General features: G+C 45.4%; 46 protein-coding genes (2 of these 46 running past the window's edge). 15 read left to right on the forward strand and 31 right to left on the reverse strand.

Annotated features, from left to right (window positions below):
• From B5X68_RS22785 to B5X68_RS22820, 8 genes are all read right to left on the reverse strand, one after another.
• Positions 1 to 253 carry the 5' portion of an APC family permease gene (locus tag B5X68_RS22785; protein ID WP_082217065.1) on the reverse strand. It extends 1,175 nt beyond the left edge of the window, so only the first 253 of its 1,428 coding nucleotides appear in the window; its start codon is at positions 251 to 253; its stop codon lies off the left edge, out of view.
• 50 nt (positions 254 to 303) lie between these two features.
• Positions 304 to 2,091, reverse strand: coding sequence for a DUF885 family protein (locus B5X68_RS22790; protein ID WP_082217066.1), 1,788 nt, complete (start codon positions 2,089 to 2,091; stop codon positions 304 to 306).
• A gap of 157 nt (positions 2,092 to 2,248) precedes the next feature.
• Complete coding sequence (locus B5X68_RS22795; RefSeq protein ID WP_082217067.1) at positions 2,249 to 3,511, reverse strand: NAD(P)/FAD-dependent oxidoreductase; 1,263 nt, start codon at positions 3,509 to 3,511, stop codon at positions 2,249 to 2,251.
• A 15-nt stretch (positions 3,512 to 3,526) separates the two neighbouring features.
• Complete coding sequence (locus B5X68_RS22800; protein WP_082217068.1) at positions 3,527 to 4,528, reverse strand: 4-hydroxyproline epimerase; 1,002 nt, start codon at positions 4,526 to 4,528, stop codon at positions 3,527 to 3,529.
• Complete coding sequence (locus B5X68_RS22805) at positions 4,528 to 6,003, reverse strand: aldehyde dehydrogenase (NADP(+)) (RefSeq protein ID WP_082217069.1); 1,476 nt, start codon at positions 6,001 to 6,003, stop codon at positions 4,528 to 4,530. The genes B5X68_RS22800 and B5X68_RS22805 overlap by 1 nt, the downstream gene beginning before the upstream one ends.
• Before the next feature lie 91 nt (positions 6,004 to 6,094).
• Complete coding sequence (locus B5X68_RS22810; RefSeq protein WP_082217070.1) at positions 6,095 to 7,033, reverse strand: dihydrodipicolinate synthase family protein; 939 nt, start codon at positions 7,031 to 7,033, stop codon at positions 6,095 to 6,097.
• 122 nt (positions 7,034 to 7,155) lie between these two features.
• The gene (locus tag B5X68_RS22815) at positions 7,156 to 9,084 is read right to left on the reverse strand and encodes a DUF3857 domain-containing transglutaminase family protein (protein WP_082217071.1); all 1,929 of its coding nucleotides are present in this window, start codon (positions 9,082 to 9,084) and stop codon (positions 7,156 to 7,158) included.
• A 9-nt stretch (positions 9,085 to 9,093) separates the two neighbouring features.
• Positions 9,094 to 11,064, reverse strand: coding sequence for a DUF3858 domain-containing protein (locus B5X68_RS22820; RefSeq protein WP_082217072.1), 1,971 nt, complete (start codon positions 11,062 to 11,064; stop codon positions 9,094 to 9,096).
• A 283-nt stretch (positions 11,065 to 11,347) separates the two neighbouring features.
• On the opposite strand from B5X68_RS22820, the gene B5X68_RS22825 reads away from it, so the two are divergent.
• The 5 genes from B5X68_RS22825 (at position 11,348) to B5X68_RS22845 (ending at position 21,164) form a co-directional block, all read left to right on the forward strand.
• Positions 11,348 to 12,439 (forward strand): Gfo/Idh/MocA family protein, encoded by a 1,092-nt coding sequence (locus B5X68_RS22825; protein ID WP_082217073.1) that lies wholly within the window; start codon positions 11,348 to 11,350, stop codon positions 12,437 to 12,439.
• Positions 12,440 to 13,042: 603 nt separating this feature from the next.
• Entirely contained in the window at positions 13,043 to 16,273 is a 3,231-nt protein-coding gene (locus tag B5X68_RS22830; protein WP_082217074.1) for a SusC/RagA family TonB-linked outer membrane protein, read from the forward strand.
• 37 nt (positions 16,274 to 16,310) lie between these two features.
• On the forward strand, positions 16,311 to 17,888 hold the full coding sequence (locus tag B5X68_RS22835) for a RagB/SusD family nutrient uptake outer membrane protein (RefSeq protein WP_082217075.1): 1,578 nt from the start codon (positions 16,311 to 16,313) through the stop codon (positions 17,886 to 17,888).
• 123 nt (positions 17,889 to 18,011) lie between these two features.
• Positions 18,012 to 20,078 (forward strand): sialate O-acetylesterase, encoded by a 2,067-nt coding sequence (locus B5X68_RS22840; protein WP_082217076.1) that lies wholly within the window; start codon positions 18,012 to 18,014, stop codon positions 20,076 to 20,078.
• A gap of 78 nt (positions 20,079 to 20,156) precedes the next feature.
• Positions 20,157 to 21,164: a ligand-binding sensor domain-containing protein gene (locus tag B5X68_RS22845; protein ID WP_141110384.1), complete on the forward strand. Its 1,008-nt coding sequence runs from the start codon at positions 20,157 to 20,159 to the stop codon at positions 21,162 to 21,164.
• 108 nt (positions 21,165 to 21,272) lie between these two features.
• On the opposite strand, the gene B5X68_RS22850 is transcribed toward B5X68_RS22845, so the two are convergent.
• From B5X68_RS22850 to B5X68_RS22890, 9 genes are all read right to left on the reverse strand, one after another.
• Positions 21,273 to 22,052: a TIGR00266 family protein gene (locus B5X68_RS22850; protein WP_082217078.1), complete on the reverse strand. Its 780-nt coding sequence runs from the start codon at positions 22,050 to 22,052 to the stop codon at positions 21,273 to 21,275.
• Between the two features lie 51 nt (positions 22,053 to 22,103).
• A complete protein-coding gene (locus tag B5X68_RS22855; RefSeq protein ID WP_082217194.1) occupies positions 22,104 to 22,358 on the reverse strand; it encodes a hypothetical protein in 255 nt (84 codons plus the stop codon).
• Positions 22,359 to 22,463: 105 nt separating this feature from the next.
• Positions 22,464 to 24,014, reverse strand: coding sequence for a glutamate--tRNA ligase (gene gltX, locus B5X68_RS22860; RefSeq protein ID WP_082217079.1), 1,551 nt, complete (start codon positions 24,012 to 24,014; stop codon positions 22,464 to 22,466).
• Positions 24,015 to 24,045: 31 nt separating this feature from the next.
• Complete coding sequence (locus tag B5X68_RS22865; protein ID WP_082217080.1) at positions 24,046 to 24,414, reverse strand: Rid family detoxifying hydrolase; 369 nt, start codon at positions 24,412 to 24,414, stop codon at positions 24,046 to 24,048.
• A gap of 54 nt (positions 24,415 to 24,468) precedes the next feature.
• Positions 24,469 to 24,987, reverse strand: coding sequence for an acyl-CoA thioesterase (locus B5X68_RS22870; RefSeq protein ID WP_082217081.1), 519 nt, complete (start codon positions 24,985 to 24,987; stop codon positions 24,469 to 24,471).
• Positions 24,988 to 25,006: 19 nt separating this feature from the next.
• On the reverse strand, positions 25,007 to 25,864 hold the full coding sequence (locus B5X68_RS22875) for an outer membrane beta-barrel protein (protein WP_082217082.1): 858 nt from the start codon (positions 25,862 to 25,864) through the stop codon (positions 25,007 to 25,009).
• Positions 25,865 to 26,063: 199 nt separating this feature from the next.
• The gene (locus B5X68_RS22880; protein WP_082217083.1) at positions 26,064 to 26,759 is read right to left on the reverse strand and encodes a GIN domain-containing protein; all 696 of its coding nucleotides are present in this window, start codon (positions 26,757 to 26,759) and stop codon (positions 26,064 to 26,066) included.
• Between the two features lie 72 nt (positions 26,760 to 26,831).
• Entirely contained in the window at positions 26,832 to 29,384 is a 2,553-nt protein-coding gene (locus B5X68_RS22885; protein ID WP_082217084.1) for a PspC domain-containing protein, read from the reverse strand.
• Between the two features lie 29 nt (positions 29,385 to 29,413).
• Entirely contained in the window at positions 29,414 to 29,788 is a 375-nt protein-coding gene (locus B5X68_RS22890; protein ID WP_082217085.1) for a PadR family transcriptional regulator, read from the reverse strand.
• A 236-nt stretch (positions 29,789 to 30,024) separates the two neighbouring features.
• Here B5X68_RS22890 and B5X68_RS22895 point away from each other — a divergent pair, with 236 nt between their 5' ends.
• The 4 genes from B5X68_RS22895 (at position 30,025) to murA (ending at position 35,166) form a co-directional block, all read left to right on the forward strand.
• Positions 30,025 to 30,534 carry a dihydrofolate reductase gene (locus tag B5X68_RS22895; RefSeq protein ID WP_082217086.1) on the forward strand — a complete coding sequence of 170 codons (510 nt, stop codon included), beginning with the start codon at positions 30,025 to 30,027 and terminating at the stop codon, positions 30,532 to 30,534.
• Positions 30,535 to 30,567: 33 nt separating this feature from the next.
• Entirely contained in the window at positions 30,568 to 32,997 is a 2,430-nt protein-coding gene (gene porU2, locus B5X68_RS22900) for a putative type IX secretion system sortase PorU2 (RefSeq protein ID WP_082217087.1), read from the forward strand.
• A gap of 118 nt (positions 32,998 to 33,115) precedes the next feature.
• Positions 33,116 to 33,814 carry a DUF4290 domain-containing protein gene (locus B5X68_RS22905; RefSeq protein ID WP_229208531.1) on the forward strand — a complete coding sequence of 233 codons (699 nt, stop codon included), beginning with the start codon at positions 33,116 to 33,118 and terminating at the stop codon, positions 33,812 to 33,814.
• A 44-nt stretch (positions 33,815 to 33,858) separates the two neighbouring features.
• Positions 33,859 to 35,166: a UDP-N-acetylglucosamine 1-carboxyvinyltransferase gene (gene murA / locus B5X68_RS22910; protein ID WP_082217088.1), complete on the forward strand. Its 1,308-nt coding sequence runs from the start codon at positions 33,859 to 33,861 to the stop codon at positions 35,164 to 35,166.
• An 89-nt stretch (positions 35,167 to 35,255) separates the two neighbouring features.
• On the opposite strand, the gene B5X68_RS22915 is transcribed toward murA, so the two are convergent.
• Complete coding sequence (locus B5X68_RS22915; RefSeq protein ID WP_082217089.1) at positions 35,256 to 36,110, reverse strand: 3-keto-disaccharide hydrolase; 855 nt, start codon at positions 36,108 to 36,110, stop codon at positions 35,256 to 35,258.
• Positions 36,111 to 36,240: 130 nt separating this feature from the next.
• Between B5X68_RS22915 and B5X68_RS22920 the strand changes: the two genes are divergently transcribed.
• Entirely contained in the window at positions 36,241 to 37,563 is a 1,323-nt protein-coding gene (locus B5X68_RS22920) for a cryptochrome/photolyase family protein (RefSeq protein WP_082217090.1), read from the forward strand.
• Here the strand turns inward: B5X68_RS22920 and B5X68_RS22925 are convergent, their stop codons facing one another.
• From B5X68_RS22925 to hisH, 13 genes are all read right to left on the reverse strand, one after another.
• A complete protein-coding gene (locus B5X68_RS22925) occupies positions 37,564 to 38,844 on the reverse strand; it encodes a M16 family metallopeptidase (protein ID WP_082217091.1) in 1,281 nt (426 codons plus the stop codon). It lies immediately after the preceding gene.
• Positions 38,845 to 38,922: 78 nt separating this feature from the next.
• Complete coding sequence (gene porV, locus B5X68_RS22930; protein ID WP_082217092.1) at positions 38,923 to 40,083, reverse strand: type IX secretion system outer membrane channel protein PorV; 1,161 nt, start codon at positions 40,081 to 40,083, stop codon at positions 38,923 to 38,925.
• Between the two features lie 104 nt (positions 40,084 to 40,187).
• Positions 40,188 to 43,580, reverse strand: coding sequence for a type IX secretion system sortase PorU (gene porU / locus B5X68_RS22935; protein ID WP_082217093.1), 3,393 nt, complete (start codon positions 43,578 to 43,580; stop codon positions 40,188 to 40,190).
• A complete protein-coding gene (locus B5X68_RS22940) occupies positions 43,558 to 44,172 on the reverse strand; it encodes a hypothetical protein (protein ID WP_229208532.1) in 615 nt (204 codons plus the stop codon). Before B5X68_RS22940 ends, porU begins: the two co-directional genes overlap by 23 nt.
• Positions 44,173 to 44,240: 68 nt before the next feature.
• On the reverse strand, positions 44,241 to 44,579 hold the full coding sequence (locus B5X68_RS29275; RefSeq protein WP_229208533.1) for a hypothetical protein: 339 nt from the start codon (positions 44,577 to 44,579) through the stop codon (positions 44,241 to 44,243).
• On the reverse strand, positions 44,572 to 45,345 hold the full coding sequence (locus B5X68_RS22950) for a phosphoglycerol geranylgeranyltransferase (protein WP_082217094.1): 774 nt from the start codon (positions 45,343 to 45,345) through the stop codon (positions 44,572 to 44,574). The genes B5X68_RS29275 and B5X68_RS22950 overlap by 8 nt, the downstream gene beginning before the upstream one ends.
• Entirely contained in the window at positions 45,342 to 45,755 is a 414-nt protein-coding gene (locus B5X68_RS22955) for a hypothetical protein (protein ID WP_082217196.1), read from the reverse strand. Before B5X68_RS22955 ends, B5X68_RS22950 begins: the two co-directional genes overlap by 4 nt.
• Before the next feature lie 98 nt (positions 45,756 to 45,853).
• Positions 45,854 to 46,192 (reverse strand): phage holin family protein, encoded by a 339-nt coding sequence (locus tag B5X68_RS22960; protein WP_082217095.1) that lies wholly within the window; start codon positions 46,190 to 46,192, stop codon positions 45,854 to 45,856.
• 60 nt (positions 46,193 to 46,252) lie between these two features.
• The gene (locus B5X68_RS22965; protein WP_082217096.1) at positions 46,253 to 46,588 is read right to left on the reverse strand and encodes a phage holin family protein; all 336 of its coding nucleotides are present in this window, start codon (positions 46,586 to 46,588) and stop codon (positions 46,253 to 46,255) included.
• Positions 46,589 to 46,601: 13 nt separating this feature from the next.
• Entirely contained in the window at positions 46,602 to 47,231 is a 630-nt protein-coding gene (gene hisIE / locus B5X68_RS22970; protein WP_082217097.1) for a bifunctional phosphoribosyl-AMP cyclohydrolase/phosphoribosyl-ATP diphosphatase HisIE, read from the reverse strand.
• Positions 47,232 to 47,314: 83 nt separating this feature from the next.
• The gene (gene hisF / locus B5X68_RS22975; RefSeq protein WP_082217098.1) at positions 47,315 to 48,088 is read right to left on the reverse strand and encodes an imidazole glycerol phosphate synthase subunit HisF; all 774 of its coding nucleotides are present in this window, start codon (positions 48,086 to 48,088) and stop codon (positions 47,315 to 47,317) included.
• Between the two features lies 1 nt (position 48,089).
• Positions 48,090 to 48,812 (reverse strand): 1-(5-phosphoribosyl)-5-[(5-phosphoribosylamino)methylideneamino]imidazole-4-carboxamide isomerase, encoded by a 723-nt coding sequence (hisA, locus tag B5X68_RS22980; RefSeq protein WP_082217099.1) that lies wholly within the window; start codon positions 48,810 to 48,812, stop codon positions 48,090 to 48,092.
• A 10-nt stretch (positions 48,813 to 48,822) separates the two neighbouring features.
• Entirely contained in the window at positions 48,823 to 49,413 is a 591-nt protein-coding gene (hisH, locus tag B5X68_RS22985; protein ID WP_082217100.1) for an imidazole glycerol phosphate synthase subunit HisH, read from the reverse strand.
• Between the two features lie 282 nt (positions 49,414 to 49,695).
• Here hisH and B5X68_RS22990 point away from each other — a divergent pair, with 282 nt between their 5' ends.
• From B5X68_RS22990 to B5X68_RS23010, 5 genes are all read left to right on the forward strand, one after another.
• Positions 49,696 to 51,186 carry a M14 family zinc carboxypeptidase gene (locus B5X68_RS22990; protein WP_262485879.1) on the forward strand — a complete coding sequence of 497 codons (1,491 nt, stop codon included), beginning with the start codon at positions 49,696 to 49,698 and terminating at the stop codon, positions 51,184 to 51,186.
• Positions 51,187 to 51,303: 117 nt separating this feature from the next.
• A complete protein-coding gene (locus B5X68_RS22995) occupies positions 51,304 to 54,120 on the forward strand; it encodes a TonB-dependent receptor (RefSeq protein ID WP_082217102.1) in 2,817 nt (938 codons plus the stop codon).
• A 72-nt stretch (positions 54,121 to 54,192) separates the two neighbouring features.
• Complete coding sequence (locus B5X68_RS23000; RefSeq protein WP_082217103.1) at positions 54,193 to 55,542, forward strand: beta-helix domain-containing protein; 1,350 nt, start codon at positions 54,193 to 54,195, stop codon at positions 55,540 to 55,542.
• A 208-nt stretch (positions 55,543 to 55,750) separates the two neighbouring features.
• Positions 55,751 to 56,362 carry a HupE/UreJ family protein gene (locus B5X68_RS23005; protein WP_082217104.1) on the forward strand — a complete coding sequence of 204 codons (612 nt, stop codon included), beginning with the start codon at positions 55,751 to 55,753 and terminating at the stop codon, positions 56,360 to 56,362.
• 32 nt (positions 56,363 to 56,394) lie between these two features.
• Positions 56,395 to 57,671: the 5' portion of a M1 family metallopeptidase gene (locus tag B5X68_RS23010; protein WP_082217105.1), read on the forward strand. The gene runs 1,105 nt beyond the window's last position; only the first 1,277 of its 2,382 coding nucleotides appear in the window; it begins with the start codon at positions 56,395 to 56,397; its stop codon lies beyond the right edge, outside the window.

Genomic DNA, 57,671 nt, shown 5'->3' on the forward strand with positions numbered 1-57,671 from the left:
AAATATACTGGCCGCCTGCTTTGGGGAACATCGCGCTCAGCTCACCGTAACTGAGTGCAGCCGTAAGCGTCATAAAACCGGTGATTAACCACACAAACATGAGCCAGCCGACGCTCCCGGTGTTGCGCGTAATGTCCGCGCTGACAATGAAAATTCCCGATCCGATCATACTGCCGGCAACAAGCATGGTTGCGTCTACAAGACCTAATGAGGGTTTAAATGCGGTTTTTTCCGGGGCGGATTCTACTGACATAAAAGATTTTTGGGTTAGAAAAGGCAGGTTTCAAGTCTTAAAGTACGCTTTTATTTGAAACTATAAAATTTCCACTTTGTTTTGAAGTCGCGCGTAACGGGCTGGTTGATCAATGTGGCCCTTACCATCTCAATAGGCATATTATTTTCCTTCATAATGGCGTCGTGGAAATCTTTGTATGTCATTTTTCCGCTGTCGACCAGTTCGTTTTTCAGGCTCAGGATCTGCAAGCCGCCGATGAGATAAGCCACCTGGTAAAGCGGACTGTAACTGCCTTCGAACGAGCGGCGCACTTCGCCTTCTGCATTCGCGCGTTCGTGACCGACCCTATCGACCAGAAAATCAATGCATTGCTGCGGGCCCCATTTGCCCAAATGATAATTGAGTGAGAAAATAATCCTTGCGCAACGGTGCATCCGCCAGAATAACATGCCGATCCGCTCCTCAGGGGTTTTGGCAAAACCTTTGTCATACAGCAGCAATTCCCAGTAAAGCGACCAGCCTTCCGTCCAAAACGGCGTCCTGAATTCACTCCGGTAAGCCTTGTAACGGCTGTTCATATAATATTGCAAATGATGCCCCGGCACAAGCTCGTGATGAACCGTCGCCCGGGAAAAATAAGGATTGTTTCCACGCATACTCATGAGCTTGTCCTCGTGCTGCATGGTGTTGGTGGGATAGGAAATGATAATGTCGCGTCCGCCCAGGAAGAATGGGTTAATGAGCTGGCGTTCAGGCGTCATCATTTGCATTCCCCAGGTTTCGTCGGCGATTTCTGGATAATCGATCAGGTTGTTGGCGGTGATGAATGTTTTGGCGTCGTCATAGAGTTTCAGGATCAATTCGGGCTGGGTTCCGGCTTTTACGTAGCTGTTTTTGACCTTTTCCTGCGCCTTTTTCCAATCATTTCCGAAACCCATTTCTTGTGATGCTTTCAGCAATTCCTTGTCACACCAGGCAAATTCTTTGTTGGCCAATTCAATCAATTCATCCGGCGTATAACTGATCATTTCTGCATCCAGCTGGCGGATCAGCTCGTCGCGGCCGATGGGAACGCCCTTAATGCCGCTGTTATCGTCCTTTTGCGTCGTGGTTAGCTTGCCTTTGCTTTTTATTGTTTTGGAATAAGCATTCAAAGCGCTGTCCAATGCCTCGTAAGGCTCTGGAACCCACCACGAAAACATCGGATCATAACCTTTGTAAAAATCGTAAGTGCTCTTTAACCTGGATTTTAATCCAGTTACCGCCTCTTCGCCGCGTTCTGCCAGCGGCATTTCAATGCTTTCTGTTTTTTTGAATGCGTCGGAGGCTGTTTTTACTTCTTTTAAAATATCATTCAGCTGACCTGCAACTGCTTGTCCGTCAATGGTTGCGCCGCGTCGTCGGCCTTTTTCCAATGCGTATATTTTGTCAGCAAAAGGGAAATAGGTTTTCACCGCATTGTATTCTTTTTCCTCTTTGGATAATGTTAGCAAATCATCCTCAATGCTTCTTTTGAGCAAAATATAATCCACCTTTCCATAAATGCTCATGGCATTGAAATCCAGCTTGGCGAGCTTATCCAGATAACTTTGGTCCACTTCGCGAAGTCGCTTCCGCTGTTCGGGTGAATTCAGGACACTGCTAGGCGCGCCGAAACCACCTCTTCCGCGCTCCATAGGCGAGTAAAAAGAGCGGATCGCACGCGTATCCTGGCCGTATTGAATGATGAGACCGGCTGTTTCGCTGGTTTGTTCGTAGAGGTTAAATTTGCTTTGGGCAAGAGCTTTTGGAATAAAAATCGCTGCGCTTATCAGGAAAATAAGGCACAAGAAAGTTCTGTGGTTGAAAAGTTTCATCCAGGTCTGATTAAGGTTTATACTTCGACTGCGCTCAGTATGACATTGCTTTGCCCCCCGGCGGCCCGGTTCGCTTAGTATGACATATCGACTTCGCTCAATGGGACAATTGTGTGTGAAGTCTCTTATTAAAAGAAAAAACCCGGACAGTTCCGGGTTAGTTATATCGTTCAGGATTGTAAAGTTTGATGTCGGCCGACAATGCAGATTCATTGGCCAGTTCCGCCACCATTTTGCCAGTTGCCGGTCCGAGACTTATGCCCATCATGCCATGACCACCGGCGACGATGAGGTTTTTCAGTTTTTTGCTGTAACCCAGATAAGGCAGCCCATCTGGAGAACATGGCCGGAATCCATACCAGATCCGTTCCTTGCCCGGAACAGCCACATTCAGCTCCGGATAATATTGCGGAATGGAGTTTACGATCCCTTCCACGCGGTTCATATTAATGTTGTCATTCACCGCAGCAAGCTCCATCGTGCCGCCAAATCGCACCTGTCCATTCATAGGCGTAACCGCAACGCGGGCTTCGATCAGCAATGCAGGATGTTCGATTTTATGCTCAGCATTTGGCTCCATGAAGGAATAACCTTTTCCAGGCATGACGGGAATCGACAAACCGGCCAGTTTAGAAAGCTCGGGAAGCCAGGTTCCGCCGGTCATGATGACCAGGTCGCCTTCCACCGTTTTGGTTTCGGTTTGTACGCCTTTTATTTCTCCATTTTTTATATCAAAACCCTTAACCTTCGCATTCAAAATCAACTCAGCGCCTTGGGATTTGATGTATCTTAAAAGCTGCGAAAACAATGCGGTTGGATATAAATGTGCGTCGCAATGGTAATGCACTGCGCCTATCACGTCCAGCTGAATGTTCGGTTCGATGGCCTGAACTTGCTCCTTAGTAAGCATTTCAATGTCCAAACCGAGTTTTTGACCGTCTTTGGCAACATGGATTTCTTCTTCTCCCGCTTTCTCGGTTTTGTAAAGCATGAGAATGCCTTTTTCTTCGAGACCGAAATCAAAACCTTCTTCTTTGGCCAGATCTTCGTAAAGCTGCTTGCTCAGCAAATGATAATCACGCAAATGAGGCGCGGCGCGTTCCACATTGGCAGGCGTGGCGCTTTTCATAAATTTCAAACCCCATGAAATCAGTGACCAGTCGAGCGAAGGTTTTACGTAAAACGGACTGCGGCTGTCGAACATCCATTTGATGCCTTTGGAGATCATGCCAGGAGCAGCCAGCGGAATAAAATGACTTGGAACGATCATTCCAGCATTGCCTTGCGAGCAATTATCCGCCAGATCGCCCTTATCGATCAACGTCACTTTCCAGCCACTTTTTAACAAATAGTAAGCCGAAGTCAACCCCATAATCCCGCCGCCGATTATCGTGGCTTTTCCCTTGTTCGTCACATCCATATTGATAAAACTGCCCTAAATAACCTGGAATCCAAATGCATATGGATCTTCCTCGTCGTCGATGATGATTGTATTGTAACCCGTCACAACCGCCCAGCCTTCAATGCCGGGGATGATCGCGGGCTTATCTCCTATGGTCACTTCGTCTTCAACGGTTCCGGTGAATTTGGAACCGATAATGCTTTCGTGAATGAATTTGTCGCCTTTTTTGAGTTTTCCTTTGGCATGCCATTGTGCCATCCGCGCCGAAGTTCCGGTGCCGCAGGGTGATCTGTCAATGGCTTTATCTCCGTAGAAAACTGCATTGCGGGCAGTGGCAGTCTCGTCTAAAACAGCCCCTGCCCAAAGAAAATGGCTTAATCCGTTGATATGCTCGTTTTCCGGATGGACGAATTTATATTTCTCATTCATCCGCTGGCGGCAAACGCGGCTCCAACTAATCAGCTGATCGGCCGTATAATGTTCGATTCCTTTGAAGTTTTCCTGCGGATCCACGATGGCGTAAAAGTTGCCGCCGTAAGAAACATCCACTTTCAATGTGCCCAATTCAGGACATTCCACTTCAAGGTTTTCGGCTGCCAAAAATGATTTTATATTGATCAATTTAACAGATTTCACCCTTTTGCCTTCCTGCACATATTCTACCAAAACCAAACCGGCCGGCGTTTCCAGGCGCAGCTTACCGGGCACTTTTGGAATTACTAACCCTTCCTGAATGGCAATGGTGACAGTTCCTATGGTCCCGTGGCCGCACATCGGGAGGCAGCCGCTGGTTTCAATGTAAAGCACGCCAATGTCATTTGCGGGATCAACGGGCGGATACAGAATGCTTCCGCTCATCATATCGTGGCCGCGTGGCTCGAACATTAACCCTTTTCTGATCCAGTCAAATTCTTTCAAAAAGTGAAGTCTGCGCTCCATCATGCTATTGCCCTGCAAAAGCGGGCCGCCACCGGCCACCACACGAACGGGATTCCCGCAAGTGTGCGCGTCGATGCAGAAAAACGTTTTTCTCATTACAAAGCCTCCTTCGTTAGCTCATTATTAACCGTCCGCCAGATTCCGAGCGGATTGGCATTTCTTAATTCTTCAGGTAAAAACTCATCCGGCCAGTTCTGGAAGCTCATCGGGCGCACAAAACGCTTGATCGCGTCCGAGCCTACGGATGTAAACTGACTGTTGCTTGATGACGGAAACGGTCCGCCGTGGTGCATGGATTTGCAAACTTCTACGCCGGTTGGGAAGTTGTTGAAAAGAATCCGGCCGCATTTGTCGGTTACCAATCCGATCAGCTCTTCATTTTCAGCCAAATCCTCGTTCGTTGCCAGCAATGTGGCTGTTAATTGTCCGTGCAGCTTTCCACCGACAGAAATTACTTCATCAATGTTCTCACATTTGATAATCAATGCGAACGGGCCGAAAACTTCTTCCTGCAATGCATCATTGTTCAGGAATGTTTGCGCGCTTACCGTGGCAACCGTCGCGCCGCCTTGTCCTTCCAAAACTTCCGTTTCGGTTACAGCAAGGATCTCAACGCCAGGTTGTGTCGTCAGTTTTTTGCATCCTTTTTCATAGCTTTCAGCAATGCCTGCGTGAAGCATATGGGAAGGGGCAATCTTTATAATTTCTTCTTCCAATGCATTTTCAAATGTTTCCAATGCAGGACTTTCAACGGCAATTACAATGCCCGGATTGGTGCAAAACTGACCTACGCCCAATGTTAGTGAACCCGCATATTGCTTCGCCAATTCAGCCGCCGAAGCTTCCAATTTATTTGGCAATAAAAACACAGGATTAACGCTGCCCATCTCGGCAAAAACCGGAATTGGATCAGGCCTTTTTGCAGAAATCTCAGCCAATGCAGTTCCAGCGCGGTAAGAACCTGTAAAACCAACCGCCTTGATGATCGGGTGGCTTACCAGAAACTGTGATTCCTCATTGGTTTCGAAATAAACATGCGAAAAAGTGCCTTCCGGGAAACCGCTTTTCTTAACGCCCCTCGCGATGGCCTCAGCCATGATCCACGAAGTTTCAGGATGGCCGGGATGCGCTTTCACCACGACCGGACAACCGGCCGCAATGGCACTCGCCGTGTCACCGCCCGCCGTTGAAAACGCAAACGGAAAATTGCTCGCACCAAAAACAGCAACGGGTCCTAATGCAATGCTCGTTTTACGAATATCAGGCTTAGGAGGCGTCCTTTCGGCATTTGCCGTGTCAATGCTGGCGTCGAGCGGAGCACCTTTTTCCAATGCATCGGCATAGCTTCTCCATTGAAAGATAGTCCGTGCTTTTTCGCCTGTTAAGCGTGCTTCGGGCAGGTTTGACTCTGCTTTTGCGGTTGCAATGAGCTCAGGACCAATGGCTTCAATCTCGTCTGCAATCGTCCGCATTAATGCCACGCGCTGCTGGATCGAATGTTTTTTTATGATCACAAAAGCCTCAAGAGATTTTTGCAAAATGGCTTCCAGTTGTTCTTTTGAAGTTGTCATGGGCTGGTTAGGATAATTTCTGTTTGTAAAAGTCGCAAAATGAATGCGAATCCAGCTTTAAAATAAAGCCGGATTGCGCAATGCGACAATGTTATGCAACAGAAACTTCCGAAGACAAATTCAAATAATCGGGCAATGCAGGCTGAGTTGCAATGGCTTGATCAATGATAGCAAGCACTTTTTCGCGCTCTGCGCCTTCCAGAACTAATCTTGGTGCGCGAACGAATTCTGAGCCTATGCCTGCTTTTGTAGCGGCAAGCTTGATGTTTTGAACCAGTTTTGGATGAATGTCCAGTTCAAGTAAAGGAAGATACCAACGGTAAACGGCCAATGCTTCTTTGTATAATCCGGCTTTCACCAGATTGAAAATCGCAACGGTTTCTTTCGGGAATGCATCCACCAAACCGCCTACAACGCCGTCGCAGCCCAACATTACTTCTTCCATAATCAATGTATCCACACCGCAGAAAACCTTGAAACGGTCTCCGAAACGGTTATAAAGGCGGGTAACATTGCTTACGTCGCGTGTTGATTCTTTGATGGCATGCACATTCGGAACCTTTGCAAGTTCTTCAAACATGGCCAGCGTCACTTCAATTTTGTAATCCACCGGATTGTTGTAGATCATCAATGGCAATGATGTGCTTTGTGCGATGGTCTTGAAATAAACAACCGTTTCATGGTCGTCTGCTTTGTAACGCATCGGAGGCAACACCATCAGACCGTCCGCACCCGCAGCTTCGGCTTCTTTGGCAAGGCTTACCGCTTCGGCAGTCGATTGCTCGGCGATACACACAACGATCGGGAAATCCTGGGCAACAATGCTTTTTGCATATTTTACCAATTCCACTTTTTCCGCTTTGGTCAAAGTGCTTGCTTCGCCCAATGATCCTGAAACGATAGCGCCAGTGACGCCTGCTTCGATCTGCACTTCCAGATTTTTACGGAAAAGATCAAAATCAATGCTGTCATCTGATTTGAAAGGCGTTAGCAACGCCGGAAATACACCTTGCCAGGATTCCTTGTTCATATATTGATTGTGTTAACTATGAAAGATCTGATTTTTTGTCAAAGTTAATTGTTGGTTACCCGCCAAACATTTCAGGTATTAATCAATAATATACGAATTTTAACATAAAACGAAATCCGGCTTCAAGGTTTGTTTTCTACGAATACGACTTGCGCTCGATCCGCTTTTCTAACCTTTTTCAGGAAGTCGATCCAGGCTGGAAAATCCTTGGCATTGTAGCGTCCGCCGTTCATAACGACCTTCCGGGAGCAAAGGAGCTTGTTGTTTTCCAAAACCGTCTTGGACTCATAAGTCCCGAAAACCGAATTGATCTGAAAAGAAGGCAATGTGGTTTCCAGTTTATAATTCGCTGGAATGACATAAGACACCGTGTCAGAATCGGTAAAGTCGTACACAGAGCCGGGCAGATAAAAGTCCGTTGTGCGCTCCGAAGTTGCCGGTAATTCAAATCCGCGGCTTAGTAATGTAGGTTTAATGAAAAGTCGTGAGCCCGTTTTGGTGGCGCAGTTGCGGACATTCAGGGATAATTTCTCGGTAATGGTCGGTTCTGCTTCCCGGCCTTCGAGGAGTTCAAAACGCTGCAAATCCAGACTTGGTAAATTGATCTGGTTCATGAGCCATTTCTTTTGCTCTTCTTTATTACCATTGTGAAAAACACTATTCCGCGATTCCTGCTGCAAGCCTGCATATAATGTATGCACTTCCACTTGTCCGTTTCCGCCTTCGTCCAGGTTCACATTCGCGCGACTTTTCCGTGTGTTTTGATGTGATTTATAAACAGGCGTTTGCACCAGCTTCCCACCTTCGGGCGTGACGAGTAATGCATAGCGGCTGCCTGTGAATGTGCCCATGAAGTTAGGGGTGGTGGTCTGGCTGGTGCATTCGAGCCACATCGTGTCTTTTGCAACTACGGCGCAGGCGATTACGTGGTTGAACTGGCTGCTGGGAAAGTCAGGCTTCATCATGGCTTCACTGCCTGCTTTGATCAAGGCAACATAAGCAGGAATTCCCGCCTGGCGCAATGCAGCGACGGTAAAATTGCTCAGCGCTTTGCAATCGCCGTAACCTTTGTTGGCCACGGTCATGGCATCAATGGTTTGCCAGCCGCCGATTCCCAGCTGAATGCTGACATAACGTGAGCGCGTTTGCATCCATTTGTATATTTTTTCAACTTTTTCGCGATCCGTTTTTGCATCCTTAATGACAAATTTTATCTCGGTAACCGTTGCAGGCGGAAGCACGTCACGGCCTGCATTCAATGTGTGATAAAATTTACCAAAATCTGCCCAGGTGTTAAAATTCCCCTGATAATCCTGCACTTCAAAATCAGAAGGCGCTGCCATCACGAGCGGCAAATAGTCGATCATGGGAAGCGGGTAAAAATCGGTTGTTTTGGAAACGGGTTGGTTTCTGACAACCCAGGTGTAAATGTCCGATCCGCCTTCCCCTTTGGTTTTCATCACCGGATTTACACCATTATATTCCTTGTAACGAAACTTAAAATCGGCTGGCGTTTTGATGGTGAACTGCGCGCGCTCAACGGCCGTCTTTTCATCAGAAAGAGGCATCCAGCGCGGATAGAACATCATATTTTTCTCCTTAGTCTCGTAATTGAACTCAATGGTGTAAGGATAAGCATAGCTCTTTTTACCAAAATCAGCCAGTTTAACCCTTGCATCGGTGATATTATCTCCGCCGCCGCCATAACCATAATCCGTAATGTCTGCGTTTTTGAGCTTTTTCTGAACTTTCCCGCCTGCATCATAAAGGATGCCGCTGATATCGGTGATCTTGGTAAATTTATCATAACCCACAAGAAGCTGGCCATACTCATTTTCGCCCTTGTCATTCAGAATTGTAACAACTGTGCGCTTCTTGTGCCGCGCTTCGGCTTTTGAAATAATCTCAAAAAAATCATCATCCAACCGCACAACGGCATTGGCACCTGCATTGAGTTCGGGACTTATTTTCGTGACGTCGAATTCATCTTGCGCCTGAACCTGACATAGCATTGTGCAGGCTAAAAATATAGTAGAGAATAAAAATCGCATCTTGGAGGGTTAGTTAGCCTTTTTCTTGATTACCAAAGGTTGCGCATGCTTTTGGACCACGCGTTCAAAGAACTCTTTTACGTCGTGGTATTCTTCGGCGTGAAAATTCGTTTTGGAAAGCACAATGACGCTGCTCACCTGAATCATATCACCTGACTGCCGCACCTGGTAAACAAATTTTCCGGCTTTTTCTGGGAGGCTTACGATTTCTGCCTTTGGCATTTCCTCCAAAACATAACCTGCCGGAAGCTTATAATTACCAATGAACGATTCCGACATTCCGCTGGTAAAATCGAGCGGATAAATCCGTTCTTTCGATTTCAGCGGATTGCTTTCCCAGCGACCGGCAAGAATTGGATTGAAGTAAAACAAATCGGGTGAAGCATTCTCGTCTTCCAGTTCAAAATCGCAGGCAACATTAACTGCTCCTTTCAAATCTTCATTTTTATTCTTCACAGCAATGTTGCTGATCTTCCACTCCGGCGACCGCTTTTTGAGCACTTCGTGATAAATGTCGTCAGCCTCTTTTACATATTTGTCGCGCCAGCGCAATGCTTCATAACCGGCAAAGGAAATGCTGTAATTGCCTTTAATGCTGCCATCTTCGGGTAAAATATTCGCATTTACCATTTCCAGTTTGGTCTGCGAGTCCAGCGGTTTTATATCCAAGAACCGCCCCGATCCTTTCTTTGGAATGAGCCTGCCATATCCGTTCAATGTGTGCTCGGGAAGGAGGCCGAGCTTGGCATACGGCTGTGTGGCGTCCAAAAAGTATTCTTTTCCGGCAACTTCAACGTGGCTGATCACATAATTGCAGCTTTCCAGAAGCGGAATTTCTTTCAAAAACCGGCCATTGGAACGTGTGCTGAGAATAACCGGATCTGCATTGAGATCCAGCTCTCGAAGCAATGAGGTCAGAATCAGATTCACCTCAGTTGCATTGCCGGCTTTGTTTTCATATGCCTTCCTGACGCCATCTCTTGAACCCAGAAAGGACGAACCGTCCCATTTCATGTGGCTTTGCAGATGCCGGTAAGCCATCTCCATTTTTTCCTCCGGCGTCTTGGCGGTTTGCATAATTTCGTCACGCTTTGCTTTCAGGAATGACGATTTGCGCAACTCTACACCAAACCAGTTCGCCTCGTTCAATGTCTTTTCAACATCATCCCAGGTGTTGGAAAAATGCTTCGATATTTCACCGGGCACCTGAATGACGGAAAGCTCAAAATTCACCTTTGACAGATAATCGCTTTCGGTCGTAATAAAAGGTTCGTTGACAAATGCAGGTGCATCTTTCACGACAAAACGATAGGCAACGCCGCGCCCGTTAAGCCTGGACGAGCCTACATGCACATCCGTAGGCTCCTGTTCGCTGATATACAGGGGCAGGTAACCGCTCATGGTTGTTTTATATTCCAGAAAAAACGGGATAGTTATGCGGAACTCGCTCCACTTGCTCGGCACAGACGCCTGAAAAGTCCAGGGACTGGGCTTATCGCGGACGGTCAATGGCGTTGTGCGCCTGTAAGAATATTCGATCACGGAACCCTTCCGTGCATTGGCGAGATTGAATTTGTAAGTATAATATTTGCCCGTGGCCTTTTCCCGCTTGATCGACTTCCGGTCCATGGCTGTTCGTACAAGCTGTCCATTTTCCATATTATAGGTGAAGCCCTGAATGTCGTCCATCAATTCCTGGTTTTCGGGCCCGCTGCCCTCGTAAGTATTGATCGCAACGGAAGCCCTGTCAAGGGCTGACTCTTTCAGGATTTTGATCCTAATCCAGGATTCCATCACCATTACCAGTCCGCGGATGTCGTCGTAGCGATAGGTAACTTCACCAAAATCGTAGAGGTAAACGGCAGCGGCAGAGCTATCGCCTTGAAATGCCGCCATTTCCACATCGGCACGATCGACAACCCCAAACTTAGGCTTGAAATCATCCTGGGCAGCAACATTAAAAGATAGAAAAGTGAGCATGGATAGGACGTAAACCTTCCACAAGACAACGCAGGACAGTCTGCACTGAAGTAAAAAATGAGTCATGCAACGAATAGAGAAAGAGGTAGAATTAATATGCATAATTGCAGCATTAATTTGATTTTAGCAAAAAATTTGTAACTGTTCGTAGATTTTTTTTCACTCAAATCCGCCCAAATGCGAAAACAGATTTTAATGCCTATTTTTGCACCAAAATGAAGCTTTGCTTTGTTCAATAATTACCTATTCCTGCTAACCCGGAACATTAACATTTAACATTATTATGTCATCTTTCGAAAATGGAAGTCCACTTCGCGTACTCGTAGTCGGTTGTGGCAATATGGGCGCTTCCCATGCATTTGCGTATCATTCGCTGGACGGTTTTGAGATCTGCGGAATCGTTTCAACCGGTAAAAGCAAAGAGGTTTTGAATGAAAAACTTGGTGGCGGTTATGCCCTTTTCAGCGATTATGAAACGGCATTGAAGGAAACCAAACCGGATGCGGTCTGCATTTCAACTTACCCGGATACGCATGAGGACTTTGCTGTAAAAGCATTGGAGCACGGCGCGCATGTTTTCATCGAAAAACCACTTGCTGACACCGTTGCTGGTGCTAAGCGCGTGGTAGAAGCTGCGAAAACGGCTGGCAAAAAAGTGGTTGTAGGCTACATTCTGCGCGTGCATCCTTCCTGGGAACGTTTTGTTGCCGAAGCGCAAAACCTGGGCAAGCCGCTCGTAATGCGCATGAACCTGAACCAGCAAAGCCACGGTTACATGTGGGGCGTTCACCGGAATCTGATGAAAAGCCTGAGCCCGATTGTGGATTGCGGCGTACATTATATAGATGTAATGTGCCAGATGACGCGTTCCAAACCATTGCGTGTGAATGCAATTGGTGCGCGATTAACGGAAGACATTCCTGCTGGAAACTATAATTATGGTCAGCTTCAAATTTGGTTTGAGGACGGTTCTGTGGGCTGGTATGAAGCGGGCTGGGGACCGATGATCAGTGAAACTGCGTTTTTCGTAAAAGACGTGATCGGACCGAAAGGCAGTGTTTCCATTGTGGCCAAAGATGCAGGCGGATCAGGCAAGTCGTCGTCCGTTGAAGCGCATACCAAAACCGAATCAATCCGCGTGCACCATGCAGACCTGAATGATCAGGACGAATTTGTAAAAGAAGACTCCTGGATCAATCTGGAAGACGAACCGGACCATCAGGAACTTTGCAACCGTGAGCAACGCTATTTCCTCAAAGCTGTGCGTGAAGATTTAGACCTGACAGACCACCTTCAGGATGCCGTTACGAGCTTGCAAATTGCATTTGCATGCGACGAGTCTGTAAAGACCGGACGCACTGTGGATCTCGTTTAACAGCCTGAAAACAAATAAAGGCCTTGTTACTTATCGGTTACAAACCGAGAAAGCAACAGGGCCTTTTTTATGTAAACTATCGGTTAACTAATTGATATCGAGCGAAAATTGATCATTATTGACTGAATTTATGCAAACGTTTGCACAGAAAATTATATTTTTTCTCTGTCTCGCATTCGAAATTTATTGTTAATTATTATAATATTGCAACGTATTTTTAAGACTTTTAAAAATCTCATCCAATTGGATATTGTATTGCATCTTTTTTTCACTTTGAAAAGTCACGCAAATACCCTGGCACAAATCACGCTCCTGGCACCTCTCGCGATTAAGAATTTCGTTGCACCTAGTTTGCAAATCAGAACCTTCTAAACATTAAAAATTCCTAACAGAACTTTGTCGGTGCCAAAAACTTGCCTTTTCAAAAATTGAATTAATTAAATAATAACCATAATTTAAAGCATAAGTACAAGTCCATTTCCTCACCTTAAAAACTACTAATTTATGACGCAGAAAACACTCGATTGCTAAAATTCACTTTGTACCGATTTATGAACATTTGCCAAGATTGCATGAAAAACGTTTAACCAATAACTAACCTACATGAAAAATACCGATACCTATCAATGGTTGTTCCGAATGCGGAATATCCGGAATGCATTGTTTTTAATACCCGCTCTCTCAAGTCCCTTTGTGGCATCTGCCAATACGATCATCGCTTCGGGGACTGCTGCTCACGCTAAAATTGATAAAACATTAAAAGGAAAAGTTACCGATAAAGAAAACGGAGACGGCTTACCTGGCGTAAACGTCGTTATAAAGGGTTCCAGCACTGGTACAACAACGGACGGAACTGGAAATTACACACTGCAAGTGCCAGATGCAGGCGCGACGCTTGTTTTCAGCTTTGTAGGTTACATTGGTCAGGAAGTTGAAGTGGGAAACCGCACAACGCTTGACCTTGCATTGGAATCAGATTCAAAAGCACTTAGCGAAGTAGTCGTTATCGGTTACGGTACCGCTAAAAAGTCTGACTTAACAGGTTCCGTAGGTTCTGTTAAGGAAGATCAGCTGAAAGAGCGTCCGGCACCGTCTTTGAACCAGGCTCTTCAGGGTAAGGTTTCCGGTGTACAGGTGAACGTTAACTCAGGACGTCCGGGTGGCCGTGCGAACGTTCGTATCCGCGGATTCAGCTCGATTAACTCTTCAAACAACCCATTGTATGTGGTGGATGGTGTAATGCTTCCGCAAGGAAACCAGAACCAGCAAAGCCAGGCAATCGACTTCATTAACCCTAACGACATCGTGTCTGTTGAGGTTTTGAAAGATGCATCTTCTACGGCCATTTATGGTGCAAGAGGTGCTAATGGTGTTATTTTGGTTACCACTAAAAAAGGAAAATCCGGTGAAGGGGTTGTTACCTACAACCTGGACCTGAGCGTTCCTACGGCTGGACCAAAAAGAGCAAAAGTGTTGAACGCAAAAGAATATCTTGCAGTTGAAGACCTTGCTTATGCCAACATTGCAAAATATGACCCTGCCGGATGGGCTGCTGGAAAATATGCTCCACAAAACCCTAAAGTGCGCCGCGCAGAACTGAACGCAAAACATCCTGATATTTTTACAGTAGACGGAAGCGGTAATTTCATACCTAACTATGATACCGACTGGTTCAAAGAAGCTACGCAGCACAGGGTTTCTCAAAACCATCAATTGGGTTTCAGCGGTGGTAACAACAAAACTACTTACTCGTTGTCTTTGAACTATCGTGATGATCAGGGTTTGATCAAAACTTCGTTCCTGAAACGTTATTCAACTCGTTTCAGCATTGATGACCAGGTTAAAAAATGGTTGAAAATAGGTGCTACTATCAGCTACAACAATCAGGCTGAAAACCTCGTCGATATCAATGATGCAGTTCCACGTCAAATGGTGGAAGATTTTCCTTTCCTTCCTGTTAAATACCCAGACGGAACTTACGCCAACAACCGTGATTATCCACAGGCAGAAGGTGCTTTTAGCTCAGTTCACCGTTTGAACGGTCGTAAATACAATCAGAATACGCAGACTACTTTGGGTAGCTTGTATGGTAACCTGACACTTGCTCCGGGCCTGGAACTGCGTTCTATACTCGGTGTGAACGTTTTAACCCAGGAGATCAACGAATCACAGACGCGTACACTGGCGATCGGCGAATCCGGTACAGCTGGTAAATACAACAGAAAAGAAACATTCTGGTCTTTTGAAAATTACCTGACCTACAACAAAACTTTCAATGGTATCCACGCGATCAATGCGCTTTTGGGTATTTCATGGCAGGAAACGAACCTTGCTACAACTGGTGCGAGCGTTCGTAACTTCTCTACCGATTACTTCAACTTCAACAACCTTGGAGCTGGTTCTACTTTACCGACCGTAGGTTCTGGTGCTTCACGTTTTGCGTTCAACTCATACTTTGGACGTGTGAACTACACATTGAAAGAGAAGTATTTGTTGACAGTAACGGGTCGTATCGATGGTTCATCTAAATTTGGTGATAACCACAAATATGCTGTGTTCCCATCTGCTGCTTTGGCATGGAAAGTTTCTGACGAAGAATTCCTGAAAGGAAACACGCTTATATCTAACCTGAAACTGAGAACAAGCTACGGTTTGACTGGTAACTCTGAAATTCCTGCATATTCTTCATTGTCTCTGCTGAGCGCTAACTACGCCACCATTTACAACGATGCGAGATTCAACGGAACGGGTATCAACAGACTTGCTAACCCTGATTTGAAATGGGAAAAAACAGCACAGACTGATGCAGGTCTTGAAATCAGCTTCCTGAAAGGCAGAATCTCTGTTGAGGCGGATTACTATTACAGAAAAACAACAGACATGCTTCTGGATGCGCCGGTTCCACGTACAAGCGGTTACGCGGTTATCAGAAAGAACATCGGTTCTATGGAAAACAAAGGAGTTGAACTTGCTTTGAATACAACGAACATTGAAAGAGCTAATTTCAGCTGGAATACCAACTTCAACATCTCGTTCAACAGAAGCAAAGTATTGTCACTGGCAACTCCTTCTGACATTTTCGGAGTGGGTGGTCCTGGTATTACCAACCAAACCAGCATTATCCGTATCGGAGAGCCTGTTGGCGCATTCTGGGGACTTACCCGTCTGGGCGTTTGGAGCGAGGCTGAAAGAGATGAGGCTGCTAAATTTACCAGCTATCGTAACAACCTTAAAATGTTGCCTGGTGATATCAAATACAAAGATTTCAACGGCGACGGTGCTATCACAGATGCGGATCGCAGCATTATTGGAAATGGTAGCCCAAAAGGCTGGGGAACTTTGGCGAACACAGTTCGTTACGGAAACTTTGACCTGACATTTGATATGCAGTTCTCTTATGGAAATGATATCATGGACATGAACCTGCACGCTAGCGAAGACCGCGTTTCTATCGCAAACAGTTACGCTACTGTATTGGGCGCATGGACTCCTGAGAACCAGAATTCACAAATTGCTGAAATTCGTGAAACACGTGCAGGTTACGTAACAAACGTAGACACACGCTGGATCTTTGACGGTTCATTCCTTCGTGGAAGAAACTTGCTTTTGGGTTACAGCTTCCCATCAGATATGATCAGCAAGATCAAATTGAGCAAATTGAGAATTTATGTTTCAGCTCAAAACTTCTTCTTGTTGACCAAATACCCACATGGTGACCCTGAGCAAACGCCAATCCGTGGTGGAGATGCTGACAACGTATTTTCACAAGGTATGATCTGGCATAGCTATCCAAAACCAACCACTTACATGGCTGGTCTGCAGATCGCATTTTAATGAACAGGTTAAGTTATTTTAAAAACAGATATTCATTATGAAGTTATATAATTTGAAAAACATAGGGACGGCACTTCTTTTCGGCGCTATTTTGCTGGGACCGACGAGCTGCTCAGACTTCCTGGACGAGCAAGATCCATCCAACCTTACCCCGGAGAGTTTCTACACAATCCCGGATCACGCAGAAGCTGCTGTGGCGGCTACCTACGCTGGCCTTCGGTTTTATGGTGATGGAGCCGGGATCTTTTCTGCCAACTGGCAATTGCTGGAAGCAGTAACAGGAACCGCAACTACTGAAACGGGACAGAACTCCGATTTGAACAACCTTTATTCGTTGACTTACGATGGTAATACCGCGCATATCAACAACTGGTGGAACGGATTGTATCGCATTATCGCTAACGCGAACCTTGCTTTGGAAAAAATCCCAACGATTCCTTTTCTCTCGCCTGCAACACCTGCTCAGCAAACTAAGCTGATCGGTGAAGCACGTTTCTTGAGAGCATGGGCTTATTTCAATGCTGTTCGCCTTTGGGGGGATGTTCCTTTGGTAACAAAACCACAAACTGCGACTTCCGAAGATTTCTTTGCAACAAGAGCTCCACAGGAAGAAGTTTACAAGCTGATCGTAGAAGACCTCGTTGCAGCAGAAGCTGCCGGACTTCCTGTTTTTGAAACAAGCGGTCGTGCTACGCAAATGTCGGTAAAGGCTTTGCTTTCAAAAGTGTATCTTACCATGGCAGGTTTCCCGCTTAGCAAAGGTGCTTCGCATTACAAACTTGCTGCTGACAAAGCTTTTGAAGTGATCACTTACTCGAAAGCAAATCCAACAACGGTTAACCTTTTCCCTACTTATAAGGAAATCCATACTGAGGCGTTGAAAAACAGATTGGAGCATTTGTTCCAGATCCAATACAACGTGGCGGTTGCAGCGTTCCCGTTGAACGATTACTTCCCGAACTTCAAGGCGGTAACATATGCTGGTCCTGGTGGAACCGGAAGCACGATCCCTACAACGAGTTTCTACAACTCTTACGAAAAAGGTGACTTGCGTACAGTAGATCAGGAAGGCTGGTTCTACACGACTTATTATACCAATGGTGACGGAGCGAAGTTCAACCTTGGTGCACCATATGTATTTAAGCATTTCAACCAGACTGCATTGGGTGCTCCTGGCATCACAGCAACACGTAACAATAACCTGAACGTGAATCTGATACGCTATGCAGAAGTGTTGTTGATCTACGCAGAAGCACAAAACGAAGTTGGCGGCCCGAACGCCGAAGCTTACGCGGCTTACAAAAGAATCCGTGACCGCGCCAAGTTAACGACGCCTGCAATCGGAACATTCACACAGGCCACCTTCCGCGAAGCGGTTTGGAGAGAGCGTTGGTATGAATTCGCTTACGAAGGTATCACCTGGTTTGATATGGTTCGTTTGCGTAAAGTGTTCAACGAAAAAACAAAAGGATTTGACAATTTCGTTGGTCACCTTAACTTGAACGTTGGCTCAGGTGTTCCTTTGCAGGAAAAACATCTATTGTTCCCATTGGGCATCCAGGAAATGAAAAACAACCCAGGCCTGACTCCTCAGAACCCAGGTTACGGTCAATAGTTAGCATAATTTTGTCGAGAGCCGGTCCAGTTTTGGGCCGGCTCTTTTTTTATGCAATAAGGTAAAGTCCTCAGCGTAATATAAGTTAGATTTAAACATTCAAAACGGATAACCCAAAGGTTAATGACGAGAAAATTACGCGAACATTGCTTTCAAATATTCCAGTGCGATCCGTTTGATTTTCGCTTTTTTTGCTTTGTCTTATTGCTCCTGTTTGCTGTTAACGCAAATGCCCAGCTCACATTAACTACGCCAATCAACAACCAGATTGTCCAGCGCGATACCGCGGGTTCCGCACTCATCGCGATAACCGCTTATGCTTTCCAACCTTACACAAGCATTGAAGGACGCCTCACGCCAATAGAAGGTAATGTACATGAAGCAAAAACCTGGATTTTTGAGGAAGAACAACTCCGCCAGGGATTTCTGACCGCCTCAATTAGCGCAGAAACGGGCTGGTATAAGCTGAAAATAACGGCTGTTTCGCCAAATGGAAACATTGATTCTGTTTCCATTGATCGGGTCGGCGTGGGCGAAGTTTTTCTTGTGGCGGGTAATTCCAATGCGATGGGCCTGCCGGGGTTGGGCGCAAAAAGTGCTTCAAATCAGGTGGTTTCCATTAATGCTGTAAACAAGGCGCTGAATGCTGAAAATATTACGGTTGCGCCCGACGAGCCTATGCCGCAGTTGAATTTTAGTGTTTTGGAAAAAGACAACTTCATTTTTCCCTCGGGAGAAACGGCCTGGTACTGGGGTGAATTAGGTGATTTGATATCAAAAAGGCTGAAAACCCCAGTCCTGTTTTTCAATGCAGCCTGGGCGGCGGCTAATTCAGACAGTTACCGGGATGCAGCCACAGGCAAGGACGCATTTAATCCTTATGTTGGAAAGTTTTGGCCAAACAGACAGCCCTATTCGAACATTGTAAACACAATCCGACATTTAAATTCAAGTCTTGGCATTCGTGCGGTGCTTTGGTCACACGGGGAAAATGACGCGCAGCTGAAATTCACTGAACAAAATTATTTCAACAACATCCAGACATTAATTACAAATGCCAGGGCCGATGCGGGTTACAATGTGCCTTGGGTCATAGCCAGGAATTCGGCCAGCAATATTATTAAAGATCCCTATTTACCGGTTATCAATGCGCAAAACAGGCTTTCATCACTCAAAGGTTTCAACACATTTCCCGGTCCGAATTTGGACACCATTCAAATTCCAAGACCTGTTTCCGAACATTTCGAAAATGTGCCGGGCGGCATTCAGGGATTAACATTAGCGGCCTCAGCATGGAATCGGGCGTTAACCGATTCTCTTTTAAAAAAAATCATCCCTGTTCAACCCGATAACTACATTCACACTGGCATTGTGCCTTCCACGGCTTTTCCGGGTTCGTCTTTTTACATTGGTTACAAAATCAATGGAGGTGATGAAAATGGGCTTGCTTTACGCGCAGAATTGTTTGACGGAAGCGGAAAATTTGTTGACACAGTCGGCATAGGGAGTGAAAACCCTTTGCTTGTTAAACTTCCTACCGATCTGCCCAATGGGCAATACAGCATCCGGCTCGCAGGCACATCGCCTAATCTTGCAGGCAGCACTTCCTCAATGTTTTATGTAAATAATGCCTACAAGTCGGTACAAGTTGTGAACACGATCAGTGCAGTCAAACGGAATCAGACCATTGACCTGAGGTGGTTAATAGCCACCAACCCTGGTATGCAGCGGATGGTTCTGGAAAAAACGACAAATGGGGACGTTTACACCGATTTACAACAATATAATGTTCCCGACAACGGCAAAAGCTCAGGTATTTACGCTTTCACCGACTCGGATCCGGACGCAAAGATCATTTTTTACCGCGTCAGAATGGAGTATGGAGATGGCACGTTTTCTTATTCGCCGATCGTCACCATTTTGGAGCCGGGCGCATTGCCACGGCTTACTGCCTTCCCTAATCCAGTTACAAGGCAGGCGTTTTATCTGGAAACCGATACAGCGGCTCCTACTCCTCAACTTTCCCTGTTCGACGTCTCGGGAAGTGCGCATCCGTTGTTTGTTTCCGACAGGGAAATCATTGGTTTATTATCCGTCCGCCCGATCTATCCATTGCCCGCAGGCGTCTATATACTGCGCATTGTTACGGAAACAGGCACAAGTACACAGCGAATGACATTTATGGATTAAAACCGTGAAAGCCAATACATTCCAACGATTTGATCCATATTCGTGTCAATCCGGATAGCAACCTAAGCCCTGACTGCTATGAGATTTTCTACATTGATTATTGCTTTACTGCTGTTGTTCAGCTCTTGCAAAAAGGACTCAGCCGACGTTGCGCCAGACGGCCGCAGATTTTCCGAGATCATATTAAAAGATTATTTCATTAACAGCATCGCATTTGATAAAAATGGCATTGCCTGGCTCGGAACATCCAAGCACGGGCTGATCAGATATGATGGAAAGTCGGCCAGTATCTTCAATTCTTCCAATTCTATTCTTACGGATGCAGCCATTATGGCCTTGGCTGTGGACAAGGGAAACAATATCTGGATTGGCAGCGATGACCTGATCAAATACGACGGATCAAAATTCACCAGATATGAAGCGCGTCAATTCGGCTTCCCTAAAAATGCCGTTCGCTCGGTAGCGGTCGATGCCGATGATAACATTTGGTTTTCGTGCAGCAGTTATCAGTCGGGTGGACTGGTAAAATATGATGGCTCTGCATTCAAAACATTCACCCCTGCGAATTCAAAGCTACCCGGAAATATGGTGCAAAGCATTGTGATCGACCAATCCAATCATGCTTGGGTGGCGATCAACGACGGCATTGAAGAAGTTTCGCTGGCAAGGATTAATGCTGATAACTCGGTCTCTGTGGCCGGTTCGAAGGAACTGGGTTTCAAACCGTACTATTTTGGTAACATTGTCGTCAATAACAGCAATGAATTATTGGGATCGATCGATTACAGTTTGTCGAGTTTAATGATTGCGGGAAGACCTCAGATTTTTAAATTCAATGGCAGCAAAGCACGAATCCTAAACCTGCCTGATGAGGAGAATGTACAGTATTACACGCATCGAATCTTCTCAGCCAAGAACGGAAATCTGTGGGTGTCATTTTTCGGTACTGACAAAGAATGCGGAATTTTCGACGGCAAAAATTGGACATTTCCTAAGCTGGGAACGAGCGGGATTTTTGCATTTGCCGAAAGCCCCAACGGCGAAATGTGGCTGGGAACAGGGGAAGGTGTTTATATTTTGAAATAAAAAAAGGCAAGCACTTTCGCGCTTGCCTCTCATTGTCATGTTAGGAGCAGCCCAAACGTGTCATGTTAGGAGCAGTCCAAACGTGTCATGTTGAGCGAAGTCGAAACATCAACCTTCAAACATTCTCCCCAATCCACCAATTACAGAACCGCTTTCTTTATTCGCATTCGGACCGCCGACAGATAGTCGTTGGATCAATTTAGAAATTGGCATCGACTGAATCCAGCATCGCCCGGTTCCGCGAAGTGTAGCCAGGAACATTCCTTCTCCACCGAACACCATTGATTTTAATCCGCCGGAACGCTGAATGTCGAAGCTCAGTGACTGTTCAAAAGCAACCACGCAGCCTGTGTCTATGCGAATGGATTCATTATTTAACTGGCGCTCCATCACTACACCACCGGCATGTACGAAAGCCATTCCGTCGCCTTTGATTTTTTGTAAAATGAAACCTTCGCCTCCAAATAAGCCCGATCCAAAACGCTGGTTGAAGTGGATTTTCATGCTGGTTCCCATCGCAGCGCAAAGGAAGCCGTCTTTCTGAACGATCAGCTCATTTCCGTAGATTTTGGAAAGGTCAATCGGCATCACGGTCCCCGGGTAAGGGGCTGCAAATGCTACTTTTTTCTTGCCATAACCCCTGTTTGTAAAGTGGGTCATGAAAAGCGATTCGCCCGTGATCAGGCGCGTTCCTGCCTGGAAAATCTTGCCCATAATGCTCTGGTTCGCTTCGGATCCATCACCCATTTTGGTCTGAAATTCGATGCCGTCTTCCATGAATAGCATTGCACCCGCTTCCGCGATCACGGTTTCGTTTGGATCCAGCTCAATTTCTACGACCTGGATATCGTCGCCAATAATTTTGTAATCAATTTCGTGTGAGATCATCTTTGCGTAAAAGGTTTATTTGATAGTAAGTTGAACTGCAATGACCACTTGCTACTCTTCTTCCTCCTCCTCTTCCTCGCTTGTTTTCTTCTTTTTGCGGGTTTTACGGCCTGGGATATCCTCCCGGTCGCGGAGCTTTTTGTCATCCACATTTTTGTTCAGAAATTCATTGATACGATCCATATCAAAGCTCGTCGTGATCTCTCCGAAAGAATTAATCTGAATGTCAAAACCGTCCAGGTCTTTATGAACTCTCGGCTTTTCCGCAGCCGGCTTGGTCGTATCGGTTTGTTTTTTCTTAGCCATGTGTTTGAAAGCAATTCGCCGCAAAGCGGTCATTTCGATTGATTACTAAATTATGGAACCGGATTCCGGTTACCAACTCAATTTGATCCAACGGTCATATCACAACTATGCCAGGCGAATTTGAGCCGGTAAACGGGTTAATGCATTATCGAGTCGTGTTATAACCTCGTCTTTTCCCAGGATTTCCATGGTCACCATCAAGTCTGGCCCGTGCCCTTCGCCTGTAAGCGCAAGGCGCAGTGCCTGCATGATCTTGCCCATTTTTATACCAAGCGTTTCCATAGTTGCTGCAAGGTTTTCCTTGATGTTATGGGCCGTAAATTCACCTTCAAAAGCCACCAGAGAATCCTTAAAACCTGAAATGGCGCTCACAGCCTGCTCATCCCATTTTTTCAAAACCAATTCCTGATCGTAGGTTTCGGGTGTATTGAATAAAAAGCTGGATTCACTTACAATCTCCTTCACAAAGTGAACGCGGTCTTTCAGCAAGAACACGATCTGCGCTACCTGCTCATCGGTAACATTGATTTTTTGTTTTTCAAAAAGTGGTTTTGCCTGTGCAATCAGCCTCGCATCGTCCAGGTTTTTAAGATATTGCTGATTAAACCAGTTTGCTTTCTGAATGTCAAAACGAGCCCCGGCTTTGTGCACGCGCTCGAAACTGAATGCCGCGATCAGCTCTTCCATATTGAAAAGTTCCTGCTCGGTTCCAGCATTCCAGCCTAACAACGCGAGGAAATTTGCTGTTGCGTCTGCAAAATAACCTTCTTCCCGAAAACCTTTGGCTTTGTCCCCTGTGTTGGGATCAGTCCATTCAAGTGGGAAAATCGGGAAGCCTCCCAGGTCTGCATCGCGCTTGGATAACTTGCCGTTTCCGTCTGGTTTCAATAATAACGGAAGGTGCGCAAACTGCGGCATGGTGCTTTCCCAACCTAAATATCTGTATAGCAAAACGTGCAATGGAGCAGATGGAAGCCATTCTTCACCACGGATCACGTGTGTTATGCCCATCAAATGGTCATCCACAATGTTGGCCAAATGGTAAGTCGGCATGCCATCTGATTTTAAAAGCACTTTATCATCAATTTGCGAGGAATGCACGACAACCCAGCCGCGGATGAGGTCATTGAAACGAATGTCTTCCTTCGGCATGATCTTCATCCGGATCACATAGGCTTCGCCACTTTCCAGTCTGGATTTGGTTTCTTCGGCCGATAATGTCAGTGAATTCGTCATTTCCATGCGCGTGATCGCATTGTATTGCGCAGCCGCAACTTTGGCAGCTTCAAGGCGTTTCCGCATAGCGTCCAGTTCCTCAGCCGTATCAAAAGCGTAATATGCTTTTCCCTCAGCAACAAGTCTCTCGGCATATTCACGATACATTTCTTTCCTTTCCGACTGGCGGTAAGGGGCGTGCGGGCCGCCTTGCTGCGGGCCTTCATCAATGGTTATTCCCAGCCATTGCAATGCTTCCAATATATATTCTTCCGCACCGGGAACGTAGCGGTTTTGGTCTGTATCTTCAATGCGAAGCAACATTTGGCCACCCTGCTGGCGTGCAAACAAATAGTTATACAAGGCAGTGCGGACACCGCCTGCGTGCAGCGGGCCGGTCGGGCTGGGGGCAAATCTTACCCGGACAGGTTTATTATTCATAATCTAAAATTTACTGGATAACTCTTGCGTCCTACTCGACCGCAACAACTGATATTTCAACATTCACGTCCTTAGGCAGGCGTGCAACCTGCACTGTTTCACGGGCAGGAGGTTCTTTGGTAAAAAAGCTGCCATAAACCTCATTTACAGCCGCAAAGTCGTTCATATCTTTCAGGAAAATCGTTGACTTCACTACATTCTGGAAGCCTAATTTGGCGGCGCCGAGAATGTGCCCGATGTTCTGCATAACAATCCCGGTTTCGGCTTTAATGTCGCCTGATTTGGCAAGCTCGGCTGCGATCTGGCCTGAAACGTAAAGGGTTCCGTTTATTTTAACGGCCTGGCTGTATGGCCCGATCGGAGCAGGCGCTTTATCTGAAAAAATGATCTCTTTTGGCATAAGCTGAATGTATTTATGCCGTAAAAATACCAAAAATATAGTAGTAAGCCTGACTTATGTTACCTGAAAAAGTGCTTTCAGTTCGGTCGCATCCGCAGGGCTCATACGGCCGGCCAGGACAAGGCGCAACTGTCGGCGGCGAAGCGCGCTCAGATACAATTCATTTTCTTCTGGCGTCTGCGGTTCCAGGTGCGGGACTTCAATAGGGCGGCCGTTTTGATCCACGGCTACGAAAGTGTAAAAAGCGCGGTTTGTGCTCACACGCTGACCGGCAGGAATGTCCTCAGCCCAAACTTCCAGGAAAACTTCCATGGATGAGTTAAATGCGCGGGTTACTTTGGCCTGCATGGTCACAATGTTCCCCAGCTTGATGGGTTCGGTAAACGAAACATTATCAACGGAAGCAGTCACAACAATGCGGTTCGAATGTTTTTGCGCGGCGATGGCAGCACAAATGTCCATCCAATGTAAAAGCCTGCCTCCCATCAGATTATTCAATGTATTTGTATCATTGGGAAGCACCATTTCGGTCATGGTAACCTCTGACTGATGAGGATGTTTTGGCTTTAACATATGTAAATATTGATTTGTATTAAAATTTGGGACAACGCGTTTTCCTGCGCTCTAATGCCTGCATTCTGTTCCCGATCAGATAAGTTGCGCGCACTTGAAAGAACAAGTAACTGTCCTTGCTTTTGGCGCTTCCGCGGTTCCAGCCGGGTTGCCTGGGCTCCAAACCGATTTCGGGCGAGCGGTCGGATAACCTTCTGGCCAAATCGCTCGGTAGCTGGTCGGGATTGGGATAGACTGTGCTGACGTCGTCCAGATAATCGGAATTGAGGAAGTTGTTGCAAAGCTCTGCGCCCAGGCTCAGTCGTTCGGTAGTTTTGATGGAAACACCAATTCCGGCCGTAAAAACCAGTGGTAAACGCTTGTATTTGACACTTTCTGTGGTTAATGGTGCGAGGCTATGCCATTTGCCGTCGATCTTCGCTTTGGGATTTAATAATGTAAACCCTACTCCTCCAAAAAGATAGGGATTAACACGGGCCTGACTATTGAAAGAGAATAAATCTGCTTGTATTCCCAGGTTAATGTCGGGATTAAATGTTTTGAAAGAAAGGTTATTCTGCGCGTTTTTGGAATATTTCTGATCGGCTGAAACCTGATAAAACCTGAGTTCCCCACGAGCGCTTACGTGCTCTGTCAGTCTGTAAAGTCCGCCCAAAGAAATGGATGGCCCTAATCCCAAATGCTTCATATTAACCCCATCCGTCAGGTCACCCATGTAATAGGCCACGCCAACGCCGGCAGTTACACTCATCACGCCAAATGGATTGACGTATTTCCCGGACTTGTTTTGCGCTGTGACTTTTAATGTACCCAGAAACGCGAGAATCAGGATAAATGCTTTTGCAAGAGCATATTTTGAGGCACACTTACTTCTCATTTTCCTTTTGTAAAAGTTTTTGATCTGATGAATTGTCGTTTTATTTCAAAAACACAAATGCACTTATGAAGGATTATAGAGAGGGTAAAGTCTGTAAATATATTACTCTTAACCTAATTTGTTACTTTTTTCACTGATCTTAGAAAAACAAAAAGCCGGACAAAGCCGGCTTTTATGCAAATGATATGGGGTGCTTATGTTAGTCTCTTTTAACTGAGCCCGCACCGGAAGAGCTGGAATGAATGTCCTTTGCAGTTCCTGAGTAACGAATGCTGCTCGCGCCACTGGCATCTGCGTGCAATGCTGCACTTGCTGCAACAGCTGCACTGCTAGCCCCCGACGCATCAATGTTGACGGTTTTGGCAGAAAAATCGCGGCCTTTGAAAGAGGAAGCGCCCGAAATTTCTCCGTTCAAAACATCACCCTGGCCTGTTAGCGTGAGAGAAGAAGCGCCTGACAGCTCCACAGTTACTTTTGGCGCCGAAAATTCCATGTTAACCTGCGAGGCACCTGAAACTTCAATATCCATATTTTTTACGCCGGAAAAAGGAGCAACATTAGCCTTGCAAGCACCGGAAAAGTCCACCGCTTCCAAAGCAGGCATTGTAATGCTCACATTCACCGTCTTCCTGTTCTTATTCCAGCCATTTCCTTTGTATCCCAAATGCAGCGCATCCCCTTTGATCGTCGCTTCGAGATCATCAAGATCTTCGGCGCGTCCACTGGTTGAAATGCTGTATTTGCTTCCCTGTTTCACCTCAATGCGGAACGCACTGCCCATTGAGAGTTTATCGAAATTGGATAAATTAAAATTACGGGTTTCCTGCGCACTGGCAGTCAGGGATAAAGCAAGCGTTAATAGTGCTGCAAACGAAAATACTAGGGTCTTTTTCATGGTATTAAATTAATTAGATGGACTTTCTGAAAAGATGTACAGCCTTTATAAAAAGTTGCACGGTTCACTAATTTATTCCTCTGAGTTGATCTTGCTTGCGCCGTTTGCGTTTTTGGACAGGTTTGGAATTCTACCCAGCTCGATTTTCGATGCGCCGGATGCTTCCACATTTGCATTTTGAATACTCATCTCGGTGGCCGTCAACTTACAAGCTCCATGCGCGTCCAGGGTTGCCGAGTTAGCGGATCCCTTCAAAAATGCACGGGATGCACCCGCAATGTCCAGATTCAGCTCTTTTACCTCCAGATTGATCTCCGTCTTTGATGCACCGGCAATGTCCACGTCCAGTTTTTCTAATCCTGTAAAGCCTGCAACCCTGGTTTTATTTGCACCTGAAAGTGATATTCCTTCAACCGTTGGCATGGTGATAATCAACCCGATACGCTTCCAATTGTTTTGATCAAAAATCGTGAAGCTTGAACTTTTAACACGTAATGTGCCATTTTCAACAGTCACCTTCAAATCGTCCACCGCTTCCTCTGTTTCGCTATCCGCAGAAACATTGAACTCTGCTCCCTGGCGAACCAGAATGGAATAAGCGCCGCCTATGTCTATTTTTGTAAACCCTCCCACTGGGAATTGCTTGATATAATTACCGCGTTCCCCCAGCTCAACATTGCTGTTGTCATCATTGATATCAAAATCAAAACCTTCGGAATTATCATTATTGTTCCTCTCTTCGTCAAGGATAAATTTCGCCGGCAAATTGATACAAACCAGTCCGGAGTCACTTTTAACCACCCAAAGTAATTTGTTCCAGGAGATTTCGCTGTTATCAACATCGTAACGTTTCAGCATGTGATGCCTACTTTCCCAATGTGACAGCGTATGGTAAAAGTCCCGGGTCATATAAAAGGGCTTGTTATAAGGCAGGTTAACGGTCAGATCGATCTGCTGATCGCGGAAACGACCGCCTTTGCCAAATACAGGCCCATCATTAAAAATAAACACCGAATCCTTCACTTCGATATTGTAAGTTAAGGCCTGCGCATTTTTCTTGGCATCTGCTGTCGTCGAACCGCGGGATACAAGCCTTTTATCAAGCTTAATGCTGTCAGCCGTGTTATAACCTTCGAGACTGATATGAACATCGACGTTATCTTCGTCGTCCGTATAGGTGTGATCGAAAGTCAATGTACCCTGCGGAAATGCATAAAATGTAGATTGCAGCACTTCACCGCGTCTCGCAAAATTTCTTTGATAAGAAATCCCGCCAATTGTGCTGCCTATGATCCCTACGATCCAAAGACCTAACAATGTGAGCCAAACGGAGCTTCCAACGACACGCTTATTGGACAAAAGGGTCAGTCCTAATAAAAGAAATGTAATGAAAGGAATCGCCGTTGCCAGCAAACCCGACAAGATCAGCGTATCAGGTAATTCCTGGAATATTAAAAAGGGAATAGGCAGGTTATCGAAAGGAACGGAGTTGGTCACACCCAGCGCCACCGCTCCGCCAATCACCAATGTAAGCAGCGCCATAACGGCCATAGCGATCAAAGAAGCCCCTATTAATATCCGGATAATGGGTCCTAAACCTCTTAACATTCTACCTAATGCGCCGATGATCAATGCGATCGCACGAAAAGGGAAAAGTAAAACTTTTGTCAAAATATGCTCCTCACCTGTTTTTCCATCAAGATTCAGACTTTGTTTAATGTTTGATTCAATGTTAGATAAAGTGATGGGTTCACCTTGCATTTCCATTTTTTCTGTAAGCGTATTCGCTACGGGCGCAATCACCCAAAGAATGATATAAACCAACACGCCGGTTCCAAAAAGCAGGATAGACAACACCCAAAGAAACCGCACAACGCCCAGATCAACGCCAAAATAAGATGCTACACCGGCAGCAACCCCACCAACTACTTTACGGTCCGGATCACGATAGAATTTCTTGATCTGCGTATCTTCCTCCAATGTTGTAGAACCTGGAAACGCAACCCACATGGCAATGTAAACCAGCACCATAAAACCTGAAAGCGGACCAAATTCATCCTCCATGTTCAAGTCCATCATGCCCGAACCAGCTGGTAACCCGATCACCATAAAAAGGAATGCAAGTCTAACCCAAATTGGATCAATGGTGAAGTAATGCGCAAGTCCGGCAGCAACACCGCCTAAAAGTTTGCGTCGCAAGTCGCGGTAAAGTTTTCTTGGACCCGCAGGGTTTACAGGCTCTGTTTTGGGAGCACTATATGAAGAAGATGCTGATGCAGAATATGCTTCCTCTTTTGGTGTATAACCTTTTGATGCAGCAGATTCCAACGGGTCAGCGAGAATGTCTTCTGCTTGTTCGATGGCCTCGAAGTCGGCGACTGTCCCCATTGCGGCGATCAGTTCGTCCACGTCGGAAAGAGAAATTACCTGTTTTGCTTCTACTTTTTGTTTGTTCAAAAACCGCTCTGCGATCCTTCCTTCGATGTCAGACAAAATCTCTTTGCTATCGGCAAAAGATGAGAAGTATTTCTGAATGGAAGAAAGGTAGCCTTTCAGTTTTTCGTAACCGTCTTCCTCAATATGGAAGATAATGCCACCAATATTTATGCTGATTGTCTTTTTCATGGTTGAAATAATCGAATGTCTCTAAATGATCAGTTAGGTTCGGGAAGATTGGAAGAGGCTGCTTTGCTCAATTCCTCTGTGCGGTGTATAACAGTTTGCACAGACTCCGCCAGTTCAAACCAGGTGGCTTGCATTGCATCCAGGAATATTTTCCCCTCATCAGTCAAAACATAATATTTTCTCGGCGGGCCCGAGGAGGACTCCACCCATTTATAATCCAGCCAGCCAGAATTTTTTAACCTGGTAAGAAGCGGATACAGCGTTCCTTCCACAACCATAATGTGCGCAGAAGTCAACTCATCCAACATATCAGAAGCGTATACTTCGCCTCTTGATATGATGTGCAGAATACAGAATTCCAAAATTCCCTTCCGCATCTGCACTTGGGCATTTTCAATATTCATGTGGTTTCATGTGTTAATTAAATGTAAAAGTTCATGGCTAACAGATAGGATTTTACCTTCTGGTATTACAAAGGTATACACAGGTACTTTGCGATGCAAGGTACCATGTTAAAAAGATTGACGAGTTAGGATGAATGGTAATTTTAATATGTTGATCGGCTTAAAATATATATGATGCATCTGGCCTCATTATTTTGCGTTATATTTTGATGTACTAATGATCTTAATCAACTGCTTTGGCAACACAAACTAAGCTATATATTATCGCCGCCATGAGCGAAAACCGGGTGATCGGAAACAAAAACAGTCTTCCCTGGCACCTGCCGGATGAATGGGCACATTTTAGGAAAGTCACAGATGGCAAGCCTTTCTTAATGGGCCGAAAAAGTTTTGAGGCGCCGGACGCGCTGCATTCGACCTATAAAAACGTGATCCTATCATCAGCCACACCAGAAAGCGGCTCGCCCGAAACGGTATATGTAAAAGATATTTCTGCTGCATTGGCGTTACTTTCTGGCGAAGACACCGTATTCGTATTGGGCGGCGCTTCAGTTTTTTTAGAAATGCTGCCGATCGTTCAAAAATTATATCTGACCATTGTACACGCACAGGTTGAAGGCGACGCATTTTTTCCGGTAGTAAATCAGGACGACTGGATCTTAATCAGCTCTGAATTTCATGAGCAGGATGAAAAACACGAATTCTCATTTTCCATGAATGTTTACGAAAGAAAAAACACCGGTTAAGGACGTACGCAACCTGTTCATTCACTTATTTGCATGAACAAAATCATTACACACACTTTTATTTTCTTGTTTTTCAGCGCACGAACGACGTCCGTTGCAGCTCAGACATTAGTCGGAAACGAGTGGATCACCCCTAGCCAAACCTATCTGCGCATTCCGGTCGTAGAAAATGGATTTTATAAAATCTCCGGCAGCGAACTCCAAGAAGCGGGCTTTCCCATCGATAGCAGTCAATGTTCCTCATTTCAAATGTTTTGGCGGGGAAAAGAAATTGCGATTCAGGTGAAAAACGATGACGATCGCATCAGTCAGATCCTCTTTCTGGGACAACGAAACGATGGTGCACCGGACAGCGCGCTTTACGTAAACCGCACTTACATTCCACATCCACATTACAGCCTATATTCTGACACCAGTGCTTATTTTTTAACCTTTAATGCTGCCGGCATTATCGGCAAGAGAATGCAATTCAACGCTGGCACGACGTCAGATTCACTTGACTATCATCTTACAGAAGCGGATAAGCTCTTCACATCACATTACGCGCCCGGTAATTTTTATCCGCCCGAAAATGGTTTTAACGACGGCTCAGCACTTTCCGGGTATGACGTGGGCGAAGGCTGGACCGGCCCGGAAATCAGGCATAATGCTTCCTATTCTTTTACATTGGACATGAAAAGAGCGCTGATTTCCCATTTTTCCAAAGCACAAATCGAGTTAGTCCTGGTGGGACGCTCGGCTGGAAACCATACTTATACGCTTTGGTCTTCGGATAAATCGGGTTTAAAAAGAAAAATTAAAACCTTCAACATTCAGAATTTCGATTCCATTACATTAAAAACTTTTCTGGACCCGGCAGATTTTAGCAGCGAACACGAGCTGAAATTCACATTGGTCCCGGCTGGAAATGAAGGGAGTATATCTTTGTCATATGCCAAACTGCGCTATCCGCAGAGGACTCTACCTAATGAGCCGGCATATCAGCCAGAACCGGCGAACATTTTAAAACCCCGATTAGTAAGATTCCGCAACATTGATTTACAATCATTTAATTATCTGATCATTACACATCCTGCAAGGCGGATTCCCGTCTCGAATGTTGATCCGGTTGCTGCTTATGCAGCTTATCGAGCATCCGTGCAAGGAGGCACCTTCGAGCCATTGATCATGAATAGCGAAGAGATCTACGATCAGTTTAATTATGGCATTCCGGGGCCGCTAGGCATTAAAAATATGATTTCGTGGATGACAAGAGCAGGTAACTTAAAATTCGTCTTCCTCATCGGGCGTTCTGTTGACCCGCAAACCGTAAGGAAATCACCCCAGGCACGCACATTGGACATGGTTCCCAACGCCGGCTGGCCAGGCTCCGACATTGCGCTTGTTATGGGGTCGGATTCTGCTTCCGGTTTGAGCCCGATTATCCCGATCGGACGTCTCAATGCATTAACATCTCAAAATGTTTATGATTACCTGATCAAAGTAAAAGCTGTTGAAGCGGAGCCTCCATCGGCTTCCTGGCGAAAAAATATCCTGCATCTGAGCGGCGGAAGATCTGCCGAAGAGATTTCCGTTTTCAAAGATTATGTAGAATCTTTTGAGCAAAAAATAAAGTATGCACCATTTGCAGCGCATGTTGAAACTATTTCAAAAAAGACGACTGATCCCGTTGAAAATGTTTTGGCTCACATTCCTGTTAATAAGGGAATAAGTCTGATCACATTGTTTGGGCATTCCAGTTTGGGTGTGACCGACATTGATATCGGAATGGCGAGTGATCCGGAAGCAAAAATTCAAAACCATCCGCGCTATCCGGCGATCATTATAAACGGCTGCGCGGCGGGAAGTATTTTTTATTCAGCAAAAACCCTGAGCAGCGATTGGATTTTTAGTCCTGATAAAGGTGCTGTCCTGTTTCTTGCACACACATTTAACGGCTTATCTACCGATTTAAAACATTACACAGAAAGCTTTTACGAAGTCCTGGCAGATTCCAACTTCACGAACGAACCATTTGGTGTAATCCAAAATGAAGCCATCCGTAGAAATTTAATCAAACATAATAACATTACCGCAATCATCACAGCCCAGCAAATGGTGCTGCATGGCGATCCGGCGATCCGCATTTTCCCGAAAGACCCAACATTACATCCAGGCAATTCGCAGCCCGCATCATCGGGTATCACGGAGATAAACGTTTCTCCAAATCCGTCCGACCATTATTTTCGATTTTTTATTGAATTTGATTCCATGAATCCTCCCCAAAAACTGAATTTATCCGTTCATGATTTATGGGGCAGGAAGGTGAAAGAATTTTCATTTGATGTGCATTCCGGAAAAAATGAGTGGCTTTGGTATCCCGGAAACCCGCCGTCGGGCGTTTATTTATACAGCCTGGAAGTTGACCAAAGAAACGGGACTGCCCAAAAGGCATTACAGGGAAGATTGATTTGGCTTCATTAACCTTATTCACCCTTTTCTTTCCGTAAAAACTTCTTATTTTTGTCGATTATAAAAATGACTTATCCACTTGAAAGAATACGGTAGTAACGTACAAAAACTTGCTGATCACATCGTAAAGATGGAAGATAAGGCAAAACGCAACCTTTATGCGCACATTCTGGTTGAGCTCATGCGTCAGATCCATCCGAACATGAGGGATAACCAGGATTACACCAATAAACTGTGGGATGACCTGTACATTATTTCCGGATTTGAATTGGATGTGGACAGTCCATTTCCACCGCCTTCTCCGGAAGCACTAGGAAAAAAGCCCCTTAAAGTAGGCTATAACCAACAAAATTTGATGTATCGCCATTACGGTCGCAACATCGATTTGCTCCTCGAAAAAGCCATTAATACCGAAAATAAAGAAGATAAGCTTGCTTTCGTTTCCTACATTTTCAGGCTCATGCGTTCCTTTTTTAACACCTGGAACAAGGATAATCCTGAGGACAATGTTCTGCTGGGCCAGCTGGAACAACTCAGCAAAGGCCAGCTGAAAGAAGAAATCGATTATATCCGCGCCAACGGCCCCGTCGAAGCGGCACCAAAAGACCGGAACAACAGCAGCCAGGAACGCAATCGCGGAAACAGCCATCAAGGCGGCGGCGGAGGCGGTTTCAAAGCCCAGTCCGGTCACAATTCCGAACGCCAGGGCGGTAACAATAACCAGGGCAACTCTAATCGGAACAGGCCCAATAACAAGTTCTCGGGCCGGAACAACAACGGTAATAACAACAACAATAACCGGAACAACCGTAAAAAACCTGGAATCTAACATCCAGGTTTAATTTTATCCTGTCAATTGCCCCACATTCAAATATGGCTTCATTTAAAATAACCGGAGATAGACGGCTTAAAGGTTCTATTGTTCCCCAAGGCGCAAAAAACGAGGCGTTGCAGATCCTGTGCGCCGTGCTTTTGACCAAGGAACCGGTAACAATCCATAACATTCCCAACATTCGGGATGTAAATCAGCTTATCAATCTCCTTGCAGACCTGGGTGTCCGTCAAACAAAACTGAATGAATCATCGATTCGCTTCGAAGCGACTGATATCAATCTGGACCACCTGGAATCGGAGTCGTACAAGCAAAAAGCGGCCGCATTGCGCGGTTCTGTTATGTTGCTGGGACCTATGCTTGCGCGTTTTCGTAAAGGCAGGATTCCACGTCCCGGTGGCGATAAAATTGGCCGCAGGAGATTGGATACACACTTTTTAGGTTTTGAAAAACTGGGAGCGCAGTTTAGCTACGATGAGGAAGATGGTGGTTTTTACAAAGTAGATGCTACCAACCTGAAAGGCGCATATATGTTGCTGGACGAAGCGTCCGTTACGGGAACTGCCAATGTTCTGATGGCAGCTGTGATGGCAGAAGGCACAACGACAATCTATAATGCTGCATGCGAGCCTTATCTTCAGCAATTGTGTAAAATGCTGAACAGAATGGGTGCCAAAATATCAGGGATCGCCTCTAACCTGCTGGTTGTGGAAGGTGTAAGCCAGCTCAACGGAACAGAGCATACGATGCTTCCCGATATGATTGAGATAGGAAGCTTTATCGGTCTGGCAGCGATGACACAGTCAGAAATAACCATTAAAGACTGCCAGATCGCTCAATTAGGCATTATTCCTGATGTATTCCAAAGGCTGGGCATCAAGATGGAATTCCGGGGAGACGACATTTTTATTCCCGCACAAGAACATTACCGCATTGAAAACTTCCTGGACGGCTCCACCATGTCTGTGGCAGATGCGCCATGGCCCGGTTTCACACCTGACTTACTGAGCATTATCCTGGTGACAGCCACACAGGCACAGGGAACCGTGCTGATCCATCAGAAAATGTTCGAAAGCCGCCTGTTTTTTGTTGATAAATTAATTGAAATGGGTGCCCAGATCATTCTTTGCGACCCACACCGCGCAACAGTAATCGGCCACAACCGTGAAACCCAATTGCGCGGCATCCGCATGACCTCGCCTGACATTCGCGCCGGGGTTGCGCTACTAATCGCGGCGTTATCCGCCAAAGGAGTTAGTATCATCGATAATATCGAGCAAATCGACCGCGGTTACCAGAATATTGATGGAAGGTTGAACGCGATTGGTGCGGAGATCATCAGGTTGTAGCAGCCTGTCAGCCTGAGCGGCTTAATAGCTTGTCAGCCTGAGCGGCCGGTTCGCCGGTTCGCTCAGGCTGACAGGCTACTAGTATAAACTTACTTTTTCCCGTAACTACACTTACTATTATCCGCCTTCACATAGTAAGACTTGTAATTAGCAGCCTTAGGATCCATACAGCCTTTTAAGTCCAAAATCTCAACCTTCCTGAACTCCACCGGATGGCTTTCGCTTTGCAGGGAGATGGAGCCGTGATCCAATAATTTTCCGGCGATCATGAGCGACGGATCATTGCCGCTTACATTTCCGCCACCTAATTGCGGTTTATTGTATTCCAAAACCATTTCACCATTCGCAAAATGCTGGATCAGCGAATCGCCAAGCACCAGCACCTCTGCTTTTACCCATTGATCACCATTGTAAGTTTGCGATGTGGAAGTCACGCAATGTTGCGTAATCAATTTTCCATTCATCACCACATTGGTCCCTGGCGTACATAGGTTGCAAGTTGTGCGTTTTTTATCGTTGCCGCCCAGCAGCTGAACTTCAATGGAAGCCGGAAAATCCTGATCCTTGCCCATTGTTGAAGCCGGTTGGCCGTGCACCATAATGCCGCTATTCCGCCAGGCCCAGCCTTCTCCCTTTGGAGCTTGCTCGCCTACGAAACGATATTCAACTGAAATGCGATAGTATGAAAAATCACCTTTGTAGAAAATGTGACCATATTTTTGCTTGAAGTCATCATACTTATCGTAGCGTACGACCATTTTGCCATCCTCCACGCGGAAGGTGTTCAGGTAATTATCATTCAGTTCGTAGCCTCGGATTTTAATGTCCCAGCCGTCGAGATTTTTACCATTGAAAAGCTGCTTCCATTCCTGTTTATCTGCATTTTTCTGACCAAAAACAGCGAAGCTGAAGACGCTGAGAAGTAGTGTTAGTTGTAATTTCATGGATTAAGGATTAATGAGAACACAAAGTAAACAGACGGCTGTTACAAATCCGGGACATCCAAAAAAATCTTTACTTCGTATTTATACAAAGTTGCTTTCCGTTTGGCATACTATTCTTGCATTTTGAATCATGAGCTTAAAAACAAAAGAAAAAATCACATTGTTTTGGTTTCGCCGGGATTTGAGATTGCATGATAACGCAGGTTTATATTATGCATTGCGTTCTGGAAACCTCGTTGTTCCCGTTTTTATTTTTGACAAAACAATCCTGGATGACCTTGATAACAAGGAAGATAAGCGTCTGACATTCATTCATCAAAATATTCTAGCAATACAAAAAGAACTGCAAACAGTCGGCTCCGATATTCTGACTTTTTATGGGCACCCAACCGATGTCTGGAAGGAGCTAAGCGAAAAATACAATATTGCCGAGGTGTTTACCAATACAGACTATGAGCCATATGCAAACGAAAGAGACACGGCCGTGGCCAAAATTCTGCGCGCACAAAATGCGGAACTGAAAGCCTACAAGGATCAGGTTATTTTTGAAAAAAAAGAAATACTCAGCGGACAAAACACGCCTTACACCGTCTTTACGCCTTACAGCAGGATGTGGAGGGAAAAATGCAACGACTTTTACCTTTCTTCTTACCCCAATAAAAAGTATTTTGAAAATTTCCTGAAATGGTCGGGCTCTACAATCCCTACGCTTCAAACAATGGGTTTTAAAAGCACGGACACGGATTTTCCTTCCAGCAAGATTTCCGCCGAACTGCTCGAAAACTATGAAAAAGCAAGAGATTTCCCCGCCATGGAAGGCACCAGCCGCATTGGCATACATTTACGATTTGGCACGGTAAGCATTCGTGAGTTGGCCCGATTTGCAAAAAAGCATAGCAACCTATATCTCAATGAGTTGATCTGGCGAGAATTTTACCAGCAAATCCTTTCCAACTTTCCGCACGTTGGGAAAGGCAAAGCATTCAGAGCACCTTATGACGACATTAACTGGGGTTACGACAAGGACGCATTTCAAAAATGGTGTGATGGCAAAACCGGTTATCCGCTCGTGGACGCAGGCATGCGGCAGATGAATGCAATCGGCTTTATGCACAACCGCGTTAGGATGGTTGTAGCGAGCTTTTTAGCCAAACATTTGCTGCTCAACTGGCGGCTGGGAGAAGCTTATTTCGCGGAAAAGTTGCTGGATTATGATCTGGCCGCTAATAATGGTGGTTGGCAATGGGCTGTCGGATCCGGCACGGACGCTGCACCTTATTTCCGGATTTTCAATCCCGAGGCGCAGGCCAGAAAGTTTGATCCCAAAGAAGAATACATCAAAAAGTGGGTTCCGGAATATGGCACAGACGAATACCCGGAACCAATGGTGGATCACAAAATGGCGAGGGAAAGATGTCTCAGAGAATATAAAAAGGCCCTGGACAGATCGTAATTATTTTCCGCCTGCGATAACCGTAAGCATATCTTCGGGCTGTAAATATTGGACAGCCATAGATAAGACATCATCGCTGGTTGTAGCGTGGATTTGTTCAATGTAATGTTTGAAAAAATCCGTTGGCAAACCATCAAGCAATAAAATCTTCTGACGATCGGCTACTTCAAATGCGGTGTTCAGCGATCCGGCGAATTCCCCGGCCATGAAATTTTTGACGGTTTGGAGCTCTTCCTCACCTACCAGCTCGGTCTGCAAACGGTATATCTCCTTTTTGATCTCGTCAATGGTCTGCTGCGTGAACTCCTTTTTCACATCAGTCCCGATCATATAATATCCCTCCTTGCGCAAGGTCACGAGATGGGATGAAATGCCGTAAGTCAAGCCCTTTTCTTCACGGATGTTCTTCATTAGCCGCGAGCCAAAATACCCTCCTAGAATCTCATTGGTCACCAGCATTTTGAAGTAATCCGGGTGATGGCGGTTAAAGAGCTTCCGCCCCATGCGAATCGACGACTGCACACTGTCTGGTCGCTCAACAAGCTCCTCCACATTCGCATAAACGGGCTGCGGAACGTCCTTAACCGGTGAAATTTGGCTCTCTGTATTAACTGTTCCAAGGTGCTCGTTGACCACCTTTATATCATTTTCAGTCACCTGCCCTGCAAGTACAACCGTAAATTTCCCGTTCTTAACAAATTGCCCGTAATGCTCTTTAATCGCTTCGATAGAAAGGGACATAATGTTCTCCTCTTCCTGGCTTTGCCCATAAGGGTGATTGCTGCCAAAAAGCTTCGCACGGAACGCGGTTGTCGCCAGATAAGCATTCTTTTCCTTGTTAACCCGCAAATTCTGGATGTTGATATTTTTCAGGTCCTGAAATTCCTTTTGTGGGAAAACGGCATCGTGAATAAGCTCACTGACCAGAGGCAAAATGTCTGGCAAAAATCGAGAAAGTGCATAAACGACGATTCCTATACGGTCGGCGGTGTGGGTCATCTCGGTAAATGCGCCGATTCTGTCAAACGCTTCGCTTATCTCTGCGGAAGTTTTGGTAAGCGTTCCTTCGGAAAGCATTTTAATGGCGAAAAACGAAGCACCGATCTCTTTCTCGTACCAATTCCCCGCCTCAAAAATACATTCCAGCCTGATCACCGGCTGATCGCCAATGTTGATGACATGCAGTGAGGTGCCATTGTCAAGATTGTAAGTTTGTGGGTCTGGCAGGTGTACAGAATTTATAACCCGAAATTCCGGAGCGATGGTGCGGTCAATGGTCATGTGCTATGTTGAGTAATAAAAAACGAATGACGTTACAATTACGCCATTCGTTCTGAAAAAGTAAATTTCTAACTGCTGTTAGTTCTCTGTGTCGTTCACATCAAGCTTTTCCGACTTGTTTAAGCCAAGAGAAAGCGTGATCCTAAGCGTCTGAGCCAATGGGCTTCCTTGTGTAACAGGGAAAAGATACGCGAAGTCAACAGAATATCTGTCCATGAAATGAGCTCCTGCACCAGCTGTAAAATATTTAAGATCGCCTTTGTTCTTATGCTCTGTATTGTAACCGGCGCGCAATGCGAAGATATTATTGTACACATACTCACCACCGATCGCCAATCCTACTTCCTGCAATTCTTCTTTGAATCCATCAGGAGCATCGGAGAACGATCCGAACACACCTTTCAAAAGCGGACGCGCATTAATGTCTGTTCCGTCCGGCGTTGGCACCATTAGCTTCCTCGCATCCAGGCCGAAATTGAAACGGTTACGTCCGTCTGCTGTGAATGAGATCCCGCCACCAAGTTTCAGGTTAGTAGGAATAAAGTTTTCCGAACCAGCAACCGAAGAGTAGCTTACTTTACCACCCAGGTTAGAAAGCACCGCACCCAGTGTCCATACAAACTCGCCCCCTGTTTCTTCGTTTCTCAATGCCTTTCTATAAAATGCGCTGATATCACCCGCGGCAGTTCGTGCAGGGGATAGAGAAGCTCCTGCGATCACACCAGATGCCGCCAGGTTCGAAGAAATGTATTTTAATGTCAAACCCATCGAGAAGTTTTTTCCTAACTGGCGTGAATAAGTTCCACTGACAGCCAGTTCGCGTGAGTTGTAATATCCATTCTGGGCACCGGTTGAAGTTCTTAGATCCAGCTCGCCATTGTTGAAATAATTAACTGAAACTGCAACGGCTTGTTTGTCGCCCAGTTTCTTGTATCCGGTGAGGTAACCCAACCACATATCGTCAACCAAATTTCTTAACCAAGGTGTGTACGACGCCGACACACCCAAATCCTTTGTATTATAAGGTAGTTTTGCAGCATTCCAGTATGTAGAATTTGCATCAGGACTGATTGCTACACCAACTTCCCCCATGGCGGCACTTCTGGCATCAGGGGCAAATGTTAAAAACGAAAGCGGAGAATGTGGAATTCTTTGTGTGCTTGATGGTGTGGTCTGGGCCAAAATAGTACCCGTTGAAAGAATAAAGAGAGAAGATAAACTAACAAAAAAAAGTCTCATAGAAATTGGATTTGCGATAGGAAGTGCTTTGAATCAGCTTCTTTAAAGGGTCAAAAATACAATGAAAGATAGTTATTACTAAAAAAATGATAAGTTTTATTAAACTATGGAGAACGGATCAGCTTTCCCGATCGCTCGTCTCTGGAATTATCTTTTAAGGACCTGATGCTTAGTTGATACACAAGCGAAGTGAGGTTTGGTATCCAATATCCAGCCTGAGTGACGTCAAAAGTTCCTTTGACGGTTGCCTCCGTGTTGTAATATTGCCTGCGGAATTGTCCCAGAGACTGCCCATTGTTTAATATTAAATTAAAAACTATTTCTACATCGTCATTTACTCTGTTGTGGGTCAGTTCAAATGACAGATCTTTATCGAATGGGTTTGGATATACTTTCAGCGTGTTGAGTTGGATGCCCTTGAATGCACCTACTTGAAAACCGAACGCAATTTCGGAAAAGTTAGTATAAGTATCCCAGACTTTTACTCGAATAAGATATTTACCGGTTGGCAAGTTTTCAAACGGATAAGTGATGACACCCTGCCGGTAATCACCGGTAGCAGCTGTGTAGTAATCGTTCAGGATTATCGTTGTCGTATCATTTATAACCAGCGTGATATTATGCCCGATTCCCGCATTTGAAATGCTGATCCCATTCTCATCGCTGGCCGTTATATATAATGTAGCAGACGGCTCGATCACGTCTCCGTCTTTAAACGAAGCATCATTGATATATGCCGTCAGTTTCGGAGGTGTTTTGTCCGTTTCAGGAGCTGCGCTGCCGCCTATGATTACGTCAAGCTGCGCGCTTGCGTCCGCAAGACTGTCTGCCCGGACAGCATAAACGTTTGCTCTGCCAATCCCCACGCGGTAATCAATATCTTTTGGCATCACAAATTCACAAATAAATTCCCCTCCTTTAACCATTACACTGCCATCGAACAATTTGCTGCGAAACTCTGAATAAGTTTCCGGTTTACCCTCATTACCCAACGTTTTGAACGAGATCTGCTTATCATATAATACAATGCGCGCCTCACCCTCAAACTTGCTGTCTTTTAAAGTGGTAACCGCATCGTAAACCTGTCCTCTCAGCTGCACTTTTTGTAAAGCGCGCAATGTATCGGGCTTTTCGGCCCACCTGATGCCTTTCTGCGCTCGTGCGAGTTGCATGGATGGGTCCGCCAGCAATGTAAAATTCCGGTTCAAGCTGCCTACCAGTGCTTTGTTTTTGGTCTCTTTAAAAATATCACCTAACCTTCTGTCAGGGCTTTTTTCTAATAACGCTCTATAAAATGCCTGGCTTAGCGTAAAATTGGTGCTCGAATAAACCGGCCTCGTGGTGCTGATGGCGCCGATGGCTGCGCCTTTTGGGCTTAAAACCATCAATTCCGCTCCTGAAACCAAGCCCAGATCATCGTAACGCCCAAAATCACAAGTTGCTGTAAATAATAATGGCAAATTGTCCATGCCTCGTGCCGACTGCATATCAGCCAGCGTAAGAACTTGTTCTTCTGCCCAGCCGCTAACTCCGCCGTGTCCCGTGTAGTTCAGGATTAATGTTCCTTCGTTTATTTTTTTGTTAAGGACCTGATTGACGGCGGGCGCTTTCTGTCCTTCCGTGCCTGTGTTCTGCGGGAATGCATCAATGAAAACACGGGAAGACATAAAATCGGTTTGTATCAAACTTGCCAGTTCGTCTGCATGGCGCTGGTGAATGTTACCGTCTCCATCATCAGCTACAAACTGAACATTGTTTCTCCAATTGCCAAGCGAACGCCAGGAAGATCCATATCGGATCAGCTTATCTACAATAAGTTGTGCTTCGGATAGTGATTTTACCGGCAACCTGCCCACGCCGATGTCGACCGTGTGATCACCGGCCACAGATTCAGGCCAGGCACCTTCGTTGTCCTTCATGAACCCATAATAATCATCAGAAGAAAATGTATAAACCGGATTTAGGGATTCCCGGCTTTCATAAACCGGCACCCAGCTTTTTTGTTGAAATACCGACTGGTTTTTCAGGTTGTTTTTATAATCAAATGACGCGTCGCCGAACAATAGCAGATATTTGAGCTTGTCCGGATCCTGACTGTATAAATGTTTTGTAAAATCCCTGACAGCGGTCAAATCCGGCTTTCCACCGCCAAACTCATTGTAAATTTCGTCCGTTGTAACAACCAGCGTTTCCAGTCCGTCATTACTCTCCCTGAATGCAGCCAGCCGCTCCGCTTCGCGCTTCCAGGCCACTGGCGTTACGATCAGCAAATCCGGCGTTGCATTTCCGGCAATGTTCTGCGGATTTACCTTTTCTGAGAAAACAGGCTCCATTGCCAGGTCTGTTTTAAAGCCAATATATTGTCTGCTGCTTTTTCCACCGGTCGTTGTAAAGGACAATATGTTATTCTGAATATTTTGACTAACAACCGCAGGATTTTGGGCATTGCTTACATTCCAGAGCAACCATTCCGAATTCGCATTACCGAATTGATAAGTGACTGTATCCGAAGATTCCGACAAAAAGCGATAAACTTGCTGGTTACCATATTGCCGGAGCTGCCGCTTTGTATGCAGCGCTATGTAGTTCAGATAACCTTGTGCGGAACCCTGCCCGTTGCGCTCATATGTTACACCAACTGTTATTGTATCGGGCCGCGTAGCATCCGCATTGATGATGAATGTGGCATCGGACCGCAATGCTTTAATGTCGTATGTTCCCGCGCTAACCGTTCCAATCGCCGATTCACCTGCTTGCTTGCCGTTGAGCTGCCAGAGAAATTTGGTAGCGGTCTGTGCCGCACCGATCCCGGAGGTGCGCAATTTTATATTTGAAGCGGGCACAATCCCGGGAATATCAGCCGTATACGTGAGCGGTGCATTGCCAAGATATTCCCCCCACCAATCCCTCCCCGATTTCAGCAGATTATAAGTCTCTGCTTCGTGAAACCAGTAATCATCAAACTGGGTTATCAACCTGGACTTTTGAGATGTAATTGTTACTAAAGGCTTCACCCTTAATCCGGTTTTCTGACCGTAAGTGAGGAAATAATAGCTGGAATCTGTGTAAATGTTAATCTGATGCTTTAACTCGGCTTTTGCAGAATCATAGGTAATTTCGTGTGGACCTTCGGCAAAGAAATAGATGGCGTCGCTACCATCCAGTTTGCCATCTTCTTCCCCTGGAACCCATATTGCATTTTCCATCAAAGCATTAGATTTCAATGCAATGTTAGGCTGAGGCAGCATGCCCGATTTTTGGCTGTAAATCTGGATTTGCCTCGGATCAATTTCGGCAGGGTTAACCCCGAGTTTTCGTAAAAAAGCAGGATCTACACGATGGATGCCCGTTTCACTAATTGCCAGTTTGAACCAGTTCCCGGTTGAAAGAATCGATTTTTCCTGTGCTTTGGAAGAAAAAGAAATGAGTATGCCCAAACAGCAGAGAACTGAATGGATCAGACGACTACGCACATTAACATGCTTCAACCAATGCATGGGCTGGAATGGTGTAAAGACGCTGGGATGCTTTATCCGTGCACAGCACACGTGTTCTCCTGAGCGACCCACGGACAAACAACCTGTTCTGAAAAACGAAATTACTGCCTTCATTCAGCTGGACCAGCGCTATTCTGGACGAATTAAGCTCTTGATCATCATATTTCCGTATCGCGTTAAAGAGAATCTGGTCACCGCCTGTTGAGGCCTTTGGGCTCTTAGCATAACGTATTAATGCTTCAAGAATATCTGCCGGGAAATGATTTTCGTTGAGAACCGGTTGCAATAATTTGCCAAATTCCCGCTTCCACTCTGTCCCATGCGGCGCAACACGCTTCCTGAGCCGCACTTTGTAATTCACATGCACCACGCAATGCGCCACTTCATGCAAGTACGTAATGAGGAAATTATAGGGATTGAGATTAACATTAACCGTGATTCTGGGAACATAACCTGGTCTCACCGTGAAATCGCCCAATCGGGTGCGCCGGGGGCGCGAGAGAAAGAAATCGAACTTATAAAGTTTATGTAACTCCTCGCAATATGCGATTGCCGCCTGAGGAACATGGAGGCCGAAGGATATGTTTTTCATTCCTTAAATAAAAAAAGAAAAGCGCTATTTTCATAGCGCTTTTCACGAATTTCGACTTGTACGTCTAATTACTTCACTGAATCAGCAGCAGCTGTATCAGTTGCCATTGAATCAACAACAGTTGTGTCAATTGCAGGAGTTTCAACAGTTACAGCAGTAGTATCAGCAGATTCGTCAGCTGGTTTGCTAGTACAAGCAGCGAAAGTTACCATCCCGGCAACAAACGCAAGTGCAAATATTTTTTTCATTTCTTGGGTGTAATTAAGGTTCGATACAAATGTAGCAGTATTAATCTGAATATTCCCAACCTTTGCTATTGTATTTTTCCAAGAACTTAAAATTTCCTTAGAAAACACCCAAATCCCTTTATTTTGTACAATAAAATCCCTAATTGTTTCTTTAAACACTTTCTGTTTTTCTATTGAAAGCCTTTACACACGCTGCGACCTCGGGAAGCAGATCAGGGTTTTGTTCTATTCCGTTACCCACCACGATTACATCCGCTCCTGCGCCAAGGGCTGCATCGGCTTTCTCATAGGAGTCAATGCCGCCGCCGACGATAATAGGTGTATCCACAGTCTCGCGTACCGCCCTGATGGTTTCAGCAGTCACTGGAAATTGTGCCCCGCTTCCTGCATCCAGAAAAATATGTTTTAGTCCGAGAAATTCGCCAGCTAATGCTGTACATGCTACTATGCCGGGTTTGTCACGTGGCAGAGGCGTTGTATTACTTATGTATGAGACAGTTGTAAGCCTTCCGCTTTCTATTAAAAGATAACCCGTAGGCAAAACTTCAATCCCGCTTCTTTTTAACAAAGGCGCTGCAATAACGTGCTGCCCTATAAGCAGTTCCGGATTCCGACCCGAAATAAGCGAAAGCAGCAGCACAGCGTCTGCGGAAGGATCAATGTGTAGACTGCTTCCTGGGAAAAGGATAGCAGGAATGTCAGTGTGCTCGTGTATAGCTGCAATGAGCTGGTCTATGGCGTAATTGGTAATAAGACTTCCTCCTACAAAAAAAAAGTCAACGCCATGCCCGGCCGCATATTCCAGGAATTTCGGAAAAGTGGAGAAATTAACTTTATCAGGATCCAAGAGAACAGCAAACGATTTCCTTTTCTCTATTTTTCTTGCTGAAAGGAGGTCTGCGATTTTATGATTCGCTGTTTTCATTCGGTTTTTCTTTCATCTGCAATTATATTTTTTAGCTTCTGGCGCGCCCATCCCACAGCCAATGTCCAGGCTAAACTTTGAACGGCTGCTCCAACCGCAAATTTGCTTTTTTGCTTTTCTTCACCTGCTTTGAAAGCCTGCGTCTCAGCTGCCTCTTCTCTCTCTGCTCTTTTTTCCTTTTTACTTTTAGGCAGCACCGCGTTCATCACAACATATGTAGCTGCCACAACGCCGCCAATGATCAACGCCTTCTTGCCATATTCCGTTGCATCCGTTTTAAGACCGCTCCATTGCAATTCCAGCTTGTCCTTGTAAAGATCAGCGTCCAACAGGAGGTCTTGCTTATCTTTATCCGTATCGGAAGAGAATGGTTTAGTAATCTTTACGGAAGAATCTATTGAAGAACTCATTTCATTTTTTAGTTTAATGATGACCTGAGAAATTTTCAAAAGGAACCCAAAAATAGCAATTTGAGTGAATTTTTCCCCAAAATACCATTTCTTAAGTGTTAATCCTCTTTTACTTTAACAAAACGAACGATAATTCCACGGATAAACTGAATGAGTTTTTCCCTGAAAACAATCCAGATTACAAGTTTTAAAACAAAAACGCCCAGTAATATCAGATAACCCAAATAGTCGCTGTCGAGCCATTTGTTCAGAAAGGTCCCCAGCAGAATTACCATCAGGATAAGCACTGTGAGGGCGATACAAAGTAAAATGGCACCATACAGCGCCATTACAACCGCACGTTCGATCTTGTCCCTCGTTTCAATTTTGAATAAATCGATACGGGTTTCAAAGTACCTGAAAAGCGTGTCCTTAATTTCCTCTAGTTGACTAATCATAAGCAGTAATTTTCAATCATGTGTATCAATTTAAGGCTCTTACGGAGCTGAATTAATACACTAATCCAAAAACATACCAAGAATTCCGGAAATAATAGAAACGACGAGGCCGAAGAGTAATGCGGGAATAAATCCGTCTATAGAGAATCCTGAAACCAGGTAAGTGGCAATGTAAATAATAAAAACGTTGACTACAAAATAGAAAAGTCCCAGCGTCATGATCGTGATGGGCAAGGCCAGAATCTGCAACACAGGTTTCAGGAAGGTGTTCAGGATTCCCAGCACAATGGCGACAATAATGGCCGTAGTGGTGCTTGCCACAACGACGCCTGGAATCAAATTAGCCGCAATAAGAATAGCTAATGTGCTGATTAATAGTCGTATTATTAGTCTCATAATGTGTCCGTTTTTATTGGTGACGGCTACGAAGTACGCCAATTACCTCATCTAAGTCAATGTTTTTCTGTTCCAGCAACACCAGAAGGTGAAAAAGCAAATCGGACACTTCATTTTTAAAAAGGTCCGCATCGTCGTCCTTGGATTCGATCACAACTTCCACCGCTTCTTCTCCAACCTTCTGCGCAATTTTATTGATCCCCTTGCGAAACAGGCTGCTAGTGTAGGATTCGTCCTGCGGATTTAATTTTCTTTCCCGGATCACTTCCTTTTGCAGGTAGTTGAGAAAAGACGCTTCCCCGATTCGGGCATCCTGACTATTTTTTTCCCCAAAGCATGTATCCGCTCCGGTATGACAGGTTGGACCGGCAGGCGTTGCCTTGATCAGGATCGTATCACCGTCACAATCTGCGGTTATTTCGTTCACAAAAAGGAAGTTGCCGGAGGTTTCACCCTTGGTCCAAAGCCTTTGCTTGCTTCTGCTGAAAAACGTCACCGTACCAAGCTCTTTCGTCTTTTCAAGTGCTTCCTGGTTCATATAACCGAGCATCAGCACTTTGCTTGTATTGGAATCCTGGATAATGGCCGGCACGAGTCCGTCCGGTGATTTATCGAAATCAATTGTTGAAAATGTATCGCTCATTTTAAATCGGTCATTTGGACAAAGTTGCATTCTTTCCGGCTATTTTAATGGATTATGCCGGTAATAGTTGACAAAATCCCGCATCAGCGCGTCATGCGGATGGGAAGTTTTTTGTCGTGAAGGTATTTTTTCAAATCCGGAATATCAATTTCCCGGAAGTGGAAAATGCTTGCCGCAAGGCCTGCATCAGCCTTTCCGGCGGTGAAAACATCATAAAAATGCTCCATATTTCCCGCCCCGCCGGAGGCGATCACTGGAATGTTGGCATTGCCGCTGATTGTGGCCGTGAGTTCCAATGCAAATCCTGCCTTGGTTCCGTCCGTATCCATTGAGGTCAGCAAAATTTCACCTGCGCCGCGATCTTCCACTTCTTTCGCCCACGGAATGGTGCGCAGTTCGGTAGGCTTGCGGCCGCCATGCGTGTGCACAATGTGCTCCTGACCATTTTCGGTCTCAATGTAACGCGTATCTATCGCTACCACAATGCATTGACTGCCGAATTCAAGCGAAAGCTCATTGATCAGATCCGGGTTTTTAACGGCAGCCGAATTAATCGAAACCTTGTCAGCACCGGCGTGCAGCAATGCAGAAACATCCGCAATGGACGAAATGCCGCCGCCAACCGTAAAGGGAATGTTGATCGTGTGCGCCACTTTCCTGACCAGGTCAATGAATGTGGAACGACCGTCAACAGTCGCGGTAATATCCAGATACACAAGCTCATCCGCGCCGTGTGCCGCATACAATGCGCCCAACTCCACCGCATCGCCAGCATCGCGCAGATTCACAAAATTGACTCCCTTAACCGTCCGCCCGTCTTTTACATCGAGGCATGGAATGATTCGTTTTGTTAGCATATCAATTCAAAAATCGCTGTAAATCAGTCAATTTAATCCGGTTTTCGTAAATCGCTTTTCCGATAATGACGCCGTAAATGTTCATTTCCGCCAGCTTTTCCACATCTTCCAAACCGCTTATTCCGCCGCTGGCGATGATTTTCAAGTCAGGACATTTATCCTGCAAATTTTTATATAGGTCAAATGATGGCCCTTGCAGCAAACCATCCTTTGCCACATCCGTGCTGATCGTGTATTTTACACCTTTATCAACATAATTTTCAACAAAATCATAAACCCAGATCTCCGTCCCCTCTTCCCAGCCGCTCACCGCCACTTTTTCCTTCTTCGCATCGGCTCCCAGAATGATCTTTTCACCACCATAAACCGAAAGCCAGCTCATAAAAAGTTCGGGATTTTTTACTGCAATGCTTCCGCCTGTAACTTGTTTTGCACCACTTTCAAAAACTGCTTTTAAATCTTCATCCGACTGAACGCCTCCGCCAAAATCAACATGCAGTGAAGTTTTAGAAGCAATTTTTTCCAAAACTTTCCAGTTCACCACTTTCTTGGCTTTTGCACCGTCCAGATCCACGAGGTGTAAACGTTTCAGTCCGGCATCCTGAAATTGCATAGCAACTTCAAGGGGATTTTCATTGTAAATGGTTTTTTGTCCGTAATCTCCCTGGGTAAGGCGCACGCACTTTCCCTCGATCAGGTCAATGGCTGGTATTATTTCAATCATTATGCAGGGTTTATATAATGTCTAAAAAGTTTTTGAGGATCTGCTGCCCCGCGTCGCCGCTGATTTCACAGTGGAATTGGGCAGCATAAAAATTGTCCTTATGTAACATGGCACTGAATGGCAGCACATATTCGCAGCTCGCCACGGTGTATTCGCAAACCGGCGCCGCGTAACTATGGACGAAGTAAACATAAGCATCGTCGGGCAAACCGGTTGTAAGCGCGGTTTTATAGCCGGTAATGTTGTTCCATCCCATATGCGGCACTTTCAAGTCGGGCGTTGCGGGAAAGCGTTTCACATCCACGTCAAAAATGCCCATGCATTCGGTATTATTTTCCTCCGAAAACCGGCACATAAGCTGCATACCAATGCAAGTGCCGAAGAAAGGCTGCTTTAATGTCGGAATGACCTTATCCAGCCCGACTTTCCGGAGGTAATTCATCGTAGTACTCGCCTCTCCCACGCCCGGAAAGATTACCTTATCCGCCGAACGGATCTCTTCTTCGTCATCGGTGTACAGGTAACTTGCACCAATGCGGTCCAGCGCATACATCACCGACTGCACATTGCCGGCGTTATATTTTATAATGACTGTTTTCATTCAATGTGGTTTGAGGCAAAACAAAAAAAGCCCGATTTTTGAAAATCGGGCTTCTGGGATACTATGTATTCAACCTTATTACAACACTACTTGCAAAAACACATCACCCAAGACGTCCGAAAGCCAGATGGCCTTGATGAAAATGATGATTTGTTTCAGCTTTAAACATGCACAAATGTAAGTAATATTTGCTAGAAGTAGAAAGCATGCGAACAAATATTACATTAAAATTTGCTTAGAAAATTCTTGTACATTGCGATTACAAAACGGCTTTGTATGATCATGAGAATTTTCATTTCACAACTATTTTTCTTTCTAATTACCTTGACCACCGTTACATCCCAGGCACAATCCGAAGAGCTGCCGAACCGGCTTTTTAAAGTTCACGACACTTACCGCGAGACTACATTAACGCAGCGCCGATTTAAACAAAAAGACATTCTTCCACTCATTGCCAAACGCCAGGGCAACCCGCTTTATAAGATTGAAACCGTCGGAGAATCATTTGAAGGAAGGACATTGCAAATGATCAAAGTGGGGAACGGCAAGAAAAAAGTGCTCCTATGGACGCAAATGCACGGTGACGAGCCCACTGCAACCATGGCGAGCTTTGATATCTTTAATTTCCTGGAAGGCAAAAATGATGGTTTTGATGATTTCCGTAAAGAACTTCTCGAAAACACGACCTTATATTTTGTCCCAATGCTCAACCCCGACGGTGCCGAACGTTACCAGCGCCGCACCATGCAGGGCGTGGATATGAACCGCGATGCGGCTTCGCGCCAAACGCCGGAAGCAGTTGTGTTGAAAGGATTGGTAGACAAATTAAAACCCGATTACGGCTTCAACCTGCACGACCAAAGCCCACGTTATTCGGCTGGCAGAAGCGCCAAAGTTGCGACCATTTCTTTCCTGGCGACTTCGTATGATTACGAGCTAAATATTAACCCGGTCCGCGAGCGTTCCATGCAGCTGATCGTGGGCATGAATAAGATTTTGCAAAAATACATTCCCGGCCAGGTCGCACGCTATTCCGACGATCATGAACCTCGTGGCTTTGGTGATAATGTGCAGAAATGGGGCACAACATTGGTCCTGATCGAATCCGGTGGCTATGTAGGAGATCCAGAAAAACAATACATCAGGAAACTCAATTTCATGGCGATCCTTTCTGCTCTTGATAAAATCGCCGACAACTCACTTACCAAGGAAAAGCGCGATGATTATTACAAAATCCCGGAAAACGGCAGATGGGTTTATGATCTCGTGGTGCGTAATGCAACGGTGAAACAGTCAGGAAAATCATTTTTGGCAGATCTGGGCATCAATCGCAACGAAGTAAGTTATTCCAATGCCACCAAATTTTTTTATTACAGCAAAATAGAAGACTTCGGCGACCTGCACCCGCAATTCGGCAGCCAGGAAATTGACGCCACCGGGTTAACCATTGAAAAAGGAAAAGTATATCCTACCACTTATAAGAATGTAAGCGAGGTCAGCAAACTCAATGCATTAAGCCTGCTCAAACAAGGTTACACCTATGTGCGCCTCACGCCCGATTCCAACACACGTGCGCTCGGACTTTATTTCACCACCACTCCCTTACACGTGCTACGAAGCGGCCAGGCTGCGCCTTCCGGCACGCCGGGACTGGGCAATACAGCCACTTTTATCCTCAAAAAAGGGGCCGTTGTGAAGTATGCGGTCATCAATGGTTTTGTTTATGATCTCGATAATTTTGCGACCGGTGAAGGAAACGGAATTATTGAGTAAGTGCCTGATTTTTAATAAAAAACCATATTTCGAAATAACTGAGCCATAACATGGGGGTAACATTGAGGTAATATTGGCAGTCTACTTTTGTATCAGAAAATAATTCTGACACAAGACATGAACTTAAAAATTACCTCTCTCTTATTTTTCCTTCTGACTACCACATTGGTATACGCCCAAACGGGTTCGATTAAGGGGAACATTGTTGATTACAAGACCAAAGAAGCTGTCATCGGGGCCAGCGTTGTTTTAAAAGGCTCCACTCCTCCCATCGGAACAGCAACAGATGTTGAAGGAAATTTCGACATTCAGAATATCCCCACAGGAAAGCAAACGGTTATCGTAAGCTACGTTTCTTACAAGCCGAAAGAAATTGCGATTGAAGTTTACCCAAATCAGGCCGTCCTCATCAACACAACCATTGAGGAAGATGTGGCGAACCTGGAAGAGGTTAAGATCGTAGGACAACGTCAATCCTTCACCGACGTTTCCGTTATCACCGAAATCAAGCAGGCTGAGCAAATTGCCGTTGGTATTTCTGCGCAGCAAATCCAGAAGTCGCAGGACCGTGATGCTTCCCAAGTGGTTCGCCGCGTGCCGGGTGTCTCCATCCAAGACGACCGCTTCGTCATTATCCGCGGTTTGAACGAGCGCTATAACACCGTAATGTTGAATGATGCGATCACGCCTTCAACAGAGGTTGACGTAAAATCTTTCTCATTTGACTTAATTCCAAGCACGGCCATTGACCGGATGATGATCTACAAATCCGGCGCTCCTGAATTGCCAGGTGAATTTGCAGGCGGGATTATTAAAATTTATACAAAAACAATCCCCGACGACAACGGATTTACATTCAGCTTAACGGGCGGTTACCGCGGAAACACAACATTCAAGAATGTACTTGATTACAAAGGTTCATCGTTGGACTGGACTGGTTTCGGTGCCCCGGACAGAGCACTTCCAAACGGTTTCCCCTCGACAAAAAGATTGCAGAACGAAAACGGGCCTTCGGACGCAACATTGAATGCATTCCGCAACCTGCCGGAGTTTTATGATTTGAAATCAAAATCAGTAACACCTGACTTGCGCGCTTCTTTGGGTTACAACCACAAATTCGAGCTTGGGAATATGAAGTTGACCACATTTAACAATGTCAACTATTCATCTACACACCAGTTTTTACCAACAACACAATTCCGTTACCTGAGCTTTAATACTGAAAAACAGAAATCAGACATTCAAAGCTCATATCAGGATGAATTGTATCAAAACAATGTCCGCCTGGGCGTGATGTCTAACTGGGCATTGATCATTAACCCGAATCACAAGATCGAATTCAGAAACCTGTTCAACCAGCTTTCTAACAAAGAGACCAACTTCCGTCAGGGTTACAATACAGACAATGACGTTGAAGTGCAGAACTACGCATTCCGTTACGAGTCGAAGAGCATTTACTCAGGCCAATTAGGCGGAACGCACGAGCTGGGCGCACATACAACATTGAAATGGCTTGGCGCATTGGGAACGACCATCCGCAGCGAACCGGATTACCGCCGCTTTATTTCAACCCGTCCGATAGGCTCCACCGGCCCTTTCCAGGTGGAACTTGTTCCGGGAAGCAACGCGAGCTTGACAAGAGGAGCGAGATTTTACTCTGAACTAACCGAATACACAAGCTCATTCCGCGCCGATCTTGAACACCGTTTCGAACGCAGCGCGTATGAAGATGACGAAAGCATGCAGATCAAACTTCGTGCAGGTGCTTACGGTGAAATGAAGGACAGAGCATTCAAAGCAAGATGGTTCAACTTGACCAACTCAGGCAATGCTTCGCAAGAATTGCTTGGGCAGGCACCAGCACAGCTTTTTGACTCACAAAATATTGGAAGAGATCTGCTTTACTACGCAGAAAGAACCAACACAGATGATAAATACACTGCCCAAAACACATTAATGGCAGGTTACGTAGGTTCTTACATTCCTTTTACCAAAAAATTCAATGTTTCGGTTGGCCTCCGTGTTGAGAACAACATTCAGAAACTGCAAAGCAGACAGCGTGGCAGCGGCGAACGTATCCGCGTGAACAACCCGATTTTCCGCTTCTTGCCTTCGGCTAACCTGGCTTACAACTTCACTGAAAAATCATTGGTGAGACTGGCTTACTCAGTTTCGGTAAACCGCCCTGAGTTCCGCGAGCTGGCGCCATTTACTTACTATGACTTTAACTTCGATGTGTCCCGCGTTGGTAACCCGAATCTGAAAACGCCTTCGATCCAGAACGTTGACCTGCGTTACGAGTTTTATCCGAAAGATGGTGAAATGATCTCGGTCGCGGCATTCTACAAGCACTTTGTTAACCCGATCGAAACACGTATCCGCTACGCAGGTTCAGGTGTCTCATTCTATGTGGATAATGCTAAGTCTGCTTACACTTATGGTGCTGAAATTGAACTGCGCAAATCACTTAAAAATCTAACCGTTTCTCCATTCGTGGATAACCTGAGCGTATTGCTGAATGCATCTGTGATCAATAGCAATGTATTGACAGGCTTTGCAGGACAAGAAAACGACCGTCAGCTGCAAGGACAATCACCTTACCTGATCAATGCAGGAGTTTATTACAACGATGTGAACCGCGGCTGGCAGGTGAATGCACTTTACAATGTCGTAGGACGCAGGATCTTCCTCGTGGGTGACCGCGATTTGCAGCCAACCGTTTATGAAATGGCAAGAAACGTGATCGATTTAAACATTGTGAAGGCTTTGGGAGAACATCTTGAAATCAAATTGGGAATCCAGGATCTGCTTAACCAGCGCTTCCGCCTGATCCAGGATAGCAACCAGGATCAAAAAATCACCAGCGTGGATGAGTCGTATCAAAGTTACCGCAGAGGCAGCTACTCAACCATCGGAATCAATTACAAATTCTAATAACCACAAGTCGTAAACCGGCTCTTTTTATCACCAGAGTACTTTAAAACTGAAAAACAAACAATTGAATTTATGAAAAACACAGGTAAACTTTTGAGCTTGCTGATGTTAGGGCTTACAATGTTCGGATCGATCTCTTGTACAAACGATGACGAAGATGATGACGATGATATCATTGTAACTCCGGTAGGAGAAATGAAAACCGTTACAGGAAAAATTACCGCAAACACGACGTGGTCTGCTTCCAACCAATATCTGCTTTCAGGATTTGTTTATGTAGAATCCGGCGTAACATTGAATATCGAGCCAGGAACCATTATTAAAGGGGACGGCGTACAAAAAGGCTCTCTGATCATTTTGCCGGGAGCGAAGATCGTAGCAGTAGGAACGCCTGACAAGCCTATCATTTTTACTTCAAACAAACCAGCCGGACAACGTAAAGCAGGTGACTGGGGTGGATTGATCATCCTTGGAAAAGCGCCTGTTAACAAGCCAGACGCGGTAATTGAAGGAGAAAACCAATCTAAATTTGGTGGAACGGACGCAGCTGACAATTCGGGACAACTTAAATATGTGCGTATCGAGTTTGCTGGTATCGCTTATGAAACGGATAAGGAGATCAATGGTCTTACATTCGGTGGTGTAGGTTCAGGAACAGAGGTTGATTATGTACAGGTTTCTTACTCAGGCGACGATTCTTACGAATGGTTTGGTGGAGCTGTTAATGCAAAGCACTTGATCGCTTACCGCGGTTTGGATGATGATTTTGATACGGATAACGGTTTCTCAGGAAACATTCAATATGGTTTCATCCTTCGTGACCCGGCAGTAGCTGATCAGGCTGGTGATTCAAATGGTTTTGAGTCTGATAACGATGGTACGGGAACAGGTGCAATGCCTCAGACTTCGGCTAAATTTGCAAATGTTACGATTGCAATGGCTGACGGAACGCCTAATGCGAAATTTGCCTCTGCAATGCGTATCAGAAGAAACTCTGCGATCTCTGTTTATAACACATTGGTAACCGGTGAATGGCCTCGTTCGGCTGTAAGGATTCAGGATGAAACCACAATCGCCAACTTCACAACCGGAAAAATCAAAATGGACGGAAATACAGTGGCTATCACCGGAACTCCGAAAGAAGGTGTGATCGAAGGCACTACATTGGCGCTTTTCGCTCCTGCTGCTAGCAAAAACAAAGTGGCTGCTGTTGCTGATCTTAAACTGGCAACTGGTTACAACTCAATCACGGCTAAACCAGGTCTTCTTCCAACAACAGGTTCTGCTCTATTGACCGGCGGCGCAACATTGCCAGCAGGATTTGAAGCAAACACAGTAGTGGGTGCATTCGGCGCAACAGATTGGACTGATAAATGGGCTAACTGGGACCCACAAAATGCCAACTACGAAATTCAAAAATAATAGTCTTATATAATTGGTGTCAGAATTTAGAAAGGCCGGAGGCAAATGCTTCCGGTCTTTTTTTGTACCCGATGTTTTGGTAAAGGTCGCTAAGACACTCGTAATTAGCTTTCATCTTGTAATAATGACACGAATAGAATATATTCGAATTCGCTTTTTTGTCTTGACAAGTATTTTTTTAAATACCAATTCATTTTAATACTACTTAATGTCCGAATTCCAGGCTTACCTACAACTAGGTTTCACCCACATTACCGATTCCCTTGGCTACGACCATATTCTTTTCATTATGGCGCTTTGCACAGTATACACGCTCATCGACTGGAAAAAAGTGATCGTTTTGGTTACTGCTTTTACCATCGGTCATTCCATTACGCTTGCGCTATCGACATTGGGTTTTGTGAATGTGAACCCTGACTGGATTGAGCTGCTCATCCCGGTTACCATTGTCATTACGGCTGTTCTCAATTTCTTTTATGTTGTTCCAAAGGCGTCTTTCAGCCAGTCTGAAAAAGCTTCAAAGGTCCGATATCCGCTCGCATTGTTTTTTGGGTTGATCCACGGACTGGGCTTTTCCAATTATCTGAGATCGTTATTAGGCAAAGAAGCAGACATTGTAAGTCCGTTGCTGGGTTTTAATGTTGGACTGGAACTGGGTCAGCTGATCATTGTTTTTATCATTTTGTCCATTGCATTTTTCATGATCGAGATCCTTCGCGTACAGCGCCTGAGCTGGATTCATATTTTATCCGGCATCATCGTCGGCATGTCGCTTTCACTGATCATTAATAACGAATTCCTGCACAGCCTTTTAGCCTAAATAACCTGCATTATTCTCAATAACCAACTAATATGAAAAGAGCACTTCTCCCGTTACTGATCCTGCTTATTACGGTTTCTGCCATGGCGCAGCAACTTCCTCCAAATCCCAATTACAAAGCGAATGACCGTTTTGAACAATTGGGCACAATGCTTCCGACACCCAATTCAACCCGCGCTGCTTCCGGTGCGCCGGGGCGTGAATACTGGCAGAACCGCGCTGATTATGACATTAAAGTGGAACTGGACGATGATAAAAGAAAAATCATCGGCTCCGAAACCATCACATTTTTCAACAACTCCCCGGACGATCTGAAATACATCTGGCTGCAACTGGACCAAAATCTTTTCAAAAAAGACGGAATCGGTGCCACTTCCAGAACAGGCTCGGTAAGCGAAAAAGGAATGTCAACGGCTCAGCTCGCAGCATTGAACAATGGCCGCGGCTCATCGCTTGACCCGAATGTTGAATATGGTTATCAAATCGGTTCGGTGAAGGACAAAGCTGGAAAAGTGTTGCCTTACACGATCAACGGAACCATGATGCGCATTGATTTGCCGGTGACATTGAAGTCGGGAACAAGCTACGTTTTTGGTGTGGAATGGACTTATAATGTTACCGAATATTACGGACGCAGCGGTTATGAGTTTTTCCCAAAAGACGGCAATGCCAATTATTTCATCGCCCACTGGTTCCCACGCCTGGCGCCTTACGACGACATTAATGGCTGGAACCACAAGCAATTTTTAGGACAAGGTGAGTTTGCATTGATTTTCGGAAATTACAAAGTGGCCATCACCGCTCCCGCCGATCACGTGGTGGCAGCCAGCGGCGAATGCCAAAATTATGCACAAGTGCTTACTGCAACCCAAAAGCAACGTTTGAAACAAGCTGAAACTTCCAAAACCCCCGTTTTGATCGTTACTCAGGCCGAAGCAGAAAAAGCGGAGAAACGCGAGAACAAAAACCCAGGGAAGAAAACATGGATTTACAAAGCAGATAATGTGCGTGATTTTGCCTTTGCTAGCAGCCGGAAATTTATCTGGGACGCCATGCAAAGTGATGTTTACAAAAGCGGCCGCAAGATCTGGTGCATGTCTATTTATCCAAAAGAAGGCAATCCGCTTTGGGAGCAATATTCGACCCGCGCAGTTGCGCACACATTGAAATCTTACGGCGCGCGCACATTTGAATATCCTTATCCGGTTGCAATCTCTTGTCACTCCGTAGCTGGCGGCGGAATGGAATATCCGATGATCAGCTTCAACGGCGGTCGCCCGGAAGAGGACGGGACTTACAGCGAAGCCGT

Source organism: Dyadobacter psychrophilus (assembly GCF_900167945.1).
GTDB classification, from domain to species: domain Bacteria; phylum Bacteroidota; class Bacteroidia; order Cytophagales; family Spirosomataceae; genus Dyadobacter; species Dyadobacter psychrophilus.

What these genes read in the sequence shown, in the direction of transcription:
- B5X68_RS22885 (WP_082217084.1), bottom strand. Translation starts at nt 29,384, where the DNA reads ATGAAAAAGACAATCAGCATAAATATTGGTGGCATTATCTTCCATATT.
- B5X68_RS22960 (WP_082217095.1), bottom strand. Translation starts at nt 46,192, where the DNA reads ATGATTAGTCAACTAGAGGAAATTAAGGACACGCTTTTCAGGTACTTT.
- B5X68_RS22880 (WP_082217083.1), bottom strand. Translation starts at nt 26,759, where the DNA reads ATGAAAAAGACCCTAGTATTTTCGTTTGCAGCACTATTAACGCTTGCT.
- hisF (WP_082217098.1), bottom strand. Translation starts at nt 48,088, where the DNA reads ATGCTAACAAAACGAATCATTCCATGCCTCGATGTAAAAGACGGGCGG.
- B5X68_RS22795 (WP_082217067.1), bottom strand. Translation starts at nt 3,511, where the DNA reads ATGGATGTGACGAACAAGGGAAAAGCCACGATAATCGGCGGCGGGATT.
- B5X68_RS22815 (WP_082217071.1), bottom strand. Translation starts at nt 9,084, where the DNA reads ATGCGATTTTTATTCTCTACTATATTTTTAGCCTGCACAATGCTATGT.
- B5X68_RS22825 (WP_082217073.1), top strand. Translation starts at nt 11,348, where the DNA reads ATGTCATCTTTCGAAAATGGAAGTCCACTTCGCGTACTCGTAGTCGGT.
- porU (WP_082217093.1), bottom strand. Translation starts at nt 43,580, where the DNA reads ATGCATTGGTTGAAGCATGTTAATGTGCGTAGTCGTCTGATCCATTCA.
- porV (WP_082217092.1), bottom strand. Translation starts at nt 40,083, where the DNA reads ATGAGACTTTTTTTTGTTAGTTTATCTTCTCTCTTTATTCTTTCAACG.
- B5X68_RS22995 (WP_082217102.1), top strand. Translation starts at nt 51,304, where the DNA reads ATGAACTTAAAAATTACCTCTCTCTTATTTTTCCTTCTGACTACCACA.
- B5X68_RS22915 (WP_082217089.1), bottom strand. Translation starts at nt 36,110, where the DNA reads ATGAAATTACAACTAACACTACTTCTCAGCGTCTTCAGCTTCGCTGTT.
- B5X68_RS22850 (WP_082217078.1), bottom strand. Translation starts at nt 22,052, where the DNA reads ATGATCTCACACGAAATTGATTACAAAATTATTGGCGACGATATCCAG.
- B5X68_RS22955 (WP_082217196.1), bottom strand. Translation starts at nt 45,755, where the DNA reads ATGAGTTCTTCAATAGATTCTTCCGTAAAGATTACTAAACCATTCTCT.
- B5X68_RS22830 (WP_082217074.1), top strand. Translation starts at nt 13,043, where the DNA reads ATGAAAAATACCGATACCTATCAATGGTTGTTCCGAATGCGGAATATC.
- B5X68_RS22810 (WP_082217070.1), bottom strand. Translation starts at nt 7,033, where the DNA reads ATGAACAAGGAATCCTGGCAAGGTGTATTTCCGGCGTTGCTAACGCCT.
- B5X68_RS22870 (WP_082217081.1), bottom strand. Translation starts at nt 24,987, where the DNA reads ATGTTAAAGCCAAAACATCCTCATCAGTCAGAGGTTACCATGACCGAA.
- B5X68_RS22835 (WP_082217075.1), top strand. Translation starts at nt 16,311, where the DNA reads ATGAAGTTATATAATTTGAAAAACATAGGGACGGCACTTCTTTTCGGC.
- B5X68_RS22800 (WP_082217068.1), bottom strand. Translation starts at nt 4,528, where the DNA reads ATGAGAAAAACGTTTTTCTGCATCGACGCGCACACTTGCGGGAATCCC.
- B5X68_RS22865 (WP_082217080.1), bottom strand. Translation starts at nt 24,414, where the DNA reads ATGCCAAAAGAGATCATTTTTTCAGATAAAGCGCCTGCTCCGATCGGG.
- B5X68_RS23005 (WP_082217104.1), top strand. Translation starts at nt 55,751, where the DNA reads ATGTCCGAATTCCAGGCTTACCTACAACTAGGTTTCACCCACATTACC.
- B5X68_RS22940 (WP_229208532.1), bottom strand. Translation starts at nt 44,172, where the DNA reads ATGAAAAACATATCCTTCGGCCTCCATGTTCCTCAGGCGGCAATCGCA.
- B5X68_RS22920 (WP_082217090.1), top strand. Translation starts at nt 36,241, where the DNA reads ATGAGCTTAAAAACAAAAGAAAAAATCACATTGTTTTGGTTTCGCCGG.
- B5X68_RS23000 (WP_082217103.1), top strand. Translation starts at nt 54,193, where the DNA reads ATGAAAAACACAGGTAAACTTTTGAGCTTGCTGATGTTAGGGCTTACA.
- B5X68_RS22925 (WP_082217091.1), bottom strand. Translation starts at nt 38,844, where the DNA reads ATGACCATTGACCGCACCATCGCTCCGGAATTTCGGGTTATAAATTCT.
- hisA (WP_082217099.1), bottom strand. Translation starts at nt 48,812, where the DNA reads ATGATTGAAATAATACCAGCCATTGACCTGATCGAGGGAAAGTGCGTG.
- B5X68_RS22845 (WP_141110384.1), top strand. Translation starts at nt 20,157, where the DNA reads ATGAGATTTTCTACATTGATTATTGCTTTACTGCTGTTGTTCAGCTCT.
- B5X68_RS22875 (WP_082217082.1), bottom strand. Translation starts at nt 25,864, where the DNA reads ATGAGAAGTAAGTGTGCCTCAAAATATGCTCTTGCAAAAGCATTTATC.
- B5X68_RS22790 (WP_082217066.1), bottom strand. Translation starts at nt 2,091, where the DNA reads ATGAAACTTTTCAACCACAGAACTTTCTTGTGCCTTATTTTCCTGATA.
- hisH (WP_082217100.1), bottom strand. Translation starts at nt 49,413, where the DNA reads ATGAAAACAGTCATTATAAAATATAACGCCGGCAATGTGCAGTCGGTG.
- B5X68_RS22840 (WP_082217076.1), top strand. Translation starts at nt 18,012, where the DNA reads ATGACGAGAAAATTACGCGAACATTGCTTTCAAATATTCCAGTGCGAT.
- B5X68_RS22890 (WP_082217085.1), bottom strand. Translation starts at nt 29,788, where the DNA reads ATGAATATTGAAAATGCCCAAGTGCAGATGCGGAAGGGAATTTTGGAA.
- murA (WP_082217088.1), top strand. Translation starts at nt 33,859, where the DNA reads ATGGCTTCATTTAAAATAACCGGAGATAGACGGCTTAAAGGTTCTATT.
- B5X68_RS22820 (WP_082217072.1), bottom strand. Translation starts at nt 11,064, where the DNA reads ATGCTCACTTTTCTATCTTTTAATGTTGCTGCCCAGGATGATTTCAAG.
- porU2 (WP_082217087.1), top strand. Translation starts at nt 30,568, where the DNA reads ATGAACAAAATCATTACACACACTTTTATTTTCTTGTTTTTCAGCGCA.
- gltX (WP_082217079.1), bottom strand. Translation starts at nt 24,014, where the DNA reads ATGAATAATAAACCTGTCCGGGTAAGATTTGCCCCCAGCCCGACCGGC.
- B5X68_RS22950 (WP_082217094.1), bottom strand. Translation starts at nt 45,345, where the DNA reads ATGAAAACAGCGAATCATAAAATCGCAGACCTCCTTTCAGCAAGAAAA.
- B5X68_RS22855 (WP_082217194.1), bottom strand. Translation starts at nt 22,358, where the DNA reads ATGGCTAAGAAAAAACAAACCGATACGACCAAGCCGGCTGCGGAAAAG.
- B5X68_RS22965 (WP_082217096.1), bottom strand. Translation starts at nt 46,588, where the DNA reads ATGAGACTAATAATACGACTATTAATCAGCACATTAGCTATTCTTATT.
- B5X68_RS22990 (WP_262485879.1), top strand. Translation starts at nt 49,696, where the DNA reads ATGAGAATTTTCATTTCACAACTATTTTTCTTTCTAATTACCTTGACC.
- B5X68_RS22805 (WP_082217069.1), bottom strand. Translation starts at nt 6,003, where the DNA reads ATGACAACTTCAAAAGAACAACTGGAAGCCATTTTGCAAAAATCTCTT.
- hisIE (WP_082217097.1), bottom strand. Translation starts at nt 47,231, where the DNA reads ATGAGCGATACATTTTCAACAATTGATTTCGATAAATCACCGGACGGA.
- B5X68_RS22905 (WP_229208531.1), top strand. Translation starts at nt 33,116, where the DNA reads ATGGAAGATAAGGCAAAACGCAACCTTTATGCGCACATTCTGGTTGAG.